Origin of the sequence: Arthrobacter sp. GMC3 (genome assembly GCF_002929305.1) — a bacterium.
Lineage (GTDB): Bacteria > Actinomycetota > Actinomycetes > Actinomycetales > Micrococcaceae > Specibacter.
Genome location: NZ_PJIO01000005.1, coordinates 115,343 through 172,196 on the forward strand (window position 1 = coordinate 115,343; position 56,854 = coordinate 172,196).

At 63.1% G+C, this 56,854-nt stretch carries 50 protein-coding genes and 1 tRNA gene (2 of these 51 cut by a window edge); 21 read left to right on the forward strand and 30 right to left on the reverse strand.

Annotated elements, in window-relative coordinates:
- On the reverse strand, positions 1–30 hold the beginning of the coding sequence (locus CXQ94_RS10380) for a S1C family serine protease (protein ID WP_258066980.1). It extends 1,647 nt beyond the left edge of the window; only the first 30 of its 1,677 coding nucleotides appear in the window; the start codon lies at positions 28–30; the stop codon falls past the left edge of the window.
- Between the two features lie 299 nt (positions 31–329).
- Between CXQ94_RS10380 and CXQ94_RS10385 the strand changes: the two genes are divergently transcribed.
- On the forward strand, positions 330–2,363 hold the full coding sequence (locus CXQ94_RS10385) for a TPM domain-containing protein (RefSeq protein ID WP_104089599.1): 2,034 nt from the start codon (positions 330–332) through the stop codon (positions 2,361–2,363).
- A 201-nt stretch (positions 2,364–2,564) separates the two neighbouring features.
- On the forward strand, positions 2,565–3,341 hold the full coding sequence (locus CXQ94_RS10390; protein ID WP_104089601.1) for a PspA/IM30 family protein: 777 nt from the start codon (positions 2,565–2,567) through the stop codon (positions 3,339–3,341).
- Positions 3,342–3,430: 89 nt separating this feature from the next.
- Here the strand turns inward: CXQ94_RS10390 and CXQ94_RS10395 are convergent, their stop codons facing one another.
- A complete protein-coding gene (locus CXQ94_RS10395) occupies positions 3,431–4,282 on the reverse strand; it encodes an aldo/keto reductase (protein ID WP_104089603.1) in 852 nt (283 codons plus the stop codon).
- Positions 4,283–4,444: 162 nt separating this feature from the next.
- On the opposite strand from CXQ94_RS10395, the gene CXQ94_RS10400 reads away from it, so the two are divergent.
- The 7 genes from CXQ94_RS10400 to CXQ94_RS10430 all read left to right on the forward strand — a co-directional run bounded on the left by CXQ94_RS10400 (position 4,445) and on the right by CXQ94_RS10430 (position 10,567).
- On the forward strand, positions 4,445–5,320 hold the full coding sequence (locus CXQ94_RS10400) for a helix-turn-helix transcriptional regulator (RefSeq protein ID WP_104089606.1): 876 nt from the start codon (positions 4,445–4,447) through the stop codon (positions 5,318–5,320).
- Positions 5,321–5,323: 3 nt separating this feature from the next.
- Positions 5,324–6,295, forward strand: coding sequence for an aldo/keto reductase (locus CXQ94_RS10405; protein ID WP_104089609.1), 972 nt, complete (start codon positions 5,324–5,326; stop codon positions 6,293–6,295).
- Between the two features lie 77 nt (positions 6,296–6,372).
- The gene (locus CXQ94_RS10410; protein ID WP_104089962.1) at positions 6,373–7,362 is read left to right on the forward strand and encodes an NAD-dependent epimerase/dehydratase family protein; all 990 of its coding nucleotides are present in this window, start codon (positions 6,373–6,375) and stop codon (positions 7,360–7,362) included.
- A gap of 65 nt (positions 7,363–7,427) precedes the next feature.
- Complete coding sequence (locus CXQ94_RS10415) at positions 7,428–7,838, forward strand: molybdopterin-binding protein (protein WP_104089611.1); 411 nt, start codon at positions 7,428–7,430, stop codon at positions 7,836–7,838.
- Positions 7,835–8,644 carry a molybdate ABC transporter substrate-binding protein gene (gene modA / locus CXQ94_RS10420; protein WP_104089613.1) on the forward strand — a complete coding sequence of 270 codons (810 nt, stop codon included), beginning with the start codon at positions 7,835–7,837 and terminating at the stop codon, positions 8,642–8,644. The genes CXQ94_RS10415 and modA overlap by 4 nt, the downstream gene beginning before the upstream one ends.
- Positions 8,622–9,479, forward strand: a complete 858-nt coding sequence (locus CXQ94_RS10425) for an ABC transporter permease (RefSeq protein ID WP_104089615.1) — start codon at positions 8,622–8,624, stop codon at positions 9,477–9,479. Before modA ends, CXQ94_RS10425 begins: the two co-directional genes overlap by 23 nt.
- Positions 9,476–10,567 carry a sulfate/molybdate ABC transporter ATP-binding protein gene (locus CXQ94_RS10430; RefSeq protein ID WP_104089618.1) on the forward strand — a complete coding sequence of 364 codons (1,092 nt, stop codon included), beginning with the start codon at positions 9,476–9,478 and terminating at the stop codon, positions 10,565–10,567. Before CXQ94_RS10425 ends, CXQ94_RS10430 begins: the two co-directional genes overlap by 4 nt.
- 9 nt (positions 10,568–10,576) lie before the next feature.
- Here CXQ94_RS10430 and CXQ94_RS10435 read toward each other — a convergent pair whose 3' ends face one another.
- Genes CXQ94_RS10435 through CXQ94_RS10455 form a run of 5 tightly spaced genes read right to left on the reverse strand, consistent with a single transcriptional unit; the run spans position 10,577 to position 17,014 of the window.
- Positions 10,577–12,967, reverse strand: a complete 2,391-nt coding sequence (locus tag CXQ94_RS10435) for a bifunctional salicylyl-CoA 5-hydroxylase/oxidoreductase (RefSeq protein WP_104089620.1) — start codon at positions 12,965–12,967, stop codon at positions 10,577–10,579.
- A gap of 11 nt (positions 12,968–12,978) precedes the next feature.
- Positions 12,979–14,679: an AMP-binding protein gene (locus tag CXQ94_RS10440; protein ID WP_104089622.1), complete on the reverse strand. Its 1,701-nt coding sequence runs from the start codon at positions 14,677–14,679 to the stop codon at positions 12,979–12,981.
- A 54-nt stretch (positions 14,680–14,733) separates the two neighbouring features.
- A complete protein-coding gene (locus tag CXQ94_RS10445; RefSeq protein WP_104089624.1) occupies positions 14,734–15,621 on the reverse strand; it encodes an acyl-CoA thioesterase II in 888 nt (295 codons plus the stop codon).
- A 4-nt stretch (positions 15,622–15,625) separates the two neighbouring features.
- Positions 15,626–16,105 carry a cupin domain-containing protein gene (locus CXQ94_RS10450; RefSeq protein ID WP_104089627.1) on the reverse strand — a complete coding sequence of 160 codons (480 nt, stop codon included), beginning with the start codon at positions 16,103–16,105 and terminating at the stop codon, positions 15,626–15,628.
- 30 nt (positions 16,106–16,135) lie between these two features.
- Complete coding sequence (locus CXQ94_RS10455; protein ID WP_104089630.1) at positions 16,136–17,014, reverse strand: fumarylacetoacetate hydrolase family protein; 879 nt, start codon at positions 17,012–17,014, stop codon at positions 16,136–16,138.
- Positions 17,015–17,149: 135 nt separating this feature from the next.
- On the opposite strand from CXQ94_RS10455, the gene CXQ94_RS10460 reads away from it, so the two are divergent.
- On the forward strand, positions 17,150–17,542 hold the full coding sequence (locus CXQ94_RS10460) for a RidA family protein (protein ID WP_104089633.1): 393 nt from the start codon (positions 17,150–17,152) through the stop codon (positions 17,540–17,542).
- 22 nt (positions 17,543–17,564) lie between these two features.
- Here the strand turns inward: CXQ94_RS10460 and CXQ94_RS10465 are convergent, their stop codons facing one another.
- Both CXQ94_RS10465 and CXQ94_RS10470 read right to left on the reverse strand, forming a co-directional pair.
- On the reverse strand, positions 17,565–18,416 hold the full coding sequence (locus CXQ94_RS10465) for a PaaX family transcriptional regulator C-terminal domain-containing protein (RefSeq protein WP_258066987.1): 852 nt from the start codon (positions 18,414–18,416) through the stop codon (positions 17,565–17,567).
- Positions 18,417–18,603: 187 nt separating this feature from the next.
- Positions 18,604–19,623, reverse strand: a complete 1,020-nt coding sequence (locus CXQ94_RS10470; RefSeq protein WP_104089639.1) for an AraC family transcriptional regulator — start codon at positions 19,621–19,623, stop codon at positions 18,604–18,606.
- 177 nt (positions 19,624–19,800) lie between these two features.
- On the opposite strand from CXQ94_RS10470, the gene CXQ94_RS10475 reads away from it, so the two are divergent.
- The 8 genes from CXQ94_RS10475 (at position 19,801) to CXQ94_RS10510 (ending at position 30,461) form a co-directional block, all read left to right on the forward strand.
- Positions 19,801–20,598 carry an SDR family oxidoreductase gene (locus tag CXQ94_RS10475; protein ID WP_104089642.1) on the forward strand — a complete coding sequence of 266 codons (798 nt, stop codon included), beginning with the start codon at positions 19,801–19,803 and terminating at the stop codon, positions 20,596–20,598.
- 56 nt (positions 20,599–20,654) lie between these two features.
- On the forward strand, positions 20,655–21,890 hold the full coding sequence (locus tag CXQ94_RS10480; protein WP_104089646.1) for a styrene monooxygenase/indole monooxygenase family protein: 1,236 nt from the start codon (positions 20,655–20,657) through the stop codon (positions 21,888–21,890).
- A gap of 47 nt (positions 21,891–21,937) precedes the next feature.
- Complete coding sequence (locus CXQ94_RS10485) at positions 21,938–23,686, forward strand: flavin reductase (RefSeq protein ID WP_104089649.1); 1,749 nt, start codon at positions 21,938–21,940, stop codon at positions 23,684–23,686.
- A 50-nt stretch (positions 23,687–23,736) separates the two neighbouring features.
- On the forward strand, positions 23,737–25,386 hold the full coding sequence (locus CXQ94_RS10490; RefSeq protein WP_104089651.1) for an NAD(P)/FAD-dependent oxidoreductase: 1,650 nt from the start codon (positions 23,737–23,739) through the stop codon (positions 25,384–25,386).
- 64 nt (positions 25,387–25,450) lie between these two features.
- Complete coding sequence (locus CXQ94_RS10495) at positions 25,451–26,224, forward strand: cyclase family protein (protein WP_104089653.1); 774 nt, start codon at positions 25,451–25,453, stop codon at positions 26,222–26,224.
- Positions 26,225–26,319: 95 nt separating this feature from the next.
- The gene (locus CXQ94_RS10500) at positions 26,320–27,978 is read left to right on the forward strand and encodes a thiamine pyrophosphate-binding protein (protein ID WP_104089655.1); all 1,659 of its coding nucleotides are present in this window, start codon (positions 26,320–26,322) and stop codon (positions 27,976–27,978) included.
- A gap of 333 nt (positions 27,979–28,311) precedes the next feature.
- Entirely contained in the window at positions 28,312–29,253 is a 942-nt protein-coding gene (locus tag CXQ94_RS10505) for an alpha/beta fold hydrolase (RefSeq protein WP_104089657.1), read from the forward strand.
- Between the two features lie 215 nt (positions 29,254–29,468).
- A complete protein-coding gene (locus CXQ94_RS10510) occupies positions 29,469–30,461 on the forward strand; it encodes a patatin-like phospholipase family protein (protein WP_258066990.1) in 993 nt (330 codons plus the stop codon).
- A gap of 124 nt (positions 30,462–30,585) precedes the next feature.
- Here the strand turns inward: CXQ94_RS10510 and CXQ94_RS10515 are convergent.
- From CXQ94_RS10515 to CXQ94_RS10550, 8 genes are all read right to left on the reverse strand, one after another.
- Positions 30,586–30,662 (reverse strand) — tRNA-Met (locus CXQ94_RS10515).
- Positions 30,663–30,950: 288 nt separating this feature from the next.
- Positions 30,951–31,727, reverse strand: a complete 777-nt coding sequence (locus tag CXQ94_RS10520) for an enoyl-CoA hydratase (RefSeq protein ID WP_104089659.1) — start codon at positions 31,725–31,727, stop codon at positions 30,951–30,953.
- Positions 31,728–31,795: 68 nt separating this feature from the next.
- Positions 31,796–32,743, reverse strand: coding sequence for a 3-hydroxyisobutyrate dehydrogenase (mmsB, locus tag CXQ94_RS10525; protein ID WP_104089967.1), 948 nt, complete (start codon positions 32,741–32,743; stop codon positions 31,796–31,798).
- 11 nt (positions 32,744–32,754) lie between these two features.
- Positions 32,755–33,807, reverse strand: coding sequence for an enoyl-CoA hydratase/isomerase family protein (locus CXQ94_RS10530; protein WP_104089663.1), 1,053 nt, complete (start codon positions 33,805–33,807; stop codon positions 32,755–32,757).
- A 49-nt stretch (positions 33,808–33,856) separates the two neighbouring features.
- Positions 33,857–34,993: an acyl-CoA dehydrogenase family protein gene (locus CXQ94_RS10535; RefSeq protein ID WP_104089665.1), complete on the reverse strand. Its 1,137-nt coding sequence runs from the start codon at positions 34,991–34,993 to the stop codon at positions 33,857–33,859.
- Positions 34,994–35,077: 84 nt separating this feature from the next.
- Complete coding sequence (locus CXQ94_RS10540) at positions 35,078–36,031, reverse strand: cytochrome b/b6 domain-containing protein (protein ID WP_104089667.1); 954 nt, start codon at positions 36,029–36,031, stop codon at positions 35,078–35,080.
- Between the two features lie 130 nt (positions 36,032–36,161).
- Positions 36,162–37,130 carry an electron transfer flavoprotein subunit alpha/FixB family protein gene (locus tag CXQ94_RS10545; RefSeq protein WP_104089671.1) on the reverse strand — a complete coding sequence of 323 codons (969 nt, stop codon included), beginning with the start codon at positions 37,128–37,130 and terminating at the stop codon, positions 36,162–36,164.
- 14 nt (positions 37,131–37,144) lie between these two features.
- On the reverse strand, positions 37,145–37,912 hold the full coding sequence (locus CXQ94_RS10550) for an electron transfer flavoprotein subunit beta/FixA family protein (RefSeq protein WP_104089673.1): 768 nt from the start codon (positions 37,910–37,912) through the stop codon (positions 37,145–37,147).
- A 167-nt stretch (positions 37,913–38,079) separates the two neighbouring features.
- Here CXQ94_RS10550 and CXQ94_RS10555 point away from each other — a divergent pair, with 167 nt between their 5' ends.
- The gene (locus CXQ94_RS10555; RefSeq protein ID WP_104089970.1) at positions 38,080–38,592 is read left to right on the forward strand and encodes a MarR family winged helix-turn-helix transcriptional regulator; all 513 of its coding nucleotides are present in this window, start codon (positions 38,080–38,082) and stop codon (positions 38,590–38,592) included.
- A gap of 23 nt (positions 38,593–38,615) precedes the next feature.
- Here CXQ94_RS10555 and CXQ94_RS10560 read toward each other — a convergent pair whose 3' ends face one another.
- From CXQ94_RS10560 to CXQ94_RS10585, 6 genes are all read right to left on the reverse strand, one after another.
- Positions 38,616–39,653, reverse strand: coding sequence for an MBL fold metallo-hydrolase (locus tag CXQ94_RS10560; protein WP_104089676.1), 1,038 nt, complete (start codon positions 39,651–39,653; stop codon positions 38,616–38,618).
- A gap of 30 nt (positions 39,654–39,683) precedes the next feature.
- Positions 39,684–41,216 (reverse strand): long-chain-fatty-acid--CoA ligase, encoded by a 1,533-nt coding sequence (locus tag CXQ94_RS10565; protein ID WP_104089678.1) that lies wholly within the window; start codon positions 41,214–41,216, stop codon positions 39,684–39,686.
- Positions 41,217–41,279: 63 nt separating this feature from the next.
- The gene (locus tag CXQ94_RS10570) at positions 41,280–42,149 is read right to left on the reverse strand and encodes a crotonase/enoyl-CoA hydratase family protein (RefSeq protein WP_104089681.1); all 870 of its coding nucleotides are present in this window, start codon (positions 42,147–42,149) and stop codon (positions 41,280–41,282) included.
- Positions 42,149–44,317: a 3-hydroxyacyl-CoA dehydrogenase NAD-binding domain-containing protein gene (locus CXQ94_RS10575; protein WP_104089683.1), complete on the reverse strand. Its 2,169-nt coding sequence runs from the start codon at positions 44,315–44,317 to the stop codon at positions 42,149–42,151. The genes CXQ94_RS10570 and CXQ94_RS10575 overlap by 1 nt, the downstream gene beginning before the upstream one ends.
- A 2-nt stretch (positions 44,318–44,319) precedes the next feature.
- Positions 44,320–45,537: an acetyl-CoA C-acetyltransferase gene (locus tag CXQ94_RS10580; RefSeq protein ID WP_104089685.1), complete on the reverse strand. Its 1,218-nt coding sequence runs from the start codon at positions 45,535–45,537 to the stop codon at positions 44,320–44,322.
- A gap of 108 nt (positions 45,538–45,645) precedes the next feature.
- Positions 45,646–46,803, reverse strand: a complete 1,158-nt coding sequence (locus tag CXQ94_RS10585) for an acyl-CoA dehydrogenase family protein (RefSeq protein ID WP_104089687.1) — start codon at positions 46,801–46,803, stop codon at positions 45,646–45,648.
- 66 nt (positions 46,804–46,869) lie between these two features.
- On the opposite strand from CXQ94_RS10585, the gene CXQ94_RS10590 reads away from it, so the two are divergent.
- Positions 46,870–47,748, forward strand: coding sequence for an enoyl-CoA hydratase-related protein (locus CXQ94_RS10590; protein WP_258066994.1), 879 nt, complete (start codon positions 46,870–46,872; stop codon positions 47,746–47,748).
- The gene (locus CXQ94_RS10595; RefSeq protein ID WP_104089689.1) at positions 47,745–48,410 is read left to right on the forward strand and encodes a TetR/AcrR family transcriptional regulator; all 666 of its coding nucleotides are present in this window, start codon (positions 47,745–47,747) and stop codon (positions 48,408–48,410) included. The genes CXQ94_RS10590 and CXQ94_RS10595 overlap by 4 nt, the downstream gene beginning before the upstream one ends.
- 87 nt (positions 48,411–48,497) lie before the next feature.
- Here the strand turns inward: CXQ94_RS10595 and CXQ94_RS10600 are convergent, their stop codons facing one another.
- The 7 genes from CXQ94_RS10600 to CXQ94_RS10630 form a co-directional block, all read right to left on the reverse strand.
- Positions 48,498–49,337 carry an NAD(P)-dependent oxidoreductase gene (locus CXQ94_RS10600; protein WP_104089691.1) on the reverse strand — a complete coding sequence of 280 codons (840 nt, stop codon included), beginning with the start codon at positions 49,335–49,337 and terminating at the stop codon, positions 48,498–48,500.
- Positions 49,321–50,901, reverse strand: a complete 1,581-nt coding sequence (locus CXQ94_RS10605) for an AMP-binding protein (RefSeq protein WP_104089694.1) — start codon at positions 50,899–50,901, stop codon at positions 49,321–49,323. The genes CXQ94_RS10600 and CXQ94_RS10605 overlap by 17 nt, the downstream gene beginning before the upstream one ends.
- Before the next feature lie 111 nt (positions 50,902–51,012).
- Positions 51,013–51,786 (reverse strand): enoyl-CoA hydratase family protein, encoded by a 774-nt coding sequence (locus CXQ94_RS10610; RefSeq protein ID WP_219817023.1) that lies wholly within the window; start codon positions 51,784–51,786, stop codon positions 51,013–51,015.
- 11 nt (positions 51,787–51,797) lie between these two features.
- Positions 51,798–52,955 carry an acyl-CoA dehydrogenase family protein gene (locus CXQ94_RS10615; protein WP_104089698.1) on the reverse strand — a complete coding sequence of 386 codons (1,158 nt, stop codon included), beginning with the start codon at positions 52,953–52,955 and terminating at the stop codon, positions 51,798–51,800.
- A gap of 54 nt (positions 52,956–53,009) precedes the next feature.
- Complete coding sequence (locus CXQ94_RS10620) at positions 53,010–55,013, reverse strand: biotin carboxylase N-terminal domain-containing protein (RefSeq protein WP_219817024.1); 2,004 nt, start codon at positions 55,011–55,013, stop codon at positions 53,010–53,012.
- Positions 55,014–55,029: 16 nt separating this feature from the next.
- On the reverse strand, positions 55,030–56,625 hold the full coding sequence (locus CXQ94_RS10625; protein ID WP_104089704.1) for an acyl-CoA carboxylase subunit beta: 1,596 nt from the start codon (positions 56,623–56,625) through the stop codon (positions 55,030–55,032).
- On the reverse strand, positions 56,622–56,854 hold the end of the coding sequence (locus tag CXQ94_RS10630) for an acyclic terpene utilization AtuA family protein (RefSeq protein ID WP_104089707.1). It continues 1,462 nt past the right edge of the window; 233 of the gene's 1,695 nt are visible here — the last part of the coding sequence; its start codon lies off the right edge, out of view — the gene reads right to left on this strand; its stop codon occupies positions 56,622–56,624. The genes CXQ94_RS10625 and CXQ94_RS10630 overlap by 4 nt, the downstream gene beginning before the upstream one ends.

Here is a 56,854-nt window from a genome sequence, read left to right on the forward strand (position 1 = left end):
GTTCATGTCCTTGCCGGTGTTCTCGCTCATGAGCTTTGCCCTTCATTGGTAAATCTTTGGACGAACCTTTTCTTGATAACCATCATTGCCCGCACGGCTGGTGCATTTACGAACGTTCGCTGGAAGGTTGCTGTGAAGGATATCTGGCCCTTTCATTATTCCCCGTAGACGCTCACAATCACCACTACGGGCGGGCCTTGGGTCGGCGCCTGAGGGCAAAGCCGATGCCGGCGTCGCATTGATGGACTTTTGCCCATGTAATGGCTCTAGAATCAATCGTGAAAGCACGGGTGGTCTCGCTGCCCGGCCGGCATACACAAGGGTGAGCGATGTTCTCCAGGTTCAAGGTGTTTTCTCGACTACTTGCGGCGCTGGGTTTTGCCGCGCTCATGGTCTTCCCGGCGGGGATTGCGCAGGCGGACCCACCTGTGACCATTCCGGCTGGGACCTTCATTGTGGACAATGCCAATGTGTTGGGCAGCAATAAAGCCGACGTTCAAGCGGCCATTACCAAGTTGAGCAAGGATCACGGCGTCACGCTGTTCGTGGTCTATGTCAACACCTTCGACGGGCAGAGCCCGACTGCCTGGGCCCAAACGGTCGCCACACAGAAGAACATGGGCCAATACGACGTCCTGTTGGCCATTGCAGTTCAGGCCAGGCAGTACGCGTTCACGGGCGGAACCAACACCTTCCTCACGGCCGCTCAAGGTTCCACGATCCAATCGAGCGCCATCAAACCCCAACTTTCCGCAGGGAACTGGGCCCAGGCTGCCATCGACACCGCCGCAGCGACAGGTGACGCCGCCGGTGGCGGCAAGGGCACCGTGCCCAATTCCACTGGCGGGTTTGTGGCGCTGGGAATTGGCGGCGTCGTGGTGGTGGGAGGCGCCGGAACAGCCCTGCTGATTCGCAGCAGGCGCAAGAAAGCGGCAGTCGAGGCCAATGCCAAGGGCTTTGGCAGCGATGGCGAAGCCCTTGACCCCAACGCTGGCATCACCATTGCAGAATTGCGTCAGAAGGCCGGTTCGTTGCTGATTGCCGCCGACGACGCCATCAAGACCAGCGAACATGAGGTCGGTTTCGCGCAGGCATCCTATGGTGATGAGGCGGTGAAACCGTTCCAGGCTGCCTTGGATGCGGCCAAGGCTCACCTGTCTGAGTCGTTTAAGTTGCAACAGCAGCTCGACGACGAAATCCCCGACACCGTTGAAGAGCAGCGGCAGTGGCTAGGTGAGATCATCAAGCGCAGCGAGGACGCCAATGCGGCCCTTGACGCGCAAAAGGCCTCTTTCGATGAGTTGCGGGAACTGGAGCGCACCGCCCCGGCGGTGCTCACCAACATCCGTGCGCAGCTGGGCCAGGCCCGGATAGCGGTGGACGTTGCGGAGCAGACCCTCCAGAGTTTGACCGCCAAGTATTCGGACTCGGCACTGGGCACAGTGCGGGACAACGAGAAGCAAGCGCGCGAGCGCCTTGACTTTGTCGAGTCCGCCGCGGCCGATGCCGACGCCAAACTGGCCGCCGGTGACACGGCCAACGCCGCTGTGTCGGTCAAGGCAGCCGAGGAGAGCCTGCTCCAAAGCAACGTTCTTCTTGAAGCCATCGTCAAGGCTGAGGCCTCCATCAACGACGCGGCTGCAACCCTTAAGACGGCATTGCCTGCGGCCCTGGCCGACCTTGAGCAGGCAAAGTCAATGGTGAATTCAAGTGAATTCGCCAGATATGCCCCCACGGTTCAGGCCGCCGAATCGAGTCTGAAAGATGTGCAGGCCCAAGCCGCAGCCAACACAACAGACCCCCTGGGCATGCTGGCCACGGTGCAATCAGCCCACAGCCAACTTGATGAACTGCTGACCGGAATCCGCGACCAGCAGCAGCAATCACTGCGGGCCCAGGCGTCGCTGCAGCAAACTCTGGCCGGCGCCCAGGCACACATCTCGGCAGCGCAGGACTTCATTGCGGCCCGCAGGGGCGGGGTAGGCACCGAGGCGCGAACCCGACTCTCCGAGGCACAACGCAACCTGGAGTACGCGCTGACCATTGCCGCATCCGACCCCGCCAACGCACTGATCTACGCCCAGCAGGCCCAGCAGTTAGCCCAACAAGCCATCCAATACGCCCAACAAGACGTTGACAGGTTCAACGGCGGCGGGCGTGGCGGCGGCTACGGCGGTTCCGGTGGCATGAACGGTGTAGGTGGGGCAATCCTGGGCGGCATCATTGGCGGGCTCCTCTCCGGAGGCGGCCACGGAGGCTTCGGCGGCGGCTTTGGCGGAGGCGGCGGCTTTGGAGGAGGTGGCGGTTTCGGTGGAGGCGGCGGAGGTGGAGGTGGCTTTGGCGGCGGCGGCGGAAACTTCTAGGGGCGTGCGACCCTCCACTTCAGAGTGGCGGGCCCGTGCACTTCAGGGGGGAACGGCGTCGAACATTGCCTGAGACCATACTGCGAGTAGCAATCAAGGATTTTTTGACAAACGTCATTTAGACTCAAGCCAAGTTCTTTACAGAAGCACAGAAATGATCAAGCACGAATGATATTCAAGCGAAACACTAAGGGGAAATCAATGGCAAAGCAGTCAATTTTCGGCCGGGTCGCACAGTTGGCTAAGGCCAATATCAACGCGTTGTTGGATCAGGCCGAGGATCCGCAGAAAATGTTGGATCAGATGGTGCGTGATTACAAGGAGAACATCACCGAGGCTGAAGGTGCCGTGGCCCAGACCATTGGCAACCTTCGCATGCTCGAGGATGACTACAACGAAGATGTGAAGGCGTCCCAGGAATGGGGTTCCAAGGCTCTTGCGGCCAGTCGTCGGGCCGACGAGTTCCGGGCCGCGGGCAACGCCGCCGACGCCCAGAAGTTCGACAACCTGGCCAAGGTTGCCCTGCAACGCCAGATCACGGCCGAGAATGAGGCCAAGGCTGCAGCCCCCAGCATCGCCGCCCAGAACGATGTGGTGGACAAGCTCAAGACCGGCCTGCAGCAGATGCAGGGCAAGCTGACGGAGCTGGCCAACAAGCGCAACGAACTGGTGGCCCGCTCCAAGACCGCCGAGGCCCAGACCCAGGTCAACGACGCGCTCAAGAGCATCGACATCATGGACCCGACAAGCGAGGTCAGCCGCTTCGAGGAGAAAATTCGCCGTGAAGAGGCCAAGGTCCGCGGGCAGAATGAACTTGCCGCATCCAGCCTCGACGCACAGTTCAACTCGCTGGAGGACCTGGGCGAGCAGACCGAGGTCGAGGCCCGTCTGGCGGCCCTGAAGGCCGGCGGTTCACCGGCCCCGGCCGCGATCGAGCAGGCCGACTCCCACGACGAGGCGGAGTTCGACAAGCTGTAAGGCTTTCTCGCTTTGTGACAGCTTCGTGACTGGGCACAGTAGGCGGTTCCCCATCCCGGGAATCACCTACTCTGCCCAGTCACAGTGCGTTAAAGCTGCGTGAACGCCGCCACGGCAGGGTCGGATCCGATGCGTTCACCGGTTTCCAGCGCCGAAATCCTGGCCAGTTCCCGTTCGCTGAGTTTAATCTGGGCCGCCGCCAGGTTCTCACGCATGCGTTCCGGGGAAACGGTCTTGGGGATGACGATGTTGCCCAGTCCCAGATGCCAGGCGAGCACAATCTGCGCCGGGGTGGCCCCGTGTTTGGCCGCCAGCTCGGTCACGACGTCGTTGCCCAGGTCTTTGCCCTGGCCAAGCGGACTGTACGCCTCCACCGCAATGCCGTGGCTCCTGCTTTTCGCAGCCAGTCCAGCTTGTCCGAAGGTCGGATGTGCCTCGATCTGATTCACGGCCGGGATCACGGTAGAGGTAGCCAGCAACTCATCGAGGTGCTCGGGCAGGAAGTTGGAAACCCCGATGGCCCGGATACTCCCCTGCGCATACAGGGATTCGAGCTCCTTCCACGCCTGGGTAAACAGTCCCTGCGACGGCACCGGCCAGTGGATCAGGTACAGATCAATCCAATCCACCCCGAGCGCCTTGCGGCTGGCCGCGAAGGCTTCACGCGGACTGCCTTGATCGCCGTTGCGCAGTTTGGTCGTGATGAAAATGTCCTCACGGGGCAACCCTGATTCGGCGATGGCTGCACCCACCCCCGACTCGTTGCGGTAGGCGGCCGCCGTGTCGATGTGGCGGTAACCGGCGGCCAGCGCCTCGGTGACGGCCAGCCGCGTTTCTTCCGGCGGGATCTGAAAGACACCGAACCCAAGTTGCGGGATGGTGACCCCATTGTTCAACGTCAGCTCTGGAACTGCCGCCCTTGCGGTCGTCGGCTCGGTCATGAAATCTCATTCCTTTCAATCCATCCGCTACAAAGAGCGGTTTTCACCAGCCTAGGCTCACCTGCCACCCGCCAACAGCCATGGGGAGTTCCCAATGGTCCTAGGACCATCAGTCCTACCCTGATGCTGGCGGGCGCCCCCGTCTCGGGGCAGAATGGAAGTATGGGTCAAAGCGTTGAATTCGGCAGGTTCCTTTCGGCCATGCGGTCCCGGTTGCAACCGGATCCGGACCTTGCGATGCGCAGTCGGCGGGTGCCGGGTCTACGCCGGGAGGAGGTGGCCCGCCTGGCGGACGTCTCCACCGATTACTACACCCGGCTGGAGCAGGGCCGCAATATCCATCCGTCGCGCTCGGTGCTGGCGTCGGTGGCCCGTGCCCTGCAACTGAACGACGCCGAATCGGCCCACATGTTCGACCTGCTGGAAAATTGTGGTGGTCAGGCCACCAACCCGCCAACAGTCCAGCGGGTACGGCCCGCGATGCGCCAGCTTTTGGAGGCGGTGGGCGAGGTGCCCGCCGTCGTGCTGGGGAGAAGGACGGATGTGCTGGCGAGTAATCGCATGGCCCGCCTGCTCTTTGCTGACTTCCCCGCCATGACCCGCGAACACCGCAACTACACCCGCTGGATCATGCTTGATCCCGCCGCCCGCGTCCTGTTCCGGGACTGGCACGGGGCCGCATCCGATGCGGTGGCCGCCCTGCGCGCCGACATTGGCAGGCATCCGGGCGATCCCGCGGCAACGGCCCTGGTGGGAGAACTCGCCGTCAACAGCGAGGAATTCCGCCAGTGGTGGGCACGGCACACTGTTGCCCGCAGGTCGTCGGGCACCTTGGCCCTGCATCACGGTGTGGTGGGCGATGTGGAACTCGACTTTGAGCACCTGCTTCTCCCCGACGACCCCGAACAAAGCCTGCGAATCTACACGGCCAAACCCGGTTCGCCTTCTTTGGACGCGCTCACACTGCTCTCCTCCTGGGCAGGGCCCGCACAGGGCACAACTCTGCATGTTTCCCACTCATCCGAAGGAACCAACTGAGAAATGAAATACACACATTTGGGCCGTAGCGGCCTGTCCGTCTCCAAGCTTTGCCTGGGCACCATGAACTTTGGTCCTCACACCGAGGAAGCCGATGCCCACAAGATCATGGACCAGGCGCACGACGCCGGGCTGAACTTCTTTGACACCGCTAACGTCTACGGCGGCACCGACCACCGCGGCTGGACCGAGGAAATCGTGGGCCGCTGGATTGCCCAGGGCGGTGGGCGGCGCGAACGGACGGTGCTTGCCACCAAGGTGTACGGCAACATGACGGACTGGCCCAACGATTCAAAGCTCTCCGCCATGAACATCCGAAAGGCCCTGGATGCCAGTCTGAAGCGCCTGCAAACCGACCACATCGACCTGTATCAATTCCACCATGTGGACAGGGACACGCCGTGGGATGAGATTTGGCAGGCCATGGATGTTGCTATCCAGCAAGGCAAAATACTCTACGCGGGCAGCTCCAACTTTGCCGGCTGGCACATTGCCGCCGCCCAGGAGGCGGCCGCCCGCCGCCCCGTCACCGGTCTGGTCAGTGAGCAGTCCATCTACAACCTGATGCAGCGCAGCGTGGAACGTGAAGTCATTCCGGCCGCGCAGCACTACGGGCTGGGGCTACTTCCTTGGTCGCCGCTGCATGGTGGCCTGCTGGGAGGGGTGTTGCAGAAGGAGAACGACGGCGTGCGCCGCACCGAGGGCCGCGCCGCCGATGCGCTGGCCCATTCCCGTGACGCCATCGCCGCGTTTGAGGACCTTTCCGCCCAGCTGGGCCATGCCCCGGGCGATGTGGCACTGGCATGGCTGCTGCACCAACCCGCCGTCACCGCACCCATCATCGGGCCACGCACCAGCACCCAACTGGAATCCGGGCTACGTGCCCTGGAGGTCTCCCTCGATGACGCGGCCTTGGCCCGGCTCGATGAGATCTTCCCCGGCCCTAAGACGGCGCCGGAGGACTACGCCTGGTGAGTGGCAAAAGCTACGACGTCAAGCTTGGACTGGAGGCACTAGGGCCAGCCGGTTTGAGCACTGAAGGCCTACCTTCGATGGGGGCACTACCGGGTCCGCGGGTTCTATTTATTGGCGGCACGGGCATCATCAGCGCCGCTGCTGTGGCCCGGGCTGCTGCCCTTGGCTGTATCGTCACCGTGCTCAACCGTGGGGCGAGCTCGGCGCGTCCGGTACCGGCCGGCGTCGAAGTTCTGGTGGCCGATGTCAGGGACAGGACCGCCGTGGCCGCCGCACTGGGTACCCGCACGTTTGATGTGGTGGCCGACTTCCTGACGTTTGTGCCGGACCAGGCACGGGCGGCCGTGGAACTTTTCCGCGGCCGGTGCGGGCAATACCTTTTCATCAGCTCCGCCTCGGCCTACCAGAAGCCACCGGCGCGGCTCCCCATCACAGAATCCACTCCCCTGCGCAACCCGTTTTGGCAGTACTCCCGGGACAAGATCGCCTGCGAGGAAGTCTTCTTGACTGCCTACCGGGACCACGGGTTCCCTGTCACTGTGATCAGGCCGTCGTCCACCTACGACCACACCAGGCTGCCACTGCTGTTTGCATGGACCGATGTGCACCGTATGCGCGCCGGGCTGCCGGTAGTGGTGCACGGGGACGGAACATCGTTGTGGACGCTGACCCACGCCGCCGATTTCGCCGTGGGTTTCGTGGGACTCTTTGGGCTGCCCGTTGACGGGGAAGCATTCACCATCACCTCCGACGACGTCCTACCGTGGGATGCGGTGTACCGGGCCGTCGCGGCCGCCGCAGGGGTGCCCGAACCCATGCTGGTGCACGTGGCCAGCGAAACAATCGCCGCCCATGCCCCCGAATTCGGCCCCGGACTGCTGGGCGACAAATCACATTCGGTCATCTTCGACAACTCCAGGATCAAGGCACTTGTGCCCGCATTTGAGACACGGACGCGATTCGCCGCCGGGGCCCGGGACATCATGACCTGGCACGTGAGCCATCCAGAGGCGCGTGTGGTGAATCCGGAGTACATGGCGCTTTCGGATCGACTCGCCGCACTTTAGATCCTGACTGTGTTTGCGGAACCGTAAGCATTTCTATTCCGCATATGAGGATATAGACTGCGGAAATGACACTCATTCGCGTTTCCGAGGCGGCCCGTTTCCTGGGGGTCAGCGACGACACCGTCAGGCGGTGGCTGGACAACGGCACCCTCAACGGACTCAAGGATAAACAGGGAAAGCTGGTCATCGACGGAATCGAACTGGCCGCCCTGGCCAAATCCCAGTCGTCCCTGCCACAGGACCCCACAGGAGTTGGTAGTTCGGCCCGCAATCGTTTTGTCGGGCTCGTCACCAACATCATCATGGACAAGGTCATGGCGCAGGTGGAACTCCAATGCGGCCCGTTCCGGGTGGTGTCCCTGATGAGCAGTGAGGCAGTGCGCGACTTGAAACTTGAGCCCGGCTCGGTGGCCACCGCCGTCGTCAAATCCACGAACGTCATCATCGAAATACCGAACGGTGGAAAAGACTCATGAAATTCTCACTTGTGAAGCTCAGCGCCCTGGCAGCAACGGTGCTGCTCGCCACCACCGTGGCCTCCTGCTCCGGGCCCGGCACTCCCGCGGCGCAAACAACGCCGCAAACAACCAGCTCGGCACCCGAACTCTCCGGGACCTTAAACGTATTTGCGGCGGCATCCTTGCAGCAAACATTCACCGACTTGGGCACCCAATTTCAGGCTGCCCACCCAAAGGTGAAGGTCTCGTTCAATTTTGACGGTTCCTCAACCCTGGTCACCCAGATCACTCAGGGCGCCCCGGCCGACGTGTTCGCCTCGGCAGACACCGCCAACATGAAAAAGCTCAGCGACGCCCAGCTGGTGGCAGGAACCCCCGTCAACTTTGCCACCAACGTCCTCACCTTGGTGGTTCCGGCCAGCAACCCGGCAAACATCACCTCCTTTGCCGATGCGGCCAAGCCCGGCATCAAACTGGTGGTCTGCGCGGCACAGGTTCCGTGCGGAGCAGCCGCCAAGTCCGACGCCGCCTCTGCGGGGCTGACCCTGACCCCTGTCAGTGAGGAACTCTCCGTGACCAGTGTGCTGGGCAAGGTCACCTCCGGGGAGGCGGACGCCGGCCTGGTCTACGTCACGGACGCCAAGTCAGCCGGCACCAAGGTCAAGACCATCCCGTTGGGCCTTGCCAAGCCCACCATCAACGAGTACCCGATCGCCACAGTCAGCAGTTCCAAGCAGCAGGACCTTGCCAAGGCCTTCATCGCCTTGGTGACCGCCAAGGAGGGCCAAAAGGTTCTTGCGGATGCCGGCTTTGGCGCACCCTAAACTGCAGGGCCGCACTCAGCAGCCTTGGCAGTTCCAGGCCGTTCCGCGCTGGGTCTTTGCACTTGCCGCGCTGGGGGCGCTGTTCATTTTGCTTCCCCTGTTCGGCATGGTCGCCAAGGTCAATTGGGCCCAGTTCATTCCGCTTATCACCTCGGAATCCTCACTGGACGCACTAGTACTGAGCCTGAAAACGGCCACCGCCAGCACGGCCCTGTGTCTCATTTTAGGTGTGCCGCTGGCACTGGTGCTGGCCCGGGCACATTTTGGTGGGCAACGCATTTTACGGGCGCTGATCCTGCTGCCGTTGGTCGTTCCTCCGGTGGTGGGCGGGCTGGCGCTGCTGTACACCTTTGGTCGCGAGGGGCTGATTGGCCGATCCTTGAATGTTCTGGGCATCGATATTGCCTTTTCCACCACGGCCGTGATCATGGCCCAGACGTTTGTGGCCCTGCCGTTCCTGGTGCTGAGTCTTGAGGGCTCGCTGCGCACGGCCGGCCAAAAGTATGAGGCCGTGGCAGCCACCCTCGGCGCACGGCCATCAACGGTGTTGCGCAGAATTACGCTTCCCCTGGTGCTGCCGGGCCTGGTGTCCGGGGCCGTGCTGGCCTTTGCCCGGAGTCTGGGCGAATTTGGGGCGACGCTCACCTTTGCCGGCAGCCTTCAAGGCGTGACGCGCACCCTGCCATTGGAGATTTACCTGCAGCGTGAGATCGATCCGGACGCCGCCGTGGCACTGTCCTTCCTGCTCATAGCCGTTGCCCTGGTGGTTGTCTCGCTTGCCTACAGGACACCCAGATCGCCGCTGCGCACACTTGTTCCCCGGGGTGCGCCATGACATTGGAGCTAAGCGCCGTCATGGCGGCCCGTGACGTCGACGTCACTTTCAGTGTTGGCCCCGCCGAAACCATCGCACTGATGGGACCCAACGGTGCCGGTAAGTCCTCGGTACTCCAGGCGCTTTCGGGGCTGGTCAAGCCCGACGCCGGTCACGCAAGTCTGGGCGGGCGGTCCCTGTTCCGATCGGGTGCTGACGCGGCATGGCTACCACCCCATGAGCGGGGCATCGGATCACTGGCCCAGGAACCGCTGCTGTTCCCGCACTTGAATGTCCTCGAGAACGTGGCGTTCGGGCCGCGCAGCCGAGGCGCCAACAAGACCGCCGCCGCCCAGAAGGCCTGGCAGTGGCTCGCCGAGGTGGACGCGGCCGATCTTGCCGGACGCAAACCAGCCCAGCTCTCCGGCGGGCAAGCCCAGCGTGTGGCGTTGGCCCGCGCGCTCGCCACAGACCCGCAATTGCTCCTGCTCGATGAACCCATGGCGGCATTGGATGTGAACACAGCCCCGTTTCTGCGCAGCCTCCTCAAACGCGTCTTGGCCGGGCGCAGCGCCATCATCGTCACCCACGACGTCCTCGACGCCCTGATGCTCGCCGATCGAATCATCGTGATGGAACAGGGCCGCATTGTGGAAATGGGTCCTGCGGCCACCGTTTTGAGCCACCCACGCAGTGCCTTTGCGGCCTCACTTGCCGGATTAAACGTCCTCACCGGCATCTTGCACGGCTCCAGCGTCATGACCGACGACGCCGGGCTTGTTGCCGGGCGCTTGGCTGGCAGTATGGGCGGTGCAAGCCAGGCAGGCGGCATGTCGGAGGAATCCCCCGGCCGGGATGCCACGAACGCACTGGCTGCATTTCCGCCGTCGGCCGTGTCAGTGTTCCTGGACCCACCACAGGGCAGCCCCCGGAACTGCTTTGCCGTGCACGTGACCGCACTGGAGCCGCAGGGGGATCACATCCGAGTCAGGGCCGGCCGCCTGGCTGCGGATATTTCACCCGCAGCCGTTGCGGATTTGAGCCTTGTCCCGGGCGATGCCGTGTTCTTCGTGGTGAAGGCCGCCGAAGTGGTGCTTTACCCTGCCTAACGGGCAGCCTCACTCCACGAGTGCCGGCGCGGAAGCCGTTGCTGGCGTCCACCGAAGGTGCGCATCCACCGCCTCGGACTCCGGCTCCCTCAGCAAGGACAACCGCGGACGCACCGCGTCAGTACGGGCACTTGGTGGCCTGCGATTGCCGGCCCGGAAGGGCTGCACCCATGCGGCGGAGTCGCCCTTGAATTCCTGTTCGGCCGCTGCATGCAGGGTCCACTGCGGGTCATACAGGTGCGCCCTGCCCAGCGCCACAAGGTCAGCCCTTCCAGCGAGCAGGATCGAGTTGACGTCGTCGTAGGAGGAGATAGCGCCGACGGCTATCACGGCAACTCCTGCCGGTGCCGCTACTTCGTGGCGAATACGGTCGGCGAATGGGGTCTGATAGCTGCGTCCGTAGGCTGGCTTCTCCTCCTTGCTCAGCTGGCCGGTGGAAACATCAATTCCCGATACGCCGTGTGCCACGAATGCCCGGGCGATCTCGACCGCGTCGTCCACAGTATTGCCACCCTCGATCCAATCGGTGGCCGAGATGCGCACGGTGACGGGCTTGGCTGCGGGCCAGGCTGTACGGATGGCATCGAAAACCTCCAAGGGGTAACGGAGTCGATTTTCCAGGCTCCCGCCGTATTCATCCGTCCGCTGGTTGGCGACTGGCGATAGGAATGAGGAGAGTAGGTAGCCGTGGGCGGCGTGCACCTCGAGCAGGTCAAATCCTGCAGCATCGGCGCGGCGTGCGGCGGCCACGAATTGTTCGCGGACTTCATCCATTTCGTTCCGCGTGATTTCGCGGGGAACCTGGTTGCCGGGACCGTAGGGGATCGCTGACGGGCTGACAACTTGCCAGTTTCCCTCAGCCAGCGGCACATCGATCCCCTCCCACATGACCTTGGTTGAACCCTTGCGGCCGGAGTGCCCAATCTGGGCACCAATCTTTGCCGTGGAATGCATATGGACGAAGTCCACGATCTCCTTCCAGCTTTCACCCTGCGCGTCCGTGTACAGGCCACTGCACCCAAGTGTGATGCGCCCTTGGGCAGACACGCACACCATTTCGGTCATGACCAGCCCGGCACCGCCGAGTGCCTTGGATCCGAGGTGGACCTTGTGGAAGTCTCCCGGGATGCCGTCAACGGCGGAATACATGTCCATGGGTGAGACCACCACCCGGTTCTTCAGCTCCAGGCCACCGATCCGGTACGGCTGGAACATCGCCGGCGCCGTTTCGCCCAAATCTTCGGTCTGGGCGAAGTGACGGTCCATAGCGTCGGCGAATTCGGGATCTCGCAGGCGCAAGTTCTCCTGGGTGATCCGTCGGCTGCGCGTGAGTAGGTTGAACGCGAATTGGGTGGGTTGCTGGTCCTTGTACTGGGTGATGCGTTCGAACCATTCCAGCGAAGCTTGGGCGGCACGCTGGGTTGATTCGACGACGGGACGGCGCTCGGTTTCGTAGGCAGCCAGCGCCGAGGCCACATCGGGGTGTTCATGGAGGCATGCGGCCAGCGCCAGAGAGTCCTCCATGGCCAGTTTGGTGCCTGATCCTATGGAGAAGTGGGCGGTGTGCGCGGCGTCGCCCAGGAGCACCACGTTGCCGCGGTGCCAGCTGCCATTGCGCACCGTGGTGAAGTTCAGCCACTTGGAATTGTTAGCCAGCACGTCATATCCGGCCAGTTCCGTGGCGAAGATCGAGCTGATCTTCGCGATGGCTTTCTCGTCGGAGACACCCGGGGCAAAGACGTCCCCCGCGGTCTCGTCGAATCCGGCGGCACGCCAAACGTCCTCGCTCATTTCAACAATGAACGTGGATCCAGCGTCGGAGTACGGGTAGCCGTGGATCTGCATCACGCCCCATTCGGTTTCCTTGACGAAGAACTTGAACGCCTCAAACACCTGGTCGGTGCCCAACCACATGAATTTATTGGATCGCGGGTCCAGGAACGGATGGAAAGACTCGGCGTACTTGGCGCGGATCTGGGAGTTGACGCCGTCCGCGGCAAGGACCAGGTCGTAGTCTGCCTCTAGATCCTCGACCGGCGGGGCAACCGTCTGGAAGCGCAAGTCCACCCCGAGTTCGGCGCAGCGGCGCTGGAGCAGTTCCAGCAGTTCCTTGCGGCTCATGGCCGCAAATCCCTGGCCACCCACCGTCACCGTCTCGCCGCCGAAGTGGATGTCGATGTCCGACCATCGGGCGAACCTGCGACTCATGTAGTCGGCCACGACTGAGTCGGCGTTGCCGATGCCGCCGAGGGTTTCGTCGGAAAATACGACGCCGAAGCCGAAGGTGTCGGACGCGGCGTTGCGTTCCCACAAAGTGATCTGGTGGGACGGGTCCAGCTGCTTCATCAGTGCGGCGAAGTACAGTCCACCCGGACCGCCGCCAACAATTGCAATTTTCATATCTGAAGTTCCTATCGGGATTTCGCGGTGGCGGTGTCGGAGCGGACGGGCCCGGGATCGGTGGACACCGGCGCCCCCTCCTGCATCTCCTGCTCGCGATTGATGGCCTCGCGCAGCCGGAAGTGTTGCATCTTGCCGCTGGGGTTGCGGGGCAGTTCGGTCACGAACCGCACATCGCGTGGATATTTGTAGGGCGCTATTGTCGCCTTGACGAAGTCCTGGATGTCCTTGCGTTTGGCGTCGTCGCCTGCCACGCCGTCGCGCAGGATGACGAATGCGCACACCACGGAGCCCCGTTCCTCATCGGGGCGGGCCACCACGGCGTTCTCCACCACATCGGGATGCTCGTTGATGGCCGCTTCGACCTCTGGGGCACCGATGTTATAGCCGGAGCTGACGATCATATTGTCCGACCTGGCTTGGTACACAAAGTAGCCGTCGTCGTCGCGCAGAAAGGTGTCGCCGGTGACGTTCCAGCCGTCGTGGACGTAGTTGGCTTGGCGCGGATCGTCGAGGTAGCGGCAGCCGGTGGGGCCGATCACGGCGAGCCGGCCGGGCTCGTTCGGCGCGGCCTCTGCCCCGTAGGCGTCCAGGATCATGGCCCGGTAGCCGGGGACCGCTATTCCGGTGGCGCCGGGGTGGATGTCGTCGCCGGCTGCAGAAATGAACACGTGCAGCATTTCGGTGGCGCCGATCCCGTTAACCAGTTTCAGCCCGGTTTCCTCGTAGATGTGCTGCCAGGTTTCCTTGGGCAGGTGCTCCCCCGCCGATACAGCGATGCGCAGCCGGCTCAGCAGCTCGCCGCGGCCCTCCTTCAGGATGGCCCGGTAGGCGGTGGGCGCGGTGAACAGGATGGAAGCGTTCGCGGCGGCCGACGCCTCCGCCAGCTCCAGTGGCGTGGCCCGTTCAGTCAGCAGCGCCGAAGCGCCAAAACGCAGCGGGAAAACCACCAGCCCGCCAAGCCCAAACGTGAACGCCAGCGGAGGCGAGCCGGCAAAGACGTCATCCTGCGTGGGCTTGAGCACATAGCGGGCGAAGGTGTCAGCATTCGCCAGGATGTCGCGGTGGAAGTGCATGGTCACCTTGGGCGTGCCGGTGGTGCCGGAGGTCGGCCCCAAAAGGGCGACGTCGTCGGCGGCGGTTGCGACGTTGGCGAAAGTTCCGCTCTTGGCGGCACAGCGGGCGGTGAGGTCACCGGCGTCGTCCGCGCCGTACGTCATGAACGGCAGGGCCTCGCCGGCGGCGACGCGCAGGTCCTCGACAAAGCGGTGGTCGGTGATGGCGACGGTCGGCTTGGTGAGCTCGATCAGCGTGGTAATTTCGGCGGATCTCAGCATCGGCATGGTGGTGACCACCACGGCACCGGCCTTCAGTACTCCCAGCCAGGCGGCCACGATCCACGGGTTGTTCGGGCCGCGTAAAAGCACGCGGTTCCCTGGCACCACCCCGAAATCCTCGGTGAGTACCTGGGCCACCTGGTTGGCGTGCGTGAGCAATTGGCCGTAGCTCCACGTAGCGCCGTCTGGGGTGTGCAGTGCGGGACGGTCGGCACCGAACCGGGCGACGGCGTCGTCGATCAGCATGGTGGCGGCGTTCAGCCGGTCCGGGTATTGCAGTTCCGGCAACGTGAATTCAAAGATGGGCCAGGACTCCGCCGGCGGAAGATGGTCGCGGGTAAAAGTGTCTATATGGGCCGATGTCGACAATGTCATGGCCAATCCTTTCGCTTGCGGTGCAATGGGGGGTTCGAAGACTGGTGCGCCGCCTCAGGCGCCGGCGCGGACCATGCCCTCTTGGGCGACAGTGGCCAGCAGCAGGCCTTGGCGGGAGAAGAATCGGCCCATGGCGAGGCCCCGGTTGTGTTGGCCGGAGACTGCCTCTTGGGCGTAGAGCACCCAGTCGTCGGCACGGCCGTCGCGGTGGAACCAGATGGAGTGGTCCAAGCTGGCCGTGGTGAGCCCTGGCGAGGACCAGTTGAGGCGATTGACGCGCAGCAACGGCTCCAGGATGGTGTAGTCGCACACGTAGGCCAAGGCGGTGCGGTGCAGATTGGCATCGTCGGGCAGCTTGTCAAAGGCCCTCACCCAAAGGGCTTGCGTGGGTGCCGCTTCTCCCTCGACCTGGATGTACACCGGGCCGGGAATGTGGCGCATGTCGAAGCTGCGTCCGTGGGCCCAGTATTCGGCGGCAGGGCCGGGGACTCCGTCGAGCGCTTGCGCCGCGCTGCGCAGTGACTCGGGATCCACCGTTGCCGGCATGGCCGATTGGAATTCGGGACCACTTTCGGGGACGTGGAAGGAGCCCATGGCCGCAAAAACCGTCTTGCCGTTCTGGTGGCCGCGGACGCTGCGGGTGGAGTAGCCGCGCCCGTCGCGCAGGATCTCCACTTCGTAACGCACAGCTGCGCCGATGTCGACGGGCCGCATGAAGTAGCTGTGCATGGAGTGCAGTGCACGGTCCGCACCCACCGAGCGCATCATGGCGGCCGCGGCCTGGGCCACCATGTCGCCGCCGTAGGACTTGGGCCACGGCACGTACTGGGTGACGGCGTCGAACGCCAGGTCATGGACCTGCGGTTCCACCGGCGTAAGTTCGATGGCCTTCAGGAACGTTTCCGAGGTGCCGGCCTCGATGATCGTGGATTCGCCGTTCATGAGTTTAGGCCCTCCGGTAGTCGGCGAGGGTTTCATCCGGGACGTCGTCCAGGTTGATGACCAGGTTTTCCGGTGTGCGGGCGGTCAACCACACTAGGTCCTCCGTGACGGACATGTTCGCCTCGACGTGCGGCATGAACGGCGGGACGAACACCCAGTCCCCGGTTTTCATGTCCAGAAATTCGGAGTAGTTCTCGCCAAAGTAGATGCGCCCGTGGCCGCGCAGCACGTAACCACCGGTCTCCGCTTCGCCGTGGTGGTGCGGCAGCGAACGGTAGCCCGGCGTGTTGGACACCTGCCCGAACCAGATCTTCGTGGCGGGTGTGTGCTGGATGGACACGCCGGAGACGCGGACGCAGTCACCTGACTGGGCCGTGTTCGTATCCTCTTCGCCGGCGCGGGTCACCACGGGCACCACGGCGCCGTCGGCGTTCGCGTAAATCGAGTTGTCGCCTTCGGTGCGGTATGTAATGGTTTCGCTCATGATCTTCTCTCCTTTTGGTTTGCTCTGTGCTTAGCGGGCGGCGTTGGCGCCCTGGCGGATCCGGACCCGGTTCTCGAGCCGGCCGATCCCGCCAATTTCGGTGCTGAGAATGTCCCCGTCTGCCAGGAAACGCGGCGGGTTCATGCCCATGCCCACGCCCCCGGGCGTACCGGTTAAGACCACGTCACCCGGGCGCAGCGTGGTGAATTGGGAGATGTAAGACAGCAGCTTGGCCGGGCCAAAAACCAGCGTGGCGGTGTTACCGTGCTGGACCAGCTCGCCGTTGACGCGCCCGCTGACCGCAAAGCCGTGGCCGGCCGGGAATTCGTCGGCGGTGACAAGCACCGGACCCAGCGGAGTGGTGGCGTCGAACGCCTTGCCCTGGAACCACTGCAGTGTGCGGTTTTGCCAGTCCCGCATGGAGACGTCGTTGGCCACTGTGTAGCCGGCAATGGCTGCTTCCGCCTCGTGCTCCCCTGCCCGGGTCAGCTGTGCTCCGACGACCACGGCGAGCTCGGCTTCCCAGTCGACACGGTCGCTGCCATACACCTCGATGGTGTCCGTTGCACCAATCAGTGTGTCCGCGTATTTGGCGAACAGCGTGGGGTATTCGGGCAGTTCGCGGCCCATCTCCTGGATGTGGTCGGCATAGTTCAGGCCGCAGCAAATCACCTTGCCCGCGGTGGGCAGCAACGGCGCCAGATCCGCCTCATGGGCGGGGACGACGCCGGCCGCCTCGCCTCCCAGCGCTTCCGCTTGGGCGAGTGCCGCTGCGGCGAGGGCTTTCCAACCACTGCGGGCAAGTAACTCCCCTACGTTTAGTGCAGGCAGGGGCAGGTAACCGTCCACTCCCAGGGCAAGTGCCGCCGTCGTACCGTTTCCGCAGGTGCGCAAGGTGGCAAGCTTCATGGAGGCTGTTCCTTTCAAAAAGAGTATGTCGACTTTTTTACGACCGTCGCATAAGCTCAATGTAGCACCGTTTGAGAGTTGTGTCACAGGATTTTTTCAGACGATTTTCTTTCCACACCGAGCAGAAGGAAGCACATGCCAAACATGACGATCAACCCGTCCATCCTGCCCAAGCCCTCCGGATACGCCCACGGGATACTGGCGGGGAGCACCGTCTACCTGGGCGGGCAAACGGCACTCGATGCGGACATGCAAATTGTCCCAGGCGGCATCGTGGCGCAGTTCAAGCAGGCATTTGGCAATGTCCTGACCACGCTGGCAGAGGCCGGTGGCCGCCCAGAGGACTTGGTCAGCGTAACCATCTACCTCACGGATGTGGACGACTATATGGCCAACGGACGTGAGATTGGCCGGCTCTGGCGTGAAATGGCGGGGTCGGAGTATCCGGCCATGGCGGGGATCGGCGTCAGCCGGCTGTGGCAAAAGGAGGCCCTGATCGAAATCCAGGGTGTTGCCGTTATCCAATAATCCCGGTTGGCATGGCGGGGTGTTAGGTCATCAGCGCCCGGGCGTGGGCCGCGGCAAGGGGCGCGAGCAGCCGGTGAATTTCCAGGAAGGTGGCCCGGGCTTCCTGCCCTTTCCAGTCCTTGGGCAGGTATTCGGGGGCGAGGCCGGGGTCCTTGTAGGGAAACCGGCGCCAAATGGTCAGCATGGGGATGTAGCAGCGGAACGCGTCCCGCCTCAGCTCAGCCGTTGATTCGGCAACTGCACGTTGGGGATCGGCGCCAACTTTGGCCGTCCACTTCACCACGTCGCCAGCGTAGAGGTCCAGGAACTCGGCAAATTGTTCATCCAGTGAAGCCAGATGCCACCATTGGGCAACCTTGGCGGGCAAGTCGCCGTCGGCCACGTGATCACCCTTGAAGAAGTCAACGAACTGGTCAAGTCTCAGGGTCCGGAGCCTCTCTTTGGTCCGCTCCAGCGCAGACGCTGGCGCCACCCACACTCCCGAGGTCATCGACCCAAACCCGAACCCAGACAGGACGGTACGCAGTTGATGGCGGCGATTGCGCAGTGCTTCGGGAACAGAAAAGATGGCCAGTACCCAGCCGTCGGTGGCATTCGTTGGTTCGGCGGAAAAGATCCGCTCATCGCCTTCCAGGAATAAGTCGGCAACCGTTGAGGACAGTTCATACTTGGCGACGTTGCCGTCCTTCACGCTTTTAAGGACCCCTTTGGCCTTCAAACGTGACACTGCGGAGCGCACCCCCGAGTGGTCATAGCCCAAATCGCCGAGCATGTCGATGAGCACCGAAACCGGCATTGCCTGCCCGGCCCCCCGGCAGTAGAGGCCGTAGAGGGTGATGATCAGTTGATGATGCCGAATCGCCGGCTCAGTCACGCTCAACGGGTCTTCGCCGCCGCGGCGCCCACCCATGGCATTGCCGGGCCCGCATCAGAGTTGTGTTCGCGCATACGGCCAAGTCTATGTCGACTTGATGCCGTTCGTCGGCAAAGCGGGAGGCCGGGCAAGGTTGGCGTCCCCAGCAACCGGCTTCGTGAACAGATGTCACGAAGGCCGTTCAGGATTAGACCTGCCCCGGACCGCGCAGGGTCTGTGAGGGCGGGAACCCGTATTGCTGCCGATAAGCCTGGGCAAAACGCCCCAAGTGCCCAAAACCGCAGCGTTGGGCAATATCCGTCACACTGTCAGTCCGATGGTCCCCCTCACTCAACATTTGATGGGCTCTGCGCACCCGTGCCTCACGGAGCATGTGAGACGGGGTGCTGCCAAGATCCTTGGCAAGCGCAGCCTGGAGCGTACGCACCGAAACACCCAACGCCTCGGCCAAGTCTCCGACACTAAGATCTTCTCCGCTGTGGGCCTGGAGGAGATCCTGAAAATCGGCAACCAAGGCCGAAGAATGCGACCCCTGAAGTGCGGCGTGCCCTTGTCCTTGCGCAGTGGAGACGTTGGAATTCACTGCCAAAAGCCAGCGGGCAAGGACCATCTCCTCGTGGAGCCGGCGCACATAGGGCGTAGGTGCGGCCTCCGGGGCGTTGAGCAGATCGTGATACTCGAAGACCGCGCGGATGAATAATTTCCCCTCCGGCGTAGCCACATTCATGCTGTCAGCCAACTGCAACGGCGCATCAAGCGCAGTCCCGAACAGCGTGGTGGCCGCGTTGCCCAAGACTTCCCTCGGTGCAGTAACGATCAATTGGGGTGTTCCCGCCTCCCACACCATGGAGAAATTTTGGTCGATGGGCGGGATGGAGGCAAGGGCCGGGGTCGAGTCGACAGTAGAGTTCGGGCTGCTCAGCCGGGCCCGGCCTGACAGTGGCACCTGAACCATAAAGAACGTTTTCAACGCATCCGGTTCTATGCGGACCGCGGCCCCGTAATCCAAGAGGTGCACCCCAAAACCTCCGCCGGTGGAGCGAAGATTCAACTTCACCGAGCCCCGAACCGAAAGCGGCCGTAATTCGTGCCGGCAGAAAAGCTCGCTCACCCGATCCTGAGCCTCACCCGGATCCCGCGTTCTAAGCGTTGGCAAACCGTCAAGCACACTGCTGGCATCAGGAGCAGCTGGCTGCTGGATCAGCATGTGAACGCTCCTTGGTGATGACCGGAAATGGGGCTTGCAGCCGTGCACCGTCGAGGCTGCGCAAAGTGGATGAGAGCTGCGCGATGCGGATAGTTACGCGCTGGCAGTGTGGATAGATTTCTCTTCAGGTCATTCATTATGACATGAATCACATACCGTTTTGCCGGAAGGAATCTCATGAAACCACTTCAGGACCGCGTTGTCCTGCTGACAGGAGGCGCAACCAAGGTGGGCGCCGGCGTTGCCGCTTCCCTCTTGGCCTCCGGGGCCAAGGTCATCGTCGCGGACATCGATGCTGAAGGCGGTGCGGAGCTGGCGGTCCAGTACCCTGGTGTGGAATTCCATGCGCTGGACATCACCGACGACGCAGCGCTCGAATCCCTGATCGCACACATAGGCACCGCGCACGGACGGCTTGATGGCCTGGTCAACCTGGCCTGCAGCTACCTCGACGACGGGATCGGATCCGGCCGGGCCGACTGGCTGACCGCGCTGAACATCAACGTGGTCAGTGCAGTCATGCTCACCCGCTTGGCCCGCCCGCTCTTGGCGGCCTCCGGTCACGGGGCGGTGGTCAACTTTACGTCCATTTCGAGCAGTGTTTCGCAAACAGGACGCTGGCTCTACCCGGCCAGCAAGGCAACGCTTGTCCAGGTCACTCGTTCAATGGCCGCCGACCTGGCGGGCGACGGGATCCGGGTGAATTCGGTCAGCCCCGGCTGGACCTGGTCCAAGATCATGGACACGCTCAGCGGCGGAGACCTGGCCAAGACCGACGCCGTGGCCGCACCCTTCCATTTGTTGGGCCGGGTCGGGCGTCCCGAGGAAGTGGGGCATGTGGTGGTATTCCTGCTATCCGACCAGGCTTCCTTCGTCACAGGCGCCGATTGGGCGGTCGACGGCGGCTACTCGGCTCTTGGCCCCGAACGCAACGAACCCGCCATCGAACTGCTGGCAGCTCCCGCAACGCACTAGTTTTTCTGCGCTCCCCCTCTAGCAAGAACAAGCATCAAGGTTAAGGAACAGAAACCATGAATTCACGAACCATCACCATTGTCGGTGCCGGACAGTCCGGCCTCCAGCTCGGAATCGGCCTGCTCGACGCCGGATACAGCGTCACGCTTGTTTCCAACCGAACCCCGGAGCAGATCCGTACCGGCTCCATCGCCTCCAGTCAGTGCATGTTCGATCAAGCGTTGAGCCACGAACGTGTCCTTGACCTTGACCTGTGGCCTGTTGCCCCACCAGTAGAAGGCATCTCCTTTACCGTTGCCCCACCAGAGGCGCCGGGGGTCAAGGCCATGAACTGGTCACACAGGCTCGACGCACCGGCACAGTCCATTGATCAGCGGGTGAAATTCCCGGCCTTCATGGAGGTCTTTGAAGCCCGCGGAGGGACCCTGGTCATTGAGGAAGCCGGAGTTGAGGATCTTGAACGGTATGCGAGCGCCAGCGACCTTGTGATTGTGGCTGCGGGCAAGGGCGAGATCGCGGGCCTCTTTGAACGCGACGCCCAACGTAGCCACTATGCGGCCCCGCAACGTGCCCTGGCCTTGAGCTATGTGAACGGGATGACACCGCGCCCGGAATATTCAGCCGTGAACTTCAACCTGATCCCCGGCGTCGGCGAGTACTTTGTTTTCCCGGCACTGACCGTGACAGGTCCCTGCGAAATCATGGTTTTTGAAGGGCTGCCTGGCTCCGACATGGACTCGTGGAAGGGCTTGAGCCCGCAGGAGCACCTGGCAAATTCCCTGCGCATCCTGAACACATATTTGCCTTGGGAGGCCGAGCGTTGCGCCGGGGTTGAACTGACCGACCCCAACGGCGTTCTGCAGGGACGCTTCCCACCTACCGTTCGGAACCCACTTGCCACCCTGCCCTCCGGTAAGACGGTATTGGGTATGGCCGACGTCGTGGTCCTCAATGATCCGATCACGGGGCAAGGCTCCAACAATGCGGCAAAGTGTGCGGCCGCCTATCTGGCCGGCATCCTGGAACACGGCGATGGCGCCTTTGACAACGCCTTCAAGCAAGGCCTCTTTGAAAGCTACTGGCGCTACGCCCGGCACGTTGCGGACTGGACGAATGCGATGTTGGCGCCTCCAGCTCCGCACGCTATGCAAATCCTGGGTGCCGCGCAGGAAAACCCGCAGATCGCCAGACGCTTCGCCAACGGATTCAACTACCCGCCGGACTTTGCCGAGTGGTTCATGAGCCCGGAGGCCGCAACCGGTTATCTGGACTCCTTCCAAGCAGCGCGTTAACCGCTTCAATCGTTAGCATCCTCCTTCACACCCATCTGGAGCATTCAATGCGTACCATCGCCATCGTCGGGGCCGGAGAATCTGGTGCCCAGCTTGCCCTCGCACTGCAACGTTCAGGGCACACCGTCACCCTATTCTCCGACCGCTCCGCCCAGCAGATTCGCAGCGGATCGATCACCTCGAGCCAATGCGTCTTTTCCTCGGCGCTTCGTGTCCAGCAGCCACTGGACATCCCCGGGGCGACCACCCAGGAACTGGGCATCACCGGACTTCACCTGAATATCTCCGGGGGCAATATCGTCGGGGACGTGGAACGCGAAACCATCGACTGGACGGGAATGCTGGACCGCCCAGCGCTGTCGGTGGACCAGCGGGTCAAGTCAGCGTATTGGATTGAAACCTTCATCACCCGCGGAGGCGACTTCCGCATCGAGAAACTCTCGGTGCGGCGCCTGGAGGAACTCACCACCCTCTTTGACTTGGTGATCGTGGGTACAGGGAAAGGCGAACTGGGACAAATCTTTGCCACAGACCGCGCTAAGTCCCCGTTTGATCGGCCCCAACGGGCGGTGGCCGTCACCTACGTTTTGCCAGCCCACGCCACCGGCGAAGAAATAGACTCCGGGCACATTCGCATGAACATGGTGCCAGGGGTTGGCGAATTCTTCACCTTCCCCGGCATCAGTACCCAAGGACCGTGCCAAATGATGGTATTTGAGGGCCTGCCCGGAGGTCCCATGGATTGCTGGGACAAGGTCGCCACACCCGAAGAGCACCTTGAAACCTCCCTGGGTATTCTGCGCGAGCACTTCCCCCATGAATACTCGCGTTTCGCCGGTTCAGTGCTCAATGATCCGGGCGCCGCATTGCGCGGGCGAATCAACCCGGTGGTCCGATCGGCCGTGGGTACGCTGCCCGGAGGCCGAATCGTCATGGGCGTGGGAGATGCAATCATGCTCAACGATTCACTCACCGGGCAAGGATCCAATAACGCAACCCTTGCTGCTGACCACTACGCCCGCGCCATCGATGCCCGGGGTGAGGAAGAATTCGACGAGCAGTGGATGCTGCGGACCTTTGACGAATTCTGGCGGGGCTGGGGCCAGTTTTCCACAGTATGGACCAACTCCATGCTGCGTGAGCGCAAGGACTGGCAGCTGAAACTGCTGGCCAAGGCCGCGCATCACGAAGCCGTGGCAACTGCACTGGCCAATGGTTTTGACGATCCCCGCACTCTCTTCCCCTGGTGGTTTGAACCGGAGGAAGCCGAGGCGTTCTTGGACAGGGCAGTTGCCGAGGAAAGCGCGACCTTTGACCTTCGAGACTTCCGTTCCACCTTGGGGCAATTCGCCACCGGCGTTACGGTGGTAACGACCCGCACGCCGCAGGGGAACAAGGTTGGCATGACCGCCAACTCCTTCACTTCCGTCTCCATGGATCCTCCTCTGGTGCTCTGGTGCCCCAGCAAGTTTGCCCCCTCCCTGGACGACTTTGAGGCCTCCACGCACTTCGCCATCAACGTGCTCGAATCCTCCCAACACGTGCTCTCGCGTCAATTTGCCACCCCGGCAGAGGACAAGTTCGCCGGAGTGGAAACTGTGGAGGGAGTGGCGGGGCTGCCGTTGCTGCAAGGGGCCGTTGCTACCTTCCAATGCCGCACGGTAGCTAGGCACCAGGCAGGAGATCACGTGATCTACGTAGGCGAGGTTGAAAAATACACCCGAACCGAGGGAGATCCCCTGGTATTCCATGCCGGAGCCTACCATCGCACCGCTATCCACCCCGATTTCAGCTAAGTGGTGCTCGAGCCACACCTGCCTGATCCGCCCCTTGAAGGGAGACAACCTTGAACACGTTCCACTCTGCCCGTACCAGTACCTCCGACTACGTGGTGATTGGATCCGGGATCAACTCACTCGTGGCAGCTGCCGAATTGGCGCGTGCAGGTGCAAGTGTGACCCTGTTGGAGGAAAGGGACCGGCTTGGCGGATTCATCGATTCGGGCGAGCTGACGGAGCCAGGGTTCATCCATGACACATTTTCCTCCTGGCACCCGCTGTTCATGGCCGGCGCGGCCTACGCCGAACTCGGGCAAGAGCTGCACCGCCACGGTTTGCGCTACCTGAATACCGAGGATGCGGGCACGCCATGGGTGTGCGGCAGCGTAGGAACAGATGCCAAGGGAAGGGTCGCTACCGTGCTCGCTCAACGGGACCCAGTGGCAACCGCCCATGCCTTTGAATACGCTGCGGACCGTGAGGCCTATGCGGTGATGCTCCATGAGTTCGGGGCCCAAGCGCCCGTCATCTTTGGCGCGATGGGCAGCGAGATGAATCTGCCAAACGTGGCAAAACTGGGGTTCAAGGCCCTGCGTATGGGCTTCACGAAGCTTCAGGGCCTGCTACGTCAGGGATTGATGAGCGGTCGAAACCTTACCCGTAGCCGCTTTGTTGGCGACGAAGTGGACCAGCTGTGGGCGCCTTGGCTCTTGCATGCCGGGCTTGGCCCCGACCAGGTCAGCGGTGGGGTGATGCTCCCGGTGATGGCGGCAAGCATGCACCAATTCGGTTTGCCCATTGTTGCGGGCGGGGCTCGCGGGTTCGTAGCCGCCTTTGAATCCCTCCTTCGAGAAAATAGCGTAACAATCCACACCGGGGTGAGAGCTGATTCGATCCTCACGAGGGACGGCCGTGCGGCGGCAGTGATCACGGCATCCGGGACGTTCGAGGCCAGTCGCGGCATTTTGGCCTCAGTCTCGGTGCCACAGATCTACGATGAACTGCTCGCCGGTCCCGAAATCCCACACCGGATAAGGACCCTGGCCGGCCACTACCAACCAGGCCGGGCGGCCATGCAAATCCATGTGGCACTGGATGCTCCGGTCCCGTGGTCCGACGAACGGCTGGCCCAGACCCCGTTGATCCACCTTTCCACGGGTTCAAATTCGACGGCGATCGCCTGCGCCCAGGCAGAGTCGGGCCTGCTCCCGGCCAATCCCACCATTGTCATCGGCCAACAATGCGTGCTGGATCCTTCACGTGCACCGGCTGGCAAGGCAACACTGTGGCTTCAATTGCAGGAGCTGCCCTTTGAACCCGTCGGCGATGCGGCCCACGAGCTGGATACCAGCGGAGGCTGGAATGAAAAGCTTGTTGCCGCCTACGTCCAAAGGGTGCTATCACAGATCGAACACTACGCACCGGGCTTGCGGGAACTGGTGCTGGGAATCAAGGCCATCAGTCCCCGGGAATTGAGCGAAGTGAACCGCAATGCCGTGGGAGGAGACCCGTACGGCGGCTCGGCTGAGCTGTTCCAAAACTTGTTGTGGCGTCCGCTGCCGCAGCTCGGCAAGGGCCGTTCGCCCGTAAAGGGCCTGTGGCATATTGGTGCAGCCACGCATCCTGGGCCGGGGCTCGGCGGCGGATCCGGACATTTGACGGCCCAACAACTCATCCACCGCAGCAAAAGCCCGCTCCGCCAAAAATCCAGCACGTGAGCAGGTATCTTGTGGGTAACGAGAAACAGGCTAGCTTGTCACACATCACAAATAAGGAGATTCAATGAGTCCTGTCCAAGCAGTCCTTGCAGCCCTGGCATCCGGAGCGGTTGAGGTCGTTGACCTGACGGCGCCCCTGTCCGCAGAAACCCCCACCCTGGTACTTCCTGAACCCTTCTCCAACCTGATTGACTTCAGCCTTGAGGAAGTCTCCGCCTACAACGATCCGGGCCCGTATTGGAAGCACCACAACATCCATACCGGCGAACACATTGGTACGCATATTGATGCACCCATCCATTGGATCTCAGGCCGCGAAGGCAAGGACGTTTCCCAACTGGAACCGGCACGCCTGATGGGGCCCGCCGTCGTCCTGGATTTCACGAAGGAAACAGAAGCGGATCCGGACTTTCTGGTGGACGTGGCCCACCTGCTTGCCTGGCAGGAAGAATACGGGGCTTTCCCGGCCAACGCGTGGCTGCTCTTCCGCACCGGCTGGGACCAATACGGACACGACCAGCAAGCCTTCTTGAATCTGGACGAGAACGGATCGCACACCCCAGGCTTCACCGCAGAATGCGCACAGTGGATGGCGCAGGAACTGGAAATCTCCGGCATTGGAGTGGAGACAGTGGGGATCGACGCCGGCAATGCCGCGGCACTAAACCCGCCATTCCCGGTCCACAACTTCCTCCTTGGCGCGGACAAATACGGCATCACCTCGTTGAAGAACCTGGCCAAACTGCCCGTTTACGGCGCCATGATCGTAGTGGCCCCCTTGCCCATCGTAGGCGGCACAGGAGCCCCGGCCCGCGTCATGGCACTGATCCAAAAGTAGCGGCGATCCGCCACGGCGGCCGGACAGAAACGGCCGGCACATCCCAGAAGAACCCCATCCCAGCCCTGACCAACCCGGCACCGAAGGAATCTTTCATGAACGTCGCTCAACTTGTCGGCAAGACACTCGCCCAGCTTGGCGTAGGGCATTGCTTTGGGGTGGTCGGCTCGGGAAACTTCACCATCACGAACACCTTGATGGAGCACGGTGTTCCGTTTACGGCGACCCGTCATGAGGGCGGGGCTGCGACCATGGCGGACGCCTTTGCTCGGACCAGCGGGCAGGTGGCGCTAGTTTCGGTGCACCAAGGGTGTGGGCTCACCAACGCAGCTACAGGAATCGGAGAGGCCGCCAAGTCTCGCACCCCGATGATCGTGCTGGCCGCTGAGGCTGCGCCAAGTGCCGTGTATTCGAACTTCGCTATGGACCAAGACGGTTTCGCCGCCTCCGTCTACGCTGTCTCCGAGCGTGTGCACAGCGCTCAAACGGCAGTCGCAGACACCATTCGGGCCTATCGTAGGGCAGTAAATGACCGCCGCACGGTGGTGCTGAACCTGCCGCTGAACGTCCAGGCCCAGGAAGTGCCCGACGACGTCGGGCAGTCGACGGCGAAAATCTCACCTGCCTTAACCGTCCGCCCTTCGCGGGCAGCCTTTGCCGCACTTGCGGAGTTGATTCAAAATGCCCAGCGCCCGGTCTTTGTGGCCGGGCGCGGAGGCCGCGGAGCCAAGTCGGAGATCCTTGAACTGGCCAGGCAGGCGGGTGCACTTGTGGCGACCTCCGCCGTCGCCAAGGGTCTCTTCAACGACGATGACTTCAACCTCGGCATTTCCGGTGGTTTCTCATCGCCGCTGGCCGCCGAGCTCATCACCGGCGCCGACTTGATCGTGGGTTTCGGCTGCGCCCTGAACATGTGGACGATGCGCCACGGCCAGTTGATCAGTGCGAACACCAAGGTGGTCCAGATCGATCTAGAGGATCAGGCGTTGGGCGCCAACAGGCCCGTCGATCTGGGTGTGCTGGGTGACTCGGGCGAATGCGCCACCGATGTTCTCGCCGAAATCAAACGCCAGGTGCCCGCGCCGCGTGAGGGTTACCGCAGCGCCGACGTTGCCGCCCGCATCAAGGATGCCATTCATTGGCAGCAAGTTGAGTTCGAGGATCTCGGTGACCCACAACGAATCGATCCTCGCACGTTGACAAAACGGCTGGATGAACTGCTGCCAACCGAGCGTATTGTCAGCGTGGATTCCGGGAACTTTATGGGCTACCCGAGCCAATTCCTCTCCGTGCCTGACGAGTTCGGATTCTGTTTCACCCAGGCCTTTCAATCCATTGGACTGGGCTTGTACACCGCTATTGGTGCAGCCCTGGCCCAGCCGCAGCGCCTGCCCGTTCTGGGGACAGGGGACGGTGGATTCCACATGGCTATTGCGGAACTGGACACGGCCGTGCGCCTGAACATGCCCTTGGTGTGCATCGTCTACAACGATGCCGCCTACGGTGCCGAAGTGCACCACTTCGCGATCGATAATCCAGAGGCGGACATGAGTTCAGTCCAATTCCCGGACACCGATTTCGCCGCCATTGGACGTGGCTTTGGCGCCGATGGCATCACAGTTCGCAGCGTCGCGGACCTGGATGTGGTCAGTGAATGGCTGGATTCGAATCCCAGCCGTCCCCTCGTGATCGATGCAAAGATCGCCTCGGATTCCGGTTCCTGGTGGCTGGCTGAGGCATTCAAGGGGCACTAAGTCTCGATCCACCGAGAGGGTGCTCTGCCGTGCCCAAATCGGCGCTGGGCTGCTCCGACAGCACAGCGGACTAGCACCAACGCCCCGGTATCCCCCGCCCGGACTATTGGTGACAAATAACCATCATCCCAAGTGATGAACTTTCCTTTTCCATTGGCATTCCATTGCGCAAATGTGGGTAAATATAATTACGGAAATTGACCAATTGATCAATCAATTACTGGACCCGATTGGCGATAGCCAGTAATTATCCTGCGGCATATATTGGCTTCCTTAATACGCCTGCCAATTTCCGGACGGTGGCAGATCCCACAAAACGACAGATGGATGAGAATGAGAAAGTTTCTAAAGATTGCGCTGAAGGTAGTGGCCGCCCTGGTGGCAGTAGTTGTTGCCGCTCTGGCAACCACCACAATCGTCAATGCCAGTGCCAGCAAATCCGAGGCGTCAAAGATTGAACGCTACGGACAACTGGTTCCCGTGGATGGCAAGAACATGAACGTCGTGGTGGAAGGCGACGCCGCTCAAACCGTGGTGCTCCTTCCCGGCTTCGGTACGGCTTCACCGGCCCTTGACTTCAAGCCGCTCATTGCTGAACTGGTGCCGCACTACAAGGTAGTTGTGGTGGAACCCTTCGGCTATGGTCTCAGCGATGAAACGGACAAGCCTCGAACAAGTGAGAATATCAGCAACGAAATCCACGCGGCCTTGGCGGGTCTGAACATTGATCGCTACACGCTGATGGGCCACTCCATCGCAGGAATCTATGCCCTTGACTACGCCACGAGGTTCCCTCAAGAACTCATGGCCTTTGTGGGGATCGACAGCAGCGTCCCCACTCAGCCGGGCATGGACGATCCCCTTCCAATTGGCGCCATGAAGACCGCCAAAGCACTGGGCCTGACCCGCATACTTATGTCACTGGCCGGGGATCCTTACGCTGGATTGCCCTATGACGATAACACCAAAGAACAAATGAAATTACTGTCCCTGAAGAATAATTCCACCAAGACCTATTCAAATGAGATGGAGCATTTCAAAGAAAACTTTATGGCCGGAAAGTCTCAGTCATTTCCACGGGAGCTACGCGTGCTTGAATTCGTCCAAAGCAATAACACTGACGTAGAGGGCTGGTTGCCCCTGCATCAGGAACAGGTGGCAAGCGTCGATCACGGCGAACTGGTCCTCCTGGATGCCAGCCACTACCTCCACCACACCAAGTCCAAGGAAATCGCCGAAAACTTCACGCGTTTCATGGCCCAGCAAGGCGCGTAACCCGCAATGGCCCAGCCCGGTGCGCAATCGAGAAGATGGACGATTGCGTACCGAGCCGCCGGCGTGATAACTTTTCGTTAATCGTGATCAATCGGCTGGAGGTGATACCCATGAACGCAGTATCGGCAATGGGTGCACCCAGCAGTCCACGATCTCGCGACTGAGATAGTCGCCGCTGGGAGCGCCGCACAGGCAATTCGCGAAAGGCGACTCCCATGAACTCAACACCATTTTCAACTCTGCACGTAACCACACCGTTGGCCACTGAGCTGTCCGGATCAGAGCAGAATCAGCCGCAAATCACCACCACACGGCGGGCTCCCTCCACAGGCCAGCGCGCATTGGTCCTCGGCGGCGGCGGATCAACTGGCAATGCGTGGCTGATCGGCGTCATCGCCGGACTCTTCGAAGCCGGATTGGATGTGACCGGCGCAGACCTGACCATCGGAACCTCTGCCGGATCCACCGCCGCGGCCCAGATCGCCGGCGCGACCCCGACCGAGCTACTTGCTCAGACCCTTGCTGCCGTTCCTCCGCAACGGATTGCTCCGCGCGTATCCCCGCCAGCAAATGCTCCGGTCCGGCCGGTGAACCATATGGAGAGGATCGGCAACATCATCTCCACCGCATCGGGTCCGGCCGACATGCGCCGCAAACTCGGCGCGTCGGCGCTTGCGTTGGAGGCGGCGTCGGATGGCACCTGGTCATCACAGTGGCGCTCCACCGTCGCTGCCCGGCTGCCCAGTCAGCACTGGCCCGAACGTCCGGTGCTGATCACGGCGGTCGATGCCCAGACTGGAGAGCCGGTGGTGTTCGACAGCAACAGTGGCGTGGACCTGGCGGACGCCATTGCGGCCAGTTGCTCCAGCGGCCTTCCCTACCGGATTGGTGACAAGTGGTACCTCGACGGCGGCTACCGGCGATCCAGCGAGAATGCTGATCTGGCGGCCGGATACGGGAGGGTGCTGGTGCTCTCACCCTTCGGCGGCAGATCATTGCAACCCCCGGCCTGGGACATGCAGCTCGCGGCGCAGCTCGCGGAACTCCGTGCAGGGGGCAGCAGCGTGGAGACGATCTTCCCGGACAGCAGCGCCGCGCACATGTTTGGCGGCAATGCCATGGACCTGTCCATGCGTCCACCTGCGGCCCGAGCCGGCTATGAGCAGGGGCTAGCCCTGGCCGAACATCTCGGCGATTTCTGGCACTGACGTAGCCAGCCTACAAAAATGACACCGTTCCCCGTTTTCGCTACAGGTGCACCTGTAGCGAAAACGGGGAACGGTAGCGAAAACGAAAAACCCCCGGCCTACTGGCCGAGGGTTTTCCTCATCATGGTTGCGGGGACAGGATTTGAACCTGTGACCTCCGGGTTATGAGCCCGGCGAGCTACCGAACTGCTCCACCCCGCGTTGCGTCCTCAACAGTACATGTGTTTGGGCCAAACACCAACTCGAGAGGGCGGGTACCCACCTCAAGCGTCGGCCCGACGTCGATCCGGGCCCGGCGGCGTGGTCGATTTGGGTGCCAGCCCGGCGGCTGGCAGGGCTTTGCCGGCTGGCGAGTAGCGAATTTGGGGGCTGGCGGCGCGGTGCGGGCACCAGCCCCCAAATTCGCGAAGCGCCGGGCACGCATACTGGGCCTGCCCGCGGACGTCGGTCGGATAGCCGCCGGAAAAACGCCTGCCCGCCGCCGCGGCCTTACCGGTGCTTGAAGACTGCCGGGCGTTTGTCCATGAACGCCGCCATGCCTTCTTTTTGGTCTTCGGTGGCGAAGCAGGCGTAGATGAAGCGCCGTTCCATGTGCACGCCCTCGGCCAGGGAGGTCTCGAAGGCGGCGTTGACTGCTTCTTTGGCGATCATGGCGACAGGTTTGGACATGGACGCGATGGTTGCGGCGGTGGCCAGAGCATCGTCGAGCAAGGAGTCGACGGGCACGACGCGCGCCACCAGGCCGGCCTGCTCCGCTTCCACTGCACCCATGACGCGCCCCGTCAGCACCATCTCCATGGCTTTGGCCTTGCCGATTGCCTTCGTCAACCGCTGGGATCCGCCCATGCCGGGGATGACGCCGAGCTTGATTTCGGGCTGTCCGAACTTGGCATTTTCGCCGGCAATGATGAAATCGGCGATCATGGCCAGCTCGCAGCCGCCGCCCAGGGCGTGACCGGCGACGGCGGCGATCATGGGGGTGCGCACGCGAGCCAGGGCGTCCCACACGGAGAACCAGTCGGCCATGTACATGTCCACGGAGGACTTGGCCGCCATCTCCTTGATGTCGGCCCCGGCCGCAAAAGCCCGGGAGGAGCCGGTGATGACAATGGCCCCGATCCCCGGATCCTTGTCAAAGTCCTGCGCCGCGGCGAGGATTTCATGTCCCATGGCGTCGCTCAAGGCATTGAGCGCTTCGGGACGGTTGAGCGTAATGAGGCCCACCCGGCCGCGCTGCTCGGTCAGGATCAAGGAGTGTTCAGTCATGGTTGTGCTATTCCGTTCAGATAAGGAAAGTCAATTCTAAGAAACCGCGCGGCGTCGGCGGCCGCGGCTCAGTCCTCCACTGCCGTCGACGCCGCGCGGATGGTGTTGATGATGCCGGAGAAATCGGTGGCGGCACCGCCCTCCAGGGCGAACTGCCGGTAGATTTCCTCGGCTGCGCGCCCCAGCGAGGCCTCCACACCAGTGGCATTCAGTGCCTCCACGGCCAGACCAAGATCTTTGGCCATCAGTGCCCCGGCAAAGCCGGGCTGGTAGTCGCGGTTGGCTGGGCTGGCGGGCACCGGTCCCGGCACGGGGCAGTTGGTGGTCAGCGACCAGCATTGTCCCGAGGCGTTGGCCGCCACGTCAAAGAGTGCCTGGTGGGTGAGTCCCAGCTTTTCACCCAGCACAAAGGCCTCACTAACGGCGATCATGGATACGCCCAGAATCATGTTGTTGCAGACCTTGGCGGCCTGCCCGGCGCCGGGTCCGCCGCAGTGCACAATCCGTTTGCCCATGACCTCAAAGATCTCGGCGGCGTCGGCAAAGTCGTCTGCCGAGCCTCCCACCATGAAGGTTAGCGTTCCCGCCTCGGCCCCCATCACCCCGCCCGACACAGGCGCATCCAGGCCGCGGTGTCCGGTGGCCAGCACCATCTCATGGGCTGCCCGGGCGTCCTCCACGGCTATGGTGGAGCATTCAAGAAACAGGGAACCGGGCTTGGCCGCGGCTAGCAGTCCCCCGCCTGGCCCGTCACCTTCATAGGCGGCAAAAACGTGTTTCCCGGCGGGCAGCATGGTGATAACAATATCCGCACCCGTTGCGGCCTCCGCCGACGAGGCAGCCACCGCAACCCCGGCGGCCTGAGCCGCCTCCAAGGCTGCGGGAACCACGTCAAAACCCGTCACGGTGTATCCGGCCGCCACAAGATTGGCCGCCATGGGTCCGCCCATATGCCCCAAACCAATAAACCCGACGCTTCGCCGCGTCACGTTGGCGCCCTGAGTTGTTGCGTTCATTGCCATGCCGCCTATCCGTTGTCCTCGTGAACCAGGCCCAGTTCCTGCTGGCCAAGGTTCGCGAATGCCTGTGCCACCACATCGGCTGGCACCTGGTCAAGGGTTGCCGGGGTCCAGGCCGGATTTCGGTCCTTGTCCACAAGTTGGGCCCTGATTCCTTCGGCAAAATCGGGCCAGCGCAACGCCCTCAGTGACACCCGCAGCTCCTGATTGAGCGCGTCCTCCAGAGTGGGAAGAACCCGTGCCCGTCGCAGGGCTGCCAGCGTCACGGTGACAGCCGTGGGCGACTTCGCCGCAATCGTGGCCGCCGCCTTCGCAGCGGCCGGGTCACTTACGTGAGCCAACCGCTCAAGGATGGTCCCGACGTCGTCGCTGGCATAGGCCTCATCGATCCACCAGCGCGCCTCCATAAGTGTGGAGGCCGGGGGCACTTCACCGTAGCGTGCGACGGCGGCCGTGGCGGTCCGATCGGCGAGCTCGGCCACCAGCGTGGCCAGGTGGGAGGAGTCAAGGAAGTGGTCCGCCAGGCCCATGGCAATGGCGTCCGCGCCGCTGACCATTGATCCTGTCAGGCCAGTATGAGTGCCCATCTCCCCCGGGGCGCGGGAGAGCAGGTAGGTGCCGCCCACGTCGGGGACGAAGCCGATGCCCGTTTCCGGCATGCCGATGCGGGAGCGTTCGGTGACAATCCGGTGTGAGGCATGCGCGGATATCCCCACCCCGCCGCCAAGAACCACCCCGTCCATGAGTGCCACGACGGGTTTGGGGTAGCGCCTGATCCGGGCGTTGAGGTGGTATTCGTCGCGCCAGAATTGCTCGCTTTCGTTTCCGCCGGTGCGGGCGTCGTGGTAGATCGAGACGATGTCCCCGCCGGCACACAAGCCCCGCTCACCGGCCCCGGAGATCAGAACGGTGGCGACGCCGTGGTCCGTTTCCCACTCATCCAAGGCGGCGGCGATGGCCAAGACCATGCCGTGGTTTAGCGCGTTCATGGCGGCTGGCCGGTTCAGGACCAGGTGCCCCAGGTGGCCCTTGCGCTGCACTAGAACGTCGTGGTTCTCCATACGCCAATCCTTCGCTTTATTCGTCCGGAACTGCCTGGTTGCTCAAAGCCTAGTCCTCGATGGCAAGCCGGCCCACAATGAGCCGCATGATCTCGTTGCTGCCCTCAAGAATTTGATGGACACGCAGGTCACGCACAATTTTCTCCAACCCGTACTCGGAGAGGTAGCCGTATCCGCCGTGCAATTGCAGGGCCTGGTTTGCTACGTGGAAGCCGGCGTCGGTGGCCACTCGTTTGGCCATGGCGCACAGTTTCACCGTGTCCGGGGCCCCGCGTTCCAGGGCGTCGGCGGCACGCAGCAGCATGGTCCTGGCCGTTTCCAGTTCGGTGTCCATATCCGCAATTTCAAAAAGCAGGTGCTGCTGCTTGATCAGTGGGCCGCCAAAAGCCTGCCGCTCCTTCAAATAGGCGACGGACTTTTCCAAGGCCGCCCGCCCGCCACCTAGCGAACACGCCCCGATGTTCACGCGCCCACCGTTGAGGCCCTTCATGGCGATCATGAACCCGTCCCCCTCCTCGCCCAAGCGGTTCGCCACGGGGATGCGGACATTCTCGAAAACCACCTGGCGGGTGGGCTGGGCGCGCCATCCCATCTTCTTCTCGTTGGCACCAAAGGACAGTCCGGGCGTGTCCGCGGGCACCACAATGGCGGAGATGCCGTGGCTGCCGGTGTCGGCCGTCCTGGCCATGACCACATACCAGGCGGAGGACCCTGCCCCGGAGATGAACTGTTTGGTCCCGTTGATGACGTAATGATCGCCGTCGAGCACTGCCCGTGTGGTGAGAGCGCCGGCATCCGAGCCCACGCCCGGCTCGGTCAGGCAGTAGCTGCCCAGCTCTGTCATGGCCGTCAGCCCCGGCAGCCAGGCCGCACGTTGCTCGTCATTGCCGTGGGCGTCGATCATCCAGGCCACCATGTTGTGGATCGAGATGTAGGCGGCGATGGAGGGATCCGCTGCGGCCAGCTCCTCAAAGATCAGCACCGCATCCGTGCGGCTCATCCCGGAGCCGCCAAATTCTTCCCGCACATAGATGCCACCCATGCCAAGCTCCCCCGCATCGGCCAGAACATCCACGGGAAAGTGTTTTTCCTCGTCCCATTCGGCGGCGTGAGGGGCAAGAGCTGTGGTGGCAAAGCTGCGCACCATCTCCACAATCGCCTGTTGGTCATCACTGAGCTCGTACATGGCTGCTGCCTCCTTTGGCAACGGGAGTTGATGCTTCAACTCGTCTTTGAGTCCCTCCCGCACCTTGTGGGCCGGGCGGGATACTTACTTGCTGACTTTCCCTGTCAGTGAGGCGATCGGCCGCAGGAACAGGGGTCGGGCAGCGAACCAGGCGCCGGCCATGACGAGAAGTGACACGGCGAAGATGCCAAAGCCCCACCAGTTCACGGCGTCGCTTGAGGCGTACATGTGGTTGAGGTTGCGCAGGGCACCGGTGGCCAGCACCAGTGTTACGTGCGCGATGATGAACAGCACAAAGTACAGCATGACGGGGAAGTGCACCTTGCGGGCCAGTTCAATGGGGTAGAACTTGTTCAGCGCCCGGGCGTTCTTGGGCCAGGCCCCGGACATGCGAATGCCGGTGAGTATGGCCAGCGGGGCGGCAATGAACACCGTGGTGAAGTAGGCCAGCAGTTGCAAGGAGTTGTAGTTCACCCAGCCATTTTCCGTGGGCCAATTCAGGGACAGGTACTGCAGGCCTGCCGAGATGGCGTTGGGGAAAACATCCCAGGACGTGGGCACAATGCGCAACCACTGGCCCGTGGCGAACAGGACCACAATGAACACGATTCCGTTCAGAACCCACAAGGCATCCAGGCTCAGGTGGAACCACAAGTCCAGGCTGATCTTGGTGGGCGCGTTCTTAGTCTTGATGAGGCCCTTGTTGTTGCGGATCCAGTGGGCGGCGGGGCGCTTGGTGGTGCGCACCTGCCAGCCCGATCGGATGATCAGCAACAAGAAGAACATGTTCAAAAAGTGTTGCCAGCCCAGCCATGCCGGGATGCCGACAGGTGCGTTGGCAGGAAGTTCGGACTGCCCCGGGTACGTGGTCAAAAATGACTTGCCCACCTCCAGGTGGGTGAACCAGCGGGCCGCGAGCACCAGAACCAGCAGTACCAGGACGACGACGGCCGCCCCCCAGGCAAGTTTTGCCCACAGACCCAATGACTTCCAACGGTCTTGAAGGCCGGGGGCCTGTTTCTTTGCGGGGGTAGACATGGTCTTTTCGGTCCTCTTTCACGAACTGTGTACTGGGCAGGTGCCGTCGCTGCGGCTTACTCTCGTCTCTATTTCTAACATCCCCGCCACTGGATCAAGCCATCGCTCACACCGGGGCGTCACGGCGATATCAGCGGGCGCGTGCGCCCAGCGCCTCAATCAGCTGCGGCACCACCGTGAATACGTCCCCCACAATGCCGAAGTCGGCGACGTCGAAGATGGGTGAATCGCCGTCCTTATTGATGGCCACAATGGTTTTTGCCGTTTGCATCCCGGCCCGGTGCTGGATGGCACCGGAAATGCCTAAGGCAATGTAGAGCTGCGGGGAAACGCTCACGCCGGTCTGTCCAACCTGCGCGGTTTGGGGCACAAATCCGGCATCAACCGCTGCCCTGGAGGCACCCACGGCCGCTCCGAGAGCATCCGCAAGCTGTTCGACAAGGACAAAGTTCTCCTTGGATCCGAGCCCGCGTCCACCCGAAACCACTGTCTTGGCGGCCCGCAATTCAGGCCTGCTGCTGGTGACGGGGGCATCGTTGACCGCATCGATTCTGGCGCCCGCACCGGAGCCCGAGAGCTCAACGGTGGTGACGTCGGGTGTGGCGGCCGGGGCGTTGCCTTCGATGGCGCCCTGGCGGATGGTGATGACGGCCAGCCCACCCTCAACGGTCGATTCAACCGCATAGGAGCCACCAAAGACGGAGTGCTCGGCCACGATCTGGCCACCGTCGGTGCGCAACGACACGGCGTCGGCCAGCAGGGCCCCGCCAACACGTACGGCCAGTCGTGCCGCAATCTCGCGGCCGTCCACCGAGTTGGCGGCCAGCACGGCCTGCGGGGCCAGCGCGGCAACGGCGCCGGCTAGGGCCTCAACCGACGGCGTGCCAAGAACGGTGGCGGCCTCGGCACCCACCGCCTGGTAGATTCCGGTGGCACCGAGCGCCCCGAGCTGGCTGATCGCGTCCTCGCTTAGGGGCGTTGGCGTGGCCACCACGGCCACAGGTGTTCCCAACGAAGCGGCGGCCGCCAAGAGTCCGCGGGCGGAGGCAGAAACCTCGCCTTGGTGCGTCAATTCCACAAGCGTCAAAATAGTAGACATCTGAGTGCCCTTTCCTAGACCAAGCGATTTTCGATGAGGTAGTCGGCCAGCAGGGTTCCCGCCGTGCCGTCGTCGAGAATTTTCTTTCCCGCCACGCGGGCCGGGCGCGGGCTGTGGGCCACGAGGACTGCACGGGCCGCTGGATCCTGGACACCAAGGTCTGCCACGGAGACGGTATTCACGGGCTTGCGCTTGGCTGTAAGGATGCCCTTGAAGTTCGGAAAGCGTGCCTCGGCGGTGCGCTCGGTGACCGTGACAACGGCCGGAAGCACCGCACTGACGGTGAGTGTTCCGGCTTCGCCTTGGCGCTCGCCGGATACTTTCCCGCCGCTCAGCTCAATCACCGAAAGCGCGCCTACCAGGGGCAGGCCCAGGTGCTCGGCAACCATGGCCGGAACCACGCCGCCGCGCCCGTCGGTTGACTCGTTACCTGCCACAATGACGTCGGCTCCGATACCCTTCAGCGCGGCAGCCAGAACGGCGGCTGTGCGGACGGCGTCGGCCCCTGCAAGGGAATCATCGAGGACGTGAACGCCCGAATCGGCACCCATGGACAGGGCCTTGCGAATGGCTTTGGAGGCCTCGTCGGGCCCCATGGCCAGGACCACAATCTCCGTGGACTTGTCCTTGTCCTTGACCTGGAGGGCCACCTCGAGGGCCCGCTCGTTGATCTCATCGACGATGTTGTCCCCGGCGTCGCGGTTCAACCAGCCCGTCTCCGGGTCCAGTGTTCGCTCGTCAGCGGTGTCGGGTACTTGCTTGATAAGCACTGCAATCTTCATTGATAGCCCCTCTAAGTTGAAACTTTAGTCAAAACAGTGACAGTCATCTCTTGGCCCAAGATTACTAGGCACTACTAGTAATTACTAGGTATTCCAAGTAAATTATTGAGAGCAAGCTTTACACCCCCGCGAAAGGACATCCCTTGGCCCCCGCATCCCCGCTGCCCATGGATCCCATCGCGGAGGCCAAGCGCCAGTGGATTGCCCACGGCTGGGCCGACGCCGCCGACGGCATGGCAGCCTTCTCCTCCGTCATGCGGGCCCAACACATCATGTACACCAGGGTGGATTCGGTGCTCAAGCCGCTGGGATTGTCCTACGCAAGGCTGGAACTGCTGCGCCTGCTGTCGTTCACGCGCGACGGCGCCCTGCCGATGGCCAGCGCCAGCGCACGGCTCCAGGTGCACCCCACGTCCGTGACCAATGTGGTGGACAGGCTGGAGAAGGATGGCCTGGTGCGCCGCGCCGCCCACCCTACGGACGGCCGCGCCACCTTGGTGGTGATCACCGACGCTGGACTTGCTCTTGCGGAAGAAGCCACCGCAGCGCTCAACGAAGACGTTTTCAGCGAGCCCGGCATTCCCGCCGACGACTTGCAGCGCATGACAGGCATTCTTGCCCGCTTCCGCCGCGCCTCGGGGGACTTCACCGACCCAGCTCCGCACCCCGACCCGCTGTAACCCACTCGCAGCAATGCCACCGCTCAGGTTCCGACCGGGGTGCCGCGTGAGACCTGGATGCCGATGTCCCTCCCCCGGGCACTGAGGTACACCAGATGGCTTGCGGTCTCAGCCAGTGCCAGGCGCAGCGTGAACCCGCGCAGCGACGCAAAGCCGCGCGACCAGGTCAGCTCCTTCGAGACGTCCCAGACAGTTCTGGCAGCCCCTGCCTCCAGCACAGCAATGACTTCCCGGGAGCGCTCAAGGGTGTGGTTCTCAAGCTCAAGGGCCCGCTCCACGAGTCCCCGGAAACGGTATTCGTGCGCCGGGAGCACCTCCATGTCCGCCCCGACACCCATGATGGTCAAGGAGTTGAAGTAGTCACCCAGCGGGTCCGCATGGTTTTGTGCCTCGAGGGAGACGTGGGGCGTAATCCGCGGCAGCACGTGGTCGCCCGTCAGCATGAGCTGATTAGCCTCATCGACCAGGCAAATGTGTCCCGGCGTGTGGCCAGGGGTGGCCAGCACACGCACCGTCAGCCCGGCGATCGGCAGGAGATCGCCGTCGGCCAAGCGGCGCTGCGGGGCGGCAACGTTTGTCATTTGCGCCCAGGTGTCCGCCTGGAAGCTGACTTCATCCAGGAACTCCGCCGGCACGCCCCAGGCCTCAAATTGCGCCCTGTCCTCCGCCACAAACTGGTCAGGGTCGGCGCGCCAGTTGCTGGGCATTGGCTCGTTTTCGCCCAGTGCCACCCACGCCCCGGACGCCGCCCGCAGGCGCGCGGCCATCCCCAAGTGATCGGGGTGGAAGTGGGTCACGACGATTCCGGTAATGTCCGACGGCGTGAGCGAGGCCTGTGCCAGGCCCGCCTTCAGCGCATCCCAGCCCTCATCGGAGTCCCAGCCCGGATCTACTAGCGCCGCCTCGCCGTCGCCCACCAACAAATACGCCAGGGTATAGCGCATGGGGTTGTTGATGAAGGGGACGGGAATGGACCAGACACCGGGGCGGACCTCCTCCACCGCCGGCATGACCTTCGCCTTCCAGGCCTGAAACTGTTCATCTGCTGTAACCGTGATCATGGTGTCCTAACGAAAGCTGGTGATGGGTGGTTACTGGTGTGCTGCCGCGTAGTTGCCGCGCAGCTCGCGCTTGAGGATCTTGCCGGCACCTGAGACGGGCAGCGACGGCGGGAAGTCAAAACTGCGCGGCACCTTGTACCCGGCAATGAGCTCCTTGCAGTGCGCCGCCAGCTCCTGCTCGGTAGCGGCGGCCCCCGGGGAGAGGACCACGACGGCGTGCACGCGTTCGCCGTACTGGTCATCCGGAATGCCGATGACGGCCGAGGACGCCACCGCAGGGTGCTTACTCAGGGCGTTTTCCACCTCGGCCGAGTACACGTTCTCGCCGCCGGTGATGATCATGTCCTTGAGCCGGTCCACCACGTAGACAAAGCCCTTCTCATCGAGATGGCCCAGGTCCCCTGTGTGCAGCCAGCCGCCACGAAGCGCCTCGGCGCTTTGTTCGGGTTTGTTCCAGTATCCCTGCATGACGTGGGCGCCCTTGGCGCAGATCTCACCCACTTCCCCTGTGGGAACCTCGTTGCCGTCAAGGTCCAAGATGGCTACCTGGCAGTGCGGGGCCGCCCGGCCGCCCGAGCGCATGGGCACGCCCTGGTGGTCGTCGGGTAGTAGCAAGGTAATGACCGGGGAGGCCTCTGTCTGGCCATAGGCCTGGGTCAGGCGCATCCCGGGAAACCGTGCCTTGGTACGGTTCAGCACGCCCTCGGAGATGGACGAGCCGCCATAGAGCATCCGCTTCATGGAGGAGAGGTCGTAATTGCCCGACTCCGGGTGGTCCACCAGAATCTGGATCATGGTGGGTACCAGCAGTACATCCGTGGGACGGTGTTCCTCGATGGCTTTGAGCACCGTGACGGGTTCAAAGAACGGCACCATGAGGTGGGTGCCGCCGAGGATCGTCAGCCCGCACCAGGCGGCCAAGTCCGCCAGGTGGAACATGGGGGCCGCATGTAGCAGCACGGCCCCGGCCGTGAGCAGTTCGCCCGTGGCCACCGTACCCAGTCCCGAGGTGACAAAGTTTGTGTGACTGAGCATGACACCCTTGGGGAACCCGGTGGTGCCCCCGGTGTAGTAGATGCCGGCCAGATCGTCCCCGCCGCGATAAGCGTCCGCCACCGGTTCGGTCCCGGACACCAGTTCCTCGTAGGAGAGCATCCCCTCGGGGGTGGGGCCGTCGCCGCAGTGGATCAGGGTTTTCAGCACTGGAGCTTTCTCCAGCAACGCGGCCGCCATGGGCACAAACGGGTCATCGATGAGCAGCACACGCGTTTGTGAGTCGGTCATGGAATAAGCGATCTCCGCCGGGCTCCACCTGATATTCACCGGATTCACCGCTGCACCAGCCCACGGCACGGCGAGTAGGTATTCGGCATACCGATCGCTGTTCATCGACAGCATTCCCACCCTGTCGTCGGCCTCCACGCCGAGTTTCTGCAAGGCGCCGGCAAGGCGAGCAATACGGTCGGCGTGTTCGGCGTAGCTGCGCACCCGGTCCTTGAAGATGGTGGCCGTTGCCTCCGGGTTGGCCTGCAATGAACGGTGTAACCCTTGGGTCAGGTACATGGTGGCTCCTTTGGCTAAAAAATCGTCATTGACTTTCACACTTCGAAACTAGCTTGCGGGTGTTCATTTGCCGTGGAATGTGGCCTGCCGGCGCTCTCCCAGTGCCGTGACGGCCTCGATCAGGTCCTCGCTGTGCAGGAACGCCGCATTCCAGAGGGCCACGTGCCGCAGCCCGCGGGCAACGTCTTCTTCCCGGTCCTCGTTCAGCACCGCCTTGGTGCCGGCGACGGCCAGCGGCGAATTCGCTGCCATCTGTGCCGCCATCTCATGCGCGGCCGCCATCAACTCCTCCTGGCTCGCGTAGACATCGTTGACGAGGCCGATTCTCTGCGCCCGCTCAGCGGTGATGTCCTTGCCGGTCAGTGCCAGCTCGCGCAGGTGACCCTCGCCAATGATGCCGCGCAGGCGTTGCAAACTGCCGACGTCGGCAACAATTGCCAGCCTTGCCTCCCTGACACTGAACTTGGCGTCGGAGGAGGCCAGGCGCACGTCGGCGGCGCTGATGAGGTCCACGCCGCCGCCAATGCACCAACCGGAAACGGCCGCAATGACGGGTTTGCGGCAGCGGGCCACGGATGTGACGCCATCTTGGAGTCCCCGGATCAGTCCCAGCAACTCGGTGCGGGCGGCTGCCTGGGCGGTGCTCCCGGGGCCCAGCTTTGCCAGCCATTCCCCGAGCACCTCCTGCACATCCAAGCCAACGCTGAACTGCGCCCCCTCACCGGCAAGCACCACTGCCCGGACATCCGTATCGGCGTCGAGGGCAGCAAAGACGTGCGGAAGCTCGGCCCAGAAGTGAAGGCCCATCATGTTGCCGCGTCCCGGGCCCGTCAGCCGCACAACGGCGACTCCCGGGCTAGGTGCCGGCTCAACGGTGAACGCCTTCCACGGGTTTCCAGGCGAAAGCGGGGGCGCAGCCAGCGAACCGGCCATCAGTACTTCTCGCCCTTTTCGGCCTTGGCCACCAAGGAGGCCGGGGGGGTAAAGTGCTCGCCGTACTTGGCCGCCAGCTGACGGGACCTGGCCACGAAACCGGCCAGGCCGCCGTCGTACCCGTTCATGTACTGGATGACGCCGCCGGTCCAGGCGGGGAAGCCGATGCCCAGGATGGAGCCGATGTTGGCGTCCTGGACACTGCGCAGCACGCCTTCATCCAGGCATTTCACGGTTTCCAGGGACTCGGCGAACAGCATGCGCTCCTTCATGTCCTCAAAGGGGATGACGGTGGTGCCGCCGTACGTTTCCTTCAAGCCTTCCCAGAGTCCGGTGCGGTGGCCGTCGGCGTAGTTGTAGAAGCCGGCGCCACCGAGTTTGCCCTTCCGGTCAAAGCTGTCCAGCATGGTGTCTATGACGTCGTAGCCGGCGTGGTGGCGGTACTTTTGCACGCCGCCGTCGGCTTCCAGGCCCGCCTTGGTTTCCTTCTGGATCTTGGACATGAGGGTCAGGTTCAGTTCGTCGGAGAGTTGTAGCGGCGGTGCCGGGTAGCCTGCCTGCGCGCCGGCCTGTTCAATGCTCGGGGCGGCGATTCCCTCCCCGAGCATGGCCCAGGCCTCGTTCATGAACGTGCCAATTACGCGGGAGGTGAAGAAGCCGCGGCTGTCGTTGACCACGATGGGGGTCTTGCGGATTTGCTGGGCGATGTCGAAGGCGCGGGCCAGGGTTTCATCGGAGGTGTTCTCACCCGCAATGATTTCCAGCAACGGCATCTTATCCACCGGCGAGAAGAAGTGCAGGCCGATGAAGTTCTCCTGGTTCTTCACGCCCTCGGCAAGCGTGGTGATGGGCAGTGTGGAGGTGTTGGAGCCCAGCACGGCACCGGCAGCCACCACGTCCTCGATCTCGGCGAAGGCCTTTTGCTTGACCTCCACGTTTTCAAAGACCGCCTCAATGACGAGATCACACCCAGCCAAATCGGCAGCGGAGGCTGTGGGGGTGATCTTGGCCAGCAGGGCGTCGGCGGCCTCCTGGGTTGACTTGCCCCGGGCCACCGCCTTCTCGGTTAGCGCTTTCGAGTAGCTCTTGCCGCGTTCGGCCGCCTCAAGTGAGACGTCCTTGAGCATGACCTCCATGCCACCTCGGGCGCAAACATAGGCGATGCCGGCGCCCATCATGCCGGCCCCGAGAACGGCGACCTTCTTGGCCGTGAACTTCTCGAAACCTGCGGGACGGCTGCCACCGGAATTGATGTGGGCCATGTCGAAGAAGAACGCCTGGGTCATGTTGGAGGAGACCTGCCCTGTCACCACCTCAACAAAGTAGCGTGACTCAATCTCCAGAGCCGTATCTATGTCCACCTGGGTGCTTTCAACGGCGGCGGCCAGGATGGCGCGGGGCGCCGGGTAGTTGGCGCCCTTGAGCTGCTTGCGCAGATTGGCCGGGAACGCGGGCAAATTGGCGGCGAAGCCCGGGCTGGTGGGAGTTCCGCCGGGGATCCTGTACTTGGGTACATCGTAGGGCTGGACGGCGTCGGGGTTGGCCATAATCCACGCCTTGGCGGCAGGAATAAGCTCCTCCACCGTGTCCACGACCTCATCGACCAGGCCGATTTCCTTGGCCTCGCGCGGCTTGTACCGCTGGCCTTGCAGCAGGACCTTCATGACGGCGTCGGCCACCCCCATCAGCCGTACGGTGCGGACAATGCCGCCACCACCTGGCAGCAGGCCCAGGGTTACCTCCGGCAGGCCGATCACCGAACCGCGGGTGTCCGCGGCAATCCTGTGATGGGTGGCCAGGGCAATTTCCAGCCCGCCGCCCAGTGCGGCGCCGTTGATGGCCGCGACCACCGGGCGTCCGAAGGTTTCCAGCGTGCGCAGCGGCCCCTTGATCAGCGACCCCAGATCGAACACTCTTTGCGCGTCCTCCGCGGTGGCAGTGACAAGGTCCTTCAGGTCCCCGCCGGCAAAGAACGTCTTTTTGGCCGAGGTCAGGATGACGCCGGTGATGCTGTCCTTCTCCGCCACCAGGCGCTCCACAGCCTTCTTCATGGACGGCCCATAGGCGGCGTTCATGGTGTTGGCCGACTGCTCGGGGTCATCAATGGTCAAGATGACAATGCCGTCGGCGTCCTGCTGCCAGCCGATGATGTTCCGTGTCTCGCTCATATTCAAACCCTCTCGATCAAAGTTGCGATGCCCATGCCGCCGCCAATGCAGAGCGTGATGACAGCCCTGCGTGCTTCGCGGCGTTCCAATTCGTCCAGGACGGTGCCAAGGATCATGGCCCCAGTGGCCCCCAGCGGGTGGCCCATAGCGATGGCCCCACCATTGACATTGAGCTTCTCGTCCGGGATTTTCAGGTCCTTTTGGTATTTGAGAACGACGGCGGCGAACGCCTCGTTGAGCTCGAACAAGTCAATGTCGTCCACCGTGAGGCCCACAGTTTGCAGCAACTTTTCGGTGGCGGGTGTGGGGCCGGTGAGCATGATGGTGGAATCGGCGCCGGAGGTGGCCGTGGCCACGATCCTTGCCCGTGGTTTTAGGCCCAGGCGCTCCCCCATCTCGGCACTGCCCAGCAGGACCAGGGCGGCGCCGTCGACAATTCCGGAGGAGTTCGCGGCGGTGTGCACGTGGTCGATTTTCTCCACTGCGTGGAACTTTTGAAGTGCGACGGCGTCAAAGCCGCCGGCCTCGCCCATGGTGGCGAAGGCCGGGCGCAGGCCCGCCTGGGATTCCATGGTGGATTCGGGGCGCATGTGCTCGTCGCGATCTAGCACCACCAGACCATTCTGGTCCTTGACGGGGATCACGGAGTTGGCAAAGCGGCCTTCGGTCCAGGCCTGGGCAGCCAGTTGCTGCGAGCGCACGGCGTAGGCGTCCACGTCCTCGCGGCTGAACCCTTCCATGGTGGCGATCATGTCCGCACCCACGCCTTGCGGGACAAAGTAGGTGTCGTAGTTGGTGGCGGGGTCCATGGCCCAGGCACCGCCATCGGAGCCGATGGGGACACGGGACATGGATTCCACGCCGCCGGCGATGACAAGCTGATCCCAGCCGGAGCGCACCTTTTGGGCGGCGATGTTGACCGCTTCCAGCCCGGATGCGCAGAATCTGTTGACCTGCATGCCGCCCACGGTCACCGGGAGCCCGGCGGCAAGTGCCGCGGTGCGGGCTATCACGGCGCCTTGGTCGCCCACTGGTGAGACGACGCCCAGGATCAGATCGTCGATGAGGTTTTCATCCAGGCCGGGGTGGCGTTCGCGGAGGGCGTTGATCAGCCCCACCACCAGGTCGATGGGCTTGGTCCCGTGTAGGGCGCCCTTCTTACCGCGGCCACGCGGGGTCCTGATGGCATCGTAGATGAATGCTTCGGGTTGTTCGCTCACGTGAGCTTTCCTTCCATTGACGCCGATGCCCCTGTGGGGTGGGCGGTTGGCAAAACGTGGTGTGTGCCCCACACCGCCCCCGCTGCTTGCACTGGGGGCGGTGTGGGATTAGAGGGAGCGGGCGATGAGTTCCTTCATGACCTCATTGGCTCCGGCGAGGACGCGCAGGACCCTGTTGTCGGCATACATTCCGGCAATGGGGTATTCCAGGCAGTAGCCGTAGCCGCCAAAGAGTTGCTGGCAGCGGTCAATGATTTCCCCGGTCCTGTCGGTAATCCAGTACTTGGCCATCGATGCGGTGGCGGCATCCAGTTCCCCGTTGGTGTGCTTGACGATGCAGTCATCCAGGAATACCCTGTTGATGCGTGCAATGGTGGCACATTCGGCCAGCTCAAAGCGGGTGTTTTGCAGTTCAAACAACGGCTTGCCGAACGCCTCCCGGTCCTTGGTGTATTCCAACGCAGCCGTCACGGCGGCCTCGCTCATGGCTTGGGCCATGATGGCGGTGATGAGCCGCTCCTGGGGCAGCTGCTTCATCAGCTGGTAGAAGCCCTGACCTTCAACGCCGCCGAGGACGTTTTCTGCAGGGATGCGCAAGTCCTCAAAGAACAGTTCGGAGGTGTCCTGGCCCTTGAGCCCGACCTTCTCCAGGTTGCGACCACGGGTGAAGCCGGGGGTGTCATCGTTGACTTCGGCCACCAGCAAGGAGATGCCCTTGGCACCCTGGGCGGTGTCGGTTTTCACTGCGATGATCAGCAAGTCGCACAGCTGGCCGTTGGAGATGAAGATCTTGGATCCGTTGACCAGGTAGTGGTCCCCGTCGCGGCGGGCCCTGGTGGTGATGGACTGCAAATCGGAGCCCGTTCCGGGTTCGGTCATGGCGATGGCACCGATCCATTCGCCGCTGCACAGTTTGGGCAGCCAGCGCAGCTTCTGTTCCTCGCTGGCGTAGGCGAGTAGATAGTGGGCCACGATGCCCTCGCTAACGGCAAAGCCCATGCTGGGTGCGTCTGCTGCGGCTTGTTCGTGCAGCAATAGTGCCAGGTTGGCAAAGGTTCCGCCACCGCCGCCGTACTGCTCCGGGATGGACATGCCGCTCAGTCCCAGGTCCCCCGCGCGCTCGTACAGGTCCCTGTCGGGGTGGCCCTGGGCCTTGAACTTCTCTTCCCGAGGGGCAACTTCCTTGACGAAATAGTCTTGCAGCAAGTGCGCAACATCGCGAAGATCTTCATCGATCCAGCTCGCGGAAAATTGACTTATTGACATACCGCCAATAGTGCAAGACTATTGACATCGTGTCAATAGTCTGACGCAAGTCTTTACTTTCCATTCATGAAAGCGATGACCATGACCGCTGAAATCTCCGCACCGTACACCGCTATCACCTACAGCGTGGCCGAACGCGTCGCCACTGTTTCACTCAACCGCCCCGAAGCCCGCAACGGCTACACGCTCACCATGGCTCACGAGCTTGAGCATGCCTTTGTGGCCGCCGACGCCGACCCTGCCGTCCGCGTTGTCGTGTTCACCTGCGTTGGCAAGGACTTTTCCGTGGGTGCCGACCTCAGCGGCGGCGGCTTCGATATGTCCATGACCAATTCCGCGAGCGATTGGCAGGAACCGGCGGGGCGCTGCTCCAAAACCATCTTTGGCATGAACAAACCCGTCATCGCGGCCCTCCGAGGGGTCTCCGTGGGCGGCGGCATGACCATCACGCTTTCCTGCGACTTCCGCTTGGCATCCACCGACTCCCGCTTTTCCTTCCCCTTCAGCCGCCGCGGCATCTTCCCCGAGGGCGCCTCTGTCTGGTACCTGCCGCGCCTGGTGGGCGCGTCCAAGGCCGCCGATTGGATGCTGACCGGCAGGCTTTTTGGTGCCGGTGAGGCGCTCGACGCCGGACTAGTCACCTCGGTGCACGAGCCCGAGGACGTGCTGGAGGCCGCCTACGCCCTGGCCGGGGACATCATCGCCAACACCTCCGAGGTGTCCACCGCCGTCATCAAGCAAATGCTCAACCGGCTCAGTGGACTCGAGTCCCCCATCCCCGTCCACGCCCTGGACTCGAAGCTGATTGCCGGGCTCCCCGGCCACGCCGACACTGTTGAAGGTGTGGCGTCATTCCTGGAAAAGCGTCCCCCGAATTTCCCGCTGACAGTTCCCGCAGATCTCCCAGCCTGGCTCCCCTGGGTCGCGGCGGATCCGGCCCTATGACGCAGGACCCGCCGCTGGCGCCGTCGGAGGTGCCCGGCGTCGAGCTTCAGGAACCACGGCGGCAAAGACTCAACCCCGACGAACGCCGTCAACAGATCTTTGACTGCGCCCAGAAACTGTTTACGGACCACCCTTACGAGGACGTCTCGGCAACGGACATCGCCGCTGCGGCGGGTGTGGCCAGGGGGCTGATCAACCATTATTTCGGCAACAAACGCACCCTGTACCTTGAGGTGATCAGGGTCAATTCAACCGTGTCCGAGGTGGCGGTGGCGAGGCTGCCCGAAGGCAGGCTGGAGGATCGGATCGACGCCGCCGTCCGCTGGTATCTGAATTCCCTTGAACGCACCGGCGGGACCTGGCTGGGTCTGGGGTCTGGTGGCATGGGCCGGGACCCAGATTTGGAGAAGATCCTTATCGACGCGGAGAATGCCTCGGTGGAGCTTCTCATCGAGGCGTGCCAGCTCTCGGACCAGCTGGAGCACCGTGGTCAAATTCGCGCCATGATTCGGGTTTACGCACAGCTTGCCCGCAGTGGCGCCCGTGAGTGGCTGCTGCGGAAAACGCTCACCCGCCCCCAGGTCCACGCACTGCTGGCCAGCACACTGCTGGCCATTGCCAGGGAGGCGGTCCCCGCCATCACCAAGGATCTGCCGCACTAAGTGCCGCCGGGGTGTTGTTCCCGTTGACGGTGCAGCTCCTGCGGGTTACCAGGCTGAATACCCGCAGGAGCTGCGCACTGGATCCGGTTATTTGTCCACGTAGAAGTCAGTGGCCAATTCCGCCGTGGGATCCACGGCATAGTGCCCAAACTCGCTCATTCCCCGCTCCCGCAAGAGTTGTTCATCGATGATGGTCTGACCGGTGAGCTCCCTGCTGTTCGTGGTGAGGATAGCGTGCGCGGCATCAGCCATGATGGCCGGTGTGCGCGAGCGCCGGATCATCTCATCGCCGCCAATGATGTTGGCAACGGCCGCCGTGGCGATGGTGGTCCTCGGCCACAAGGCGTTGGATGCCACGCCTTGGGAAGCAAATTCCGCAGCGAATCCCAAGGCCGTCAAGGTCATCCCGTACTTGGCCAGGGTGTAGGCGGGGTTCATGGCCAGCCACTTCTGCTTCATGTTCAGTGGCGGGCTCAGCGTCAATATGTGCGGGTTCCCAGCGTCCAACAGGTACGGCAGCGCCGCCTTGCTGAGCATGAACGTGCCGCGGACGTTGACATCCTGCATGAGGTCGTAGCGCTTTTGACTGATCGATAGCGTGCCGTCCATGGACAGCACCGACGCGTTATTGACCACGATGTCGATCCCGCCGAACGTTGCCACGGCCTGGGATACGGCCAAGGCGATGGTGTCATCGTCACGGACGTCTCCCACCACGGCCAGCACCTTCCCGCCCGCGGCTTCAATGGCCGCGGCCGCCGTATGGACGGTGCCCTCGAGCCGCGGATCCGGGATGTCCGTTTTGGCAATCAGCACCACGTTGGCACCGTCCCGCGCCGCCCGCTCGGCAATGGCCAGGCCAATGCCGCGCGAACCGCCCGACATCACGATGGTCTTGCCAGCCAGGCTCTTAGATACGTCGCTCATGACCCCTCCAATACGGTTCGCGCAGCTCGCGCTTGAGTACTTTTCCTGTCGCATTGCGCGGCAATTCGTCCACGAAATCCACCGAGGTGGGGCACTGGTAGTGGGCCAGGTGCTCGCGGCAGAAGGCAATGATCTCCTCTTGGCTCACTGTACTGCCGGGCTCCCTGACCACAACAGCCTTGACCGTCTCCACCCACTTGGGGTCCGGGACGCCCATGATGATTCCTTCCACGACGTCCGGATGCGCCATCAGCACGTTCTCGACCTCGGGACTGTAGATGTTCTCCCCGCCGGAGATGATCATGTCCTTGAGCCGGTCCACCACATAGATGTAGCCGTCTTCATCAAGGTGGCCGAGGTCTCCGGAGCGCAGGAAACCGTCGGGGGTGAATACCGCGGCGGTGTCCTCGGGACGGTTCAGATAGCCCTTCATGTTTTGCTCACCCCGGACCTGAATCTCCCCGGTCACCCCTGTCGGGAGTACCTCACCGGTCATCGGGTCCGTGATTCTTACCTCGAATCCCGGCAGTGCACGGCCCACCGATTGCAGCACCTGTGGCCGTGGCGGATGCGTGTGATCCGAGCCTTGGAGCATGGTGCCGATGCCGGACATTTCCGTCATGCCAAACACGTGCGCAAGCTCAGTGTTTGGCCATGCCTGCAGCGACTTTTCCAGCAACGGCAAGGGCATGGGCGAGGATCCGTAACCGAGCCTTTTCAGCCGCCCAAAGACCGCAGCGGCTTCGGGGCCCGCAGCCAATACCGCCTGGAAGACGGCCGGTACCAAGAACGCATGCGTCGCCCCCTGCAGGATGCTTTGAATCATGGCAGGTCCTGTGGGTTCCCGCAGCAAAATGGTGGTCGCCCCCGCATGGACCCCGATCAGAAGGTAGCAGGATCCGCCTACGTGGAACATGGGCATGGCCACCATGTTCACGTCCTCCGGCGTCAGGCCAAAGCCTATGTTGGCCAGCTCGCTGTGGGCATTGACGCCCCGGTGGGTCAGCTCCACGCCTTTGGGCTTGCCGGTGGTTCCGGAGGTGTACATGACAAGGACCGTGTCCTCGGGAACGACGTCGTCGCCGCCTTCCGCTGCACCGTCGGCTTCTGCGCTGCCCGTTGCAAGAAACGGCTCGTACTCGTCATTCTCCCCGCCGATGACAATGGTGCGCGGTAGCGGCGTCTCCGCATTGGCGGCCTGAAGAATGCCGTGCAATTCGGCACCGTAAAACACGATCTTCGGTGCCGAATCCGCCAGGATGTAGGACAGCTGGCTCGGTGCGAGGCGGAAATTTCCCACCACGGTTCCTGCGCCCAGGGCGGAGGCTGCCAAGGTCAGTTCCGTGATGGCCAGGTGGTTCTGGTCGAAGGTGAGGATCCGGTCTCCGCGTTTGATCCCTGCCAGTCGCAGGGCATCGGTGAGCTGCAAGATTCGCGGGCGCCATTGGGCCCAGGTGTAGCTGGCGTCGCCAAAGACGATGGCATCGGCATCGGGGCGTTTGTGCGCCCAATAGTCGAGCCGGTCCCTGAGAAGAATGGGAGCTGTGAGGGTTTGAAGTGACATAGCAAGCCTTTCTATGGCACCGGCTTCATTGCCGGTGATGTATGAGGGAGGGTTGAAACGGACTGCGGTGCTAAAAGCGCCCCGGATGTGATCGAGCGTTGGTGAGCGACTTCAGGCGTCGAGGTGCCAGCTTGGTGTGCGGCGTTCCAGGAACGCGGCCATACCCTCCTTTGCCTCGGCCGTGGTGAACAAGGTCGAAGAAAGTTCCACCATGCCAGCTGCGCCGGATTCGAGTCGCGCCAGAAGGGGGGCGGCAGACATTTTCTTGCTGACGGCCAGTCCCTGTGGGGAGCCGAGGCGGATACCGGCCAGGATGGGAGCCAGAGCCGCCTCGACGTCGTCGGCCGCCACCGTGATAAGCCCGCAGGCTGCCGCCTCCGCGGCGTCGAAGGATTCTCCCGTCAGGTAGTAGCGGGACACTGCGCGGCTGCTCATGCGAGGCAAGGTGGTCAGCGAAATGATGGCCGGGCCCAACCCGATCCGCACCTCGGGGAAGGCAAAGGTGGCGCCCGTAGCGGCCACGACGATGTCGCACGCACCGAGGATGCCCAGCCCGCCTGCCCGTGCAACGCCGTGAACCACGGCAGTGACGGGAACCGGCACTGTGAGGATGGTGCGCAGGATGGTGACCAGCTCCTGTGCACCCTCTTCAACGCCGCGTGCCCCGGCTTCCTTGAGGTCCGCACCGGCGCAAAACACGCTGCCGGTGTGGGTCAGGAGAATCCCGCGCACGCTTCCGGACGCGGCTGCGAGCGCAGCCCGTTCCAACCGGTTGACGAGCTCTCCCACCAGTCGCCTGGACAGCGCGTTGCGGTTGCCGGGCGAGTCCAAGGTGATGGTGGCGATCCCCGAGTCCACGGCGTAGCGGACCAGTTCTGTGCTCACGGCGGCCTCCACTAGTAGCTCTTGGGCAGGCCGAGCGAGTGCTGGGCAATGAAGTTCAGGACCATTTCCCGGCTGACCGGGGCAACGCGGCCGATCCGGGCAAAGCCCAGCATCTGGGCCAGTCCGTACTCCTTGCTCAGCCCGTTGCCGCCCATGGACTGGATGGCGGTGTCGAGGGCGGCAATGCTGGCCTCCGCAGCTGAATACTTGGCCATGTTGGCGGCCTCACCGGCGGCCAGGTCCTCTCCGGCGTCGTAGAGGGAAGCGGCCCGCTGCATCATGAGCCTGCTCAGTTCCACCTCAATGTGGCTCTTGGCCAGCGGGTGGGCCACGCCCTGGTGGGCGCCGATGGGCTGACCCCACACCTCGCGTTCCTTGACGTAGTCCACAGCCTTGCTGATGGCATAGCGGCCGATGCCGACAGCCAGTGCCGTCGCCATGATCCGCTCCGGGTTGAGCCCCGCAAACAACGCCTCCAACGGCGCATCGGCCCCGCCCACCAGGGCTTCGGCGGGCAGGCGGACATCGTCGAGGAACAGCAAGTACTGCTTCTCCGATTCCACAATGTCCATCTCCACCTCCCGGTATTCAAAGCCGGGGGTTTCGCGCGGCAGCACAAACATGGCCGGGCGCAGGCGTCCACTGCGCTCATCAACTGTGCGCGCCACGATCAGCACTGAGTCGGCGTTGTTGACGCCTGTGACAAAGACCTTGCGCCCATTGAGCACCCAGTCGTCGCCGTCGCGCCGGGCCACGGTGGAGATGTTGTGCGAGTTGGAGCCGGCGTCGGGCTCGGTTATGCCGAACGCCATGACGGTGGACCCGTCGGCGAAGCCGGGCAGCCAGCGCTGCTTCTGCTCAGCTGTGCCGTACTTGGTGATGATGGTGCCGCAGATGGCGGGTGAGACCACCATCATGATCATGGGGGCGCCCATGGCCGATGATTCCTCCAGCACGGCGGCCAGTTCGTAGATGCCCTGCCCGCCACCGCCGTATTCCTCCGGCACAGAAACTCCCAGGAATCCGGACTCGCCCAATTCCTGCCACAGCTCGGTCATGGACTCCCCGGTCCGGGCATGCTTGGTGGCGTATTCGAGCCCGTAACGGCCCACGATGTCGCGCACGGCCGACCGCAGGGCCTGCTGCTCGTCGGTTTCAACAATGTTCATCTGGTTCTCCTCTTTGAGTTGATGTGATTCTTCAAATTTGGACAAACGGTGCACCTATTCGGCGGCGTCAACCACGGCGAGCACCATGCCCACATCCACGTTCTGCCCCACCGTCACAGGCAGCTCGGCGACCGTGCCGTCGGCGGGTGCCCCAATGGTGTGCAGCATCTTCATTGCCTCCAGCACCAGCAGCGGCTGCCCCGCCGTGACCATGTCCCCGGCACGCACATGCACGCTCACCACGGCCCCCGGCATGGGTGCCGTGAGAGAGCCTTCCGCCACAGCCAGACTGGGATCGGGGAAGCGCTCCACCTCGGTGAACGTGACAGAGCCGTCGTCGCCGTCCACCTCGATCACTGTTCCGGTGTCCGATGGGTAGTGGGCCAGCTGCCAGCTGCGCACCAGCCCGTCCAGTTCAAGGCTCACGCGCTCGGGGCGCAGATGCACGACGGCGGCGTCGGCGAAGCCTTCAGCCTCAAGACCGTGCCGCCCCAGGACATACCGGATGAGGTGCTCACCGGCTGGGCCGCTCAGCATGGTGCTGTGGGACATGGAGGGCAGGTTCCGCCAGCCACTGGGCAGCCCGCCCAGAACGGCAGCCTGTTCCCGACGCAACGCGGCACCTGCCAGGACTGCCGCGAGCGCCGCAGCTTTTTCCGCCTGCGGCCCGGCCACCGGGGCGGCCAGGGTTTCCAGCCCGTGGATGGTGAGGAAGGCGGTATCCGTCTCCCCTGCAAGGAATGCCGGGTGGCGCAGGATGTTGACCAGCAGGTCACGGTTGGTGCGCACGCCGTGGATGCGGGCACGTGCCAACGCCTTTGCCAGGGAACGGGCGGCTTCTGCACGGGTGGGGGCCCAGGCGATCAATTTGGCCAGCATGGGGTCGTAGTGGATGGAGACGGTGGAGCCGGCCGCCACGGAAGAATCCAGGCGGAGGCCACGCTCGTGGAGCGGGAGGGCAAAATCGGCTGCCAGGCCCTCGACGTCAAAGAGCCGCACCGTGCCCGTTTGCGGGGCCCAACCGGCAGCCGGATCCTCTGCGTAAAGGCGCACCTCGATGGCCGAGCCGCCCGCCAGCATGGCAGGGGCTGATGGCTGCGTATCCGGCAGTTTCGCACCGGCGGCAACGTCCAGCTGCAGTGCCACCAGGTCCAGGCCCGTGGTGCATTCGGTGACAGGGTGCTCCACTTGCAGGCGCGTGTTCATCTCCAGGAAGTAGAAGCGGCCCTGCTCGTCAGCCAGGAATTCAACCGTTCCGGCACCCACATAGTCAACGGACTTCGCCGCGGCCACGGCCGCCTCGAACAACTTTTCGCGCATGCCGGGAGTCCGCTCCACCAAGGGCGAGGGCGCTTCCTCCACCACTTTTTGGTGGCGGCGCTGGATGGAGCATTCGCGCTCCCCCACGGCCCACACCGTACCGTGGGCGTCAGCCATGATCTGGACTTCCACGTGGTGGCCGGTTTCCTGGTACGGCTCACAAAAAACTGTGCCGTCGCCGAACGCACTCGCAGCCTCGGTGCTTGCTGCCTGCAGTTCGGCGGGCAAATCCGCCAGGTTCCTCACAATGCGCATGCCTCGCCCGCCGCCGCCCGCCGAGGCCTTGATCAGCACGGGCAGCTGCGCCTCCGTGATGGTGGCGGCGTCCAGTTCAGTCAGGACGGGCACGCCACCTGCCGCAACCAGCAGCTTGGACTCAATTTTGGAGCCCATGGCGTCAATGGCCTCCGGCGACGGGCCGATCCACACCAGCCCGGCTGCCTGGACGGCCCGGGCAAAGGCGCCGTTCTCGGACAGGAAGCCGTAGCCGGGATGGACGGCATCCGCTCCTGCTCGCAGCGCGGCGGCAATGATGAGGTCCCCGCGCAGGTAGGTCTCGGAGGCGGCCGTCCCCGGCAGGTGCACCGCGGTGTCGGCCTCGCGCACAAAGGGGGCGTCGGCGTCGGGCGTGGAATAAACAGCCACGGTGGCGATGCCGCGCTCCCGGCAGGAGTGGAAGACGCGGCGGGCAATTTCGCCACGGTTGGCCACAAGGACTCTGGCAATGGTTTGGTTCATGGGTGTCATCCTTGGCTCACATCCGGAAGACGCCGAAGCCCTCGGCGCCCTTGATTTCGGTGCTGGCGATGGCCGAAAGTGCCATGCCCAGAACGGTGCGGGTATCGCGGGGGTCGATGATGCCGTCGTCGTACAGCTTTCCGGAGAGGAACGTGGGCAATGATTCGGCCTCGATCTGCGCCTCCACCGCCGCTCGCATCAAGGCGTCGGCGTCCTCGTCGAAGTCACGGCCAGTGGAGGCCGCAGCGGCCCTGCCCACAATGGACATGACCCCCGCCAACTGGGCGGCCCCCATGACCGAGGAGCGGGCGCTGGGCCAGGAGAACAGGAACCGGGGGTCGAAGGCGCGCCCACACATGCCGTAGTGCCCGGCCCCAAACGAGGCCCCCATCAGGACCGATAGGTGGGGGACGGTGGAGTTGGAGACGGCGTTGATCATCATGGAGCCGTGTTTGATGATGCCGCCCTGTTCGTATTCCCTGCCCACCATGTAGCCGGTGGTGTTGTGCAGGAACAGCAACGGGGTGTTTGACTGGTTGGCGAGCTGGATGAACTGCGCAGCCTTTTGGGCCTCCGCGGAAAACAGCACGCCACGGGCGTTGGCCAGGATACCCACCGGGTATCCGTGGATGCGGGCCCAGCCGGTGACCAGGCTGCTGCCGTACAGGGCCTTGAACTCGTCAAAGTCGCTGCCGTCCACCACGCGGGCAATGACCTCGCGGGGATCGAAGGGAATCTTCAGATCCGACGGGACGATGCCCAGCAGTTCCTCCTCGTTCAAACATGGGTCCTTCGAGGCGGCAGGGGCGGCACCCGTCTTGGTCCAGTTGAGCCGGGCCACAATCCGCCGGCCAAAGCGCAGTGCGTCCATCTCATCCAGCGCATAGTAGTCGGCCAGCCCGGAGACACGGGCGTGCATGTCCGCCCCTCCCAGGGATTCGTCGTCGGAATCCTCCCCCGTGGCCATCTTGACCAGCGGCGGGCCGGCCAAAAACACCTTGGAGCGTCCCTTGATCATGACGATGTGGTCGCTCATGCCGGGGACGTAGGCACCGCCGGCCGTGGAATTGCCGAACACCAGCGCAATGGTGGGGATCCCTGCGGCTGAGAGCCTTGTCAGGTCCCTGAACAGCTTGCCGCCGGGGATGAAGATCTCGCTTTGCGTGGGCAGGTCGGCGCCGCCGGACTCCACCAGGTTGATGACGGGCAGCCTGTTTTCCCGGGCGATGTCCAGTGCCCGGAAGATCTTTTTCGTCGTGTACGGGTTTGAGGTGCCGCCCTTGACCGTGGCCTCGTGGGCGATGATCATGCACTCCACGCCCTCCACCACGCCAATGCCGGTCACGGCGCTGGCGCCCACATGGAACTTGGTGCCCCAGGCGGCCAGTGCGGAGAGTTCCAGGAACGGCGCGTCCCGGTCAACGAGCATTTCCACCCGTTCCCGTGCCAGCAGCTTGCCGCGCTTGCGGTGCCTTTCCACGGCCTTCTCACCGCCGGATTCCAGGACCTTGGCGTATTCGCCGGCCAGCTCGGCCAGCTTCTCCTCCATAGCGGCCGAATTGGCCTTGAAGTCCGCCCCGTTCGGGTCGATGGTGGTGCGCAATGCTGTCACAGGAATTCCTCCGGTATCTCAAGGTGGCGGGCTCTTAGCCATTCGCCCAGGGCCTTGGCCTGTGGGTCAAAGCGGGCGTTGAATGCCACTCCCTCGCCCAGCAGGCCGCGGATGACAAAGTTCAGCGCGTGCAGCTTTGGCAGCACATGCCGTTCCACTTCCAGTGCGCGAGTTTCCGGCAGCAGCTCCTTGAGCTTTTCCACCGTGAGGGTGTTGACCAGCCAGGGCC

What these genes read in the sequence shown, in the direction of transcription:
- CXQ94_RS10535 (WP_104089665.1), bottom strand. Translation starts at nt 34,993, where the DNA reads ATGTACGAGCTCAGTGATGACCAACAGGCGATTGTGGAGATGGTGCGC.
- CXQ94_RS10520 (WP_104089659.1), bottom strand. Translation starts at nt 31,727, where the DNA reads ATGACTGAACACTCCTTGATCCTGACCGAGCAGCGCGGCCGGGTGGGC.
- CXQ94_RS10545 (WP_104089671.1), bottom strand. Translation starts at nt 37,130, where the DNA reads ATGTCTACTATTTTGACGCTTGTGGAATTGACGCACCAAGGCGAGGTT.
- CXQ94_RS10540 (WP_104089667.1), bottom strand. Translation starts at nt 36,031, where the DNA reads ATGTCTACCCCCGCAAAGAAACAGGCCCCCGGCCTTCAAGACCGTTGG.
- CXQ94_RS10505 (WP_104089657.1), top strand. Translation starts at nt 28,312, where the DNA reads ATGAGAAAGTTTCTAAAGATTGCGCTGAAGGTAGTGGCCGCCCTGGTG.
- CXQ94_RS10560 (WP_104089676.1), bottom strand. Translation starts at nt 39,653, where the DNA reads ATGATCACGGTTACAGCAGATGAACAGTTTCAGGCCTGGAAGGCGAAG.
- CXQ94_RS10470 (WP_104089639.1), bottom strand. Translation starts at nt 19,623, where the DNA reads ATGCTGATCCAGCAGCCAGCTGCTCCTGATGCCAGCAGTGTGCTTGAC.
- CXQ94_RS10595 (WP_104089689.1), top strand. Translation starts at nt 47,745, where the DNA reads ATGACGCAGGACCCGCCGCTGGCGCCGTCGGAGGTGCCCGGCGTCGAG.
- modA (WP_104089613.1), top strand. Translation starts at nt 7,835, where the DNA reads ATGAAATTCTCACTTGTGAAGCTCAGCGCCCTGGCAGCAACGGTGCTG.
- CXQ94_RS10485 (WP_104089649.1), top strand. Translation starts at nt 21,938, where the DNA reads ATGCGTACCATCGCCATCGTCGGGGCCGGAGAATCTGGTGCCCAGCTT.
- CXQ94_RS10620 (WP_219817024.1), bottom strand. Translation starts at nt 55,013, where the DNA reads ATGAACCAAACCATTGCCAGAGTCCTTGTGGCCAACCGTGGCGAAATT.
- CXQ94_RS10590 (WP_258066994.1), top strand. Translation starts at nt 46,870, where the DNA reads ATGAAAGCGATGACCATGACCGCTGAAATCTCCGCACCGTACACCGCT.
- CXQ94_RS10555 (WP_104089970.1), top strand. Translation starts at nt 38,080, where the DNA reads ATGGATCCCATCGCGGAGGCCAAGCGCCAGTGGATTGCCCACGGCTGG.
- CXQ94_RS10390 (WP_104089601.1), top strand. Translation starts at nt 2,565, where the DNA reads ATGGCAAAGCAGTCAATTTTCGGCCGGGTCGCACAGTTGGCTAAGGCC.
- CXQ94_RS10400 (WP_104089606.1), top strand. Translation starts at nt 4,445, where the DNA reads ATGGGTCAAAGCGTTGAATTCGGCAGGTTCCTTTCGGCCATGCGGTCC.
- CXQ94_RS10495 (WP_104089653.1), top strand. Translation starts at nt 25,451, where the DNA reads ATGAGTCCTGTCCAAGCAGTCCTTGCAGCCCTGGCATCCGGAGCGGTT.
- CXQ94_RS10455 (WP_104089630.1), bottom strand. Translation starts at nt 17,014, where the DNA reads ATGAAGCTTGCCACCTTGCGCACCTGCGGAAACGGTACGACGGCGGCA.
- CXQ94_RS10585 (WP_104089687.1), bottom strand. Translation starts at nt 46,803, where the DNA reads ATGTCAATAAGTCAATTTTCCGCGAGCTGGATCGATGAAGATCTTCGC.
- CXQ94_RS10405 (WP_104089609.1), top strand. Translation starts at nt 5,324, where the DNA reads ATGAAATACACACATTTGGGCCGTAGCGGCCTGTCCGTCTCCAAGCTT.
- CXQ94_RS10430 (WP_104089618.1), top strand. Translation starts at nt 9,476, where the DNA reads ATGACATTGGAGCTAAGCGCCGTCATGGCGGCCCGTGACGTCGACGTC.
- CXQ94_RS10570 (WP_104089681.1), bottom strand. Translation starts at nt 42,149, where the DNA reads ATGGCCGGTTCGCTGGCTGCGCCCCCGCTTTCGCCTGGAAACCCGTGG.
- mmsB (WP_104089967.1), bottom strand. Translation starts at nt 32,743, where the DNA reads ATGAACGCAACAACTCAGGGCGCCAACGTGACGCGGCGAAGCGTCGGG.
- CXQ94_RS10530 (WP_104089663.1), bottom strand. Translation starts at nt 33,807, where the DNA reads ATGGAGAACCACGACGTTCTAGTGCAGCGCAAGGGCCACCTGGGGCAC.
- CXQ94_RS10445 (WP_104089624.1), bottom strand. Translation starts at nt 15,621, where the DNA reads ATGAACGGCGAATCCACGATCATCGAGGCCGGCACCTCGGAAACGTTC.
- CXQ94_RS10385 (WP_104089599.1), top strand. Translation starts at nt 330, where the DNA reads ATGTTCTCCAGGTTCAAGGTGTTTTCTCGACTACTTGCGGCGCTGGGT.
- CXQ94_RS10510 (WP_258066990.1), top strand. Translation starts at nt 29,469, where the DNA reads ATGAACTCAACACCATTTTCAACTCTGCACGTAACCACACCGTTGGCC.
- CXQ94_RS10480 (WP_104089646.1), top strand. Translation starts at nt 20,655, where the DNA reads ATGAATTCACGAACCATCACCATTGTCGGTGCCGGACAGTCCGGCCTC.
- CXQ94_RS10615 (WP_104089698.1), bottom strand. Translation starts at nt 52,955, where the DNA reads ATGAACATTGTTGAAACCGACGAGCAGCAGGCCCTGCGGTCGGCCGTG.
- CXQ94_RS10415 (WP_104089611.1), top strand. Translation starts at nt 7,428, where the DNA reads ATGACACTCATTCGCGTTTCCGAGGCGGCCCGTTTCCTGGGGGTCAGC.
- CXQ94_RS10440 (WP_104089622.1), bottom strand. Translation starts at nt 14,679, where the DNA reads ATGACATTGTCGACATCGGCCCATATAGACACTTTTACCCGCGACCAT.
- CXQ94_RS10475 (WP_104089642.1), top strand. Translation starts at nt 19,801, where the DNA reads ATGAAACCACTTCAGGACCGCGTTGTCCTGCTGACAGGAGGCGCAACC.
- CXQ94_RS10565 (WP_104089678.1), bottom strand. Translation starts at nt 41,216, where the DNA reads ATGTACCTGACCCAAGGGTTACACCGTTCATTGCAGGCCAACCCGGAG.
- CXQ94_RS10500 (WP_104089655.1), top strand. Translation starts at nt 26,320, where the DNA reads ATGAACGTCGCTCAACTTGTCGGCAAGACACTCGCCCAGCTTGGCGTA.
- CXQ94_RS10435 (WP_104089620.1), bottom strand. Translation starts at nt 12,967, where the DNA reads ATGAAAATTGCAATTGTTGGCGGCGGTCCGGGTGGACTGTACTTCGCC.
- CXQ94_RS10575 (WP_104089683.1), bottom strand. Translation starts at nt 44,317, where the DNA reads ATGAGCGAGACACGGAACATCATCGGCTGGCAGCAGGACGCCGACGGC.
- CXQ94_RS10450 (WP_104089627.1), bottom strand. Translation starts at nt 16,105, where the DNA reads ATGAGCGAAACCATTACATACCGCACCGAAGGCGACAACTCGATTTAC.
- CXQ94_RS10395 (WP_104089603.1), bottom strand. Translation starts at nt 4,282, where the DNA reads ATGACCGAGCCGACGACCGCAAGGGCGGCAGTTCCAGAGCTGACGTTG.
- CXQ94_RS10605 (WP_104089694.1), bottom strand. Translation starts at nt 50,901, where the DNA reads ATGTCACTTCAAACCCTCACAGCTCCCATTCTTCTCAGGGACCGGCTC.
- CXQ94_RS10460 (WP_104089633.1), top strand. Translation starts at nt 17,150, where the DNA reads ATGCCAAACATGACGATCAACCCGTCCATCCTGCCCAAGCCCTCCGGA.
- CXQ94_RS10410 (WP_104089962.1), top strand. Translation starts at nt 6,373, where the DNA reads ATGGGGGCACTACCGGGTCCGCGGGTTCTATTTATTGGCGGCACGGGC.
- CXQ94_RS10550 (WP_104089673.1), bottom strand. Translation starts at nt 37,912, where the DNA reads ATGAAGATTGCAGTGCTTATCAAGCAAGTACCCGACACCGCTGACGAG.
- CXQ94_RS10600 (WP_104089691.1), bottom strand. Translation starts at nt 49,337, where the DNA reads ATGAGCGACGTATCTAAGAGCCTGGCTGGCAAGACCATCGTGATGTCG.
- CXQ94_RS10425 (WP_104089615.1), top strand. Translation starts at nt 8,622, where the DNA reads ATGCCGGCTTTGGCGCACCCTAAACTGCAGGGCCGCACTCAGCAGCCT.